This window comes from Lentzea sp. (assembly GCF_035525475.1).
In the GTDB taxonomy this organism is placed as follows: Bacteria; Actinomycetota; Actinomycetes; order Mycobacteriales; family Pseudonocardiaceae; genus Lentzea.
This window is the reverse complement of record NZ_DATLEC010000050.1, coordinates 1-48670: the sequence shown is the minus strand read 5'-3', so window position 1 is coordinate 48670 and position 48670 is coordinate 1. Positions and strand designations below refer to the sequence as shown.

Annotated in this window: 55 protein-coding genes and 1 pseudogene; 19 read left to right on the top strand and 37 right to left on the bottom strand. The window is 70.6% G+C overall.

The window, feature by feature from the left end; all coding sequences use genetic code 11:
* Positions 1-31: 31 nt before the first annotated feature.
* Entirely contained in the window at positions 32-226 is a 195-nt protein-coding gene (locus tag VM306_RS08940; protein ID WP_325512911.1) for a ferredoxin, read from the bottom strand.
* Positions 223-1437: a cytochrome P450 gene (locus tag VM306_RS08935; RefSeq protein WP_325512909.1), complete on the bottom strand. Its 1215-nt coding sequence runs from the start codon at positions 1435-1437 to the stop codon at positions 223-225. The genes VM306_RS08940 and VM306_RS08935 overlap by 4 nt, the downstream gene beginning before the upstream one ends.
* 72 nt (positions 1438-1509) lie before the next feature.
* On the opposite strand from VM306_RS08935, the gene VM306_RS08930 reads away from it, so the two are divergent.
* Positions 1510-2163, top strand: coding sequence for a TetR family transcriptional regulator (locus tag VM306_RS08930; protein WP_325512907.1), 654 nt, complete (start codon positions 1510-1512; stop codon positions 2161-2163).
* Between the two features lie 13 nt (positions 2164-2176).
* Here the strand turns inward: VM306_RS08930 and VM306_RS08925 are convergent, their stop codons facing one another.
* The gene (locus VM306_RS08925) at positions 2177-2494 is read right to left on the bottom strand and encodes a hypothetical protein (RefSeq protein ID WP_325512905.1); all 318 of its coding nucleotides are present in this window, start codon (positions 2492-2494) and stop codon (positions 2177-2179) included.
* A gap of 153 nt (positions 2495-2647) precedes the next feature.
* On the opposite strand from VM306_RS08925, the gene VM306_RS08920 reads away from it, so the two are divergent.
* A complete protein-coding gene (locus tag VM306_RS08920) occupies positions 2648-4051 on the top strand; it encodes a TIR domain-containing protein (RefSeq protein WP_325512914.1) in 1404 nt (467 codons plus the stop codon).
* On the opposite strand, the gene VM306_RS08915 is transcribed toward VM306_RS08920, so the two are convergent.
* The 5 genes from VM306_RS08915 to VM306_RS08895 are packed head-to-tail and all read right to left on the bottom strand — an operon-like array spanning position 4048 to position 7975.
* Positions 4048-5295 (bottom strand): hypothetical protein, encoded by a 1248-nt coding sequence (locus tag VM306_RS08915; RefSeq protein ID WP_325512904.1) that lies wholly within the window; start codon positions 5293-5295, stop codon positions 4048-4050. The two genes, VM306_RS08920 and VM306_RS08915, sit on opposite strands and share 4 nt — an antisense overlap.
* Positions 5295-6074: a hypothetical protein gene (locus VM306_RS08910; RefSeq protein WP_325512903.1), complete on the bottom strand. Its 780-nt coding sequence runs from the start codon at positions 6072-6074 to the stop codon at positions 5295-5297. Before VM306_RS08910 ends, VM306_RS08915 begins: the two co-directional genes overlap by 1 nt.
* Positions 6075-6078: 4 nt before the next feature.
* Complete coding sequence (locus VM306_RS08905) at positions 6079-6948, bottom strand: hypothetical protein (RefSeq protein WP_325512901.1); 870 nt, start codon at positions 6946-6948, stop codon at positions 6079-6081.
* Entirely contained in the window at positions 6945-7514 is a 570-nt protein-coding gene (locus tag VM306_RS08900) for a hypothetical protein (protein WP_325512899.1), read from the bottom strand. The genes VM306_RS08905 and VM306_RS08900 overlap by 4 nt, the downstream gene beginning before the upstream one ends.
* A 17-nt stretch (positions 7515-7531) precedes the next feature.
* Positions 7532-7975: a hypothetical protein gene (locus tag VM306_RS08895; RefSeq protein ID WP_325512897.1), complete on the bottom strand. Its 444-nt coding sequence runs from the start codon at positions 7973-7975 to the stop codon at positions 7532-7534.
* A 147-nt stretch (positions 7976-8122) separates the two neighbouring features.
* Here VM306_RS08895 and VM306_RS08890 point away from each other — a divergent pair, with 147 nt between their 5' ends.
* On the top strand, positions 8123-8992 hold the full coding sequence (locus tag VM306_RS08890; protein WP_325512896.1) for an aminoglycoside phosphotransferase family protein: 870 nt from the start codon (positions 8123-8125) through the stop codon (positions 8990-8992).
* On the opposite strand, the gene VM306_RS08885 is transcribed toward VM306_RS08890, so the two are convergent.
* From VM306_RS08885 to cysD, 6 genes are read right to left on the bottom strand one after another with little or no spacing between them, the layout of a single operon-like run.
* Positions 8976-9431, bottom strand: a complete 456-nt coding sequence (locus tag VM306_RS08885; protein WP_325512894.1) for an SRPBCC domain-containing protein — start codon at positions 9429-9431, stop codon at positions 8976-8978. The genes VM306_RS08890 and VM306_RS08885 overlap by 17 nt on opposite strands.
* The gene (locus VM306_RS08880; RefSeq protein WP_325512913.1) at positions 9428-10207 is read right to left on the bottom strand and encodes an SDR family oxidoreductase; all 780 of its coding nucleotides are present in this window, start codon (positions 10205-10207) and stop codon (positions 9428-9430) included. The genes VM306_RS08885 and VM306_RS08880 overlap by 4 nt, the downstream gene beginning before the upstream one ends.
* Complete coding sequence (locus VM306_RS08875) at positions 10207-11355, bottom strand: sulfotransferase (RefSeq protein ID WP_325512892.1); 1149 nt, start codon at positions 11353-11355, stop codon at positions 10207-10209. Before VM306_RS08875 ends, VM306_RS08880 begins: the two co-directional genes overlap by 1 nt.
* Positions 11352-12404 (bottom strand): DUF1214 domain-containing protein, encoded by a 1053-nt coding sequence (locus VM306_RS08870; RefSeq protein ID WP_325512890.1) that lies wholly within the window; start codon positions 12402-12404, stop codon positions 11352-11354. The genes VM306_RS08875 and VM306_RS08870 overlap by 4 nt, the downstream gene beginning before the upstream one ends.
* Before the next feature lie 59 nt (positions 12405-12463).
* Positions 12464-14251 (bottom strand): adenylyl-sulfate kinase, encoded by a 1788-nt coding sequence (cysC, locus tag VM306_RS08865; RefSeq protein ID WP_325512888.1) that lies wholly within the window; start codon positions 14249-14251, stop codon positions 12464-12466.
* Complete coding sequence (gene cysD / locus VM306_RS08860) at positions 14251-15180, bottom strand: sulfate adenylyltransferase subunit CysD (RefSeq protein WP_325512886.1); 930 nt, start codon at positions 15178-15180, stop codon at positions 14251-14253. Before cysD ends, cysC begins: the two co-directional genes overlap by 1 nt.
* A gap of 53 nt (positions 15181-15233) precedes the next feature.
* On the opposite strand from cysD, the gene VM306_RS08855 reads away from it, so the two are divergent.
* Positions 15234-15848, top strand: a complete 615-nt coding sequence (locus VM306_RS08855) for a TetR/AcrR family transcriptional regulator (RefSeq protein WP_325512884.1) — start codon at positions 15234-15236, stop codon at positions 15846-15848.
* Here VM306_RS08855 and VM306_RS08850 read toward each other — a convergent pair.
* From VM306_RS08850 to VM306_RS08815, 8 genes are all read right to left on the bottom strand, one after another.
* The gene (locus VM306_RS08850) at positions 15835-16428 is read right to left on the bottom strand and encodes a cysteine dioxygenase family protein (protein WP_325512882.1); all 594 of its coding nucleotides are present in this window, start codon (positions 16426-16428) and stop codon (positions 15835-15837) included. The genes VM306_RS08855 and VM306_RS08850 overlap by 14 nt on opposite strands.
* Before the next feature lie 29 nt (positions 16429-16457).
* Complete coding sequence (locus tag VM306_RS08845) at positions 16458-17453, bottom strand: YeiH family protein (RefSeq protein ID WP_325512880.1); 996 nt, start codon at positions 17451-17453, stop codon at positions 16458-16460.
* A 68-nt stretch (positions 17454-17521) separates the two neighbouring features.
* Positions 17522-18427: a LysR family transcriptional regulator gene (locus VM306_RS08840; RefSeq protein ID WP_325512878.1), complete on the bottom strand. Its 906-nt coding sequence runs from the start codon at positions 18425-18427 to the stop codon at positions 17522-17524.
* Positions 18428-18443: 16 nt separating this feature from the next.
* Positions 18444-19085, bottom strand: coding sequence for a hypothetical protein (locus tag VM306_RS08835; RefSeq protein ID WP_325512876.1), 642 nt, complete (start codon positions 19083-19085; stop codon positions 18444-18446).
* Between the two features lie 67 nt (positions 19086-19152).
* The gene (locus tag VM306_RS08830) at positions 19153-20868 is read right to left on the bottom strand and encodes a S8 family peptidase (protein ID WP_325512874.1); all 1716 of its coding nucleotides are present in this window, start codon (positions 20866-20868) and stop codon (positions 19153-19155) included.
* A 145-nt stretch (positions 20869-21013) separates the two neighbouring features.
* The gene (locus VM306_RS08825) at positions 21014-22081 is read right to left on the bottom strand and encodes an alpha/beta hydrolase (protein WP_325512872.1); all 1068 of its coding nucleotides are present in this window, start codon (positions 22079-22081) and stop codon (positions 21014-21016) included.
* An 80-nt stretch (positions 22082-22161) separates the two neighbouring features.
* Positions 22162-23463 carry a cytochrome P450 gene (locus VM306_RS08820; RefSeq protein ID WP_325512870.1) on the bottom strand — a complete coding sequence of 434 codons (1302 nt, stop codon included), beginning with the start codon at positions 23461-23463 and terminating at the stop codon, positions 22162-22164.
* Positions 23464-23512: 49 nt separating this feature from the next.
* Positions 23513-24253 (bottom strand): DeoR/GlpR family DNA-binding transcription regulator, encoded by a 741-nt coding sequence (locus VM306_RS08815; RefSeq protein WP_325512868.1) that lies wholly within the window; start codon positions 24251-24253, stop codon positions 23513-23515.
* 48 nt (positions 24254-24301) lie between these two features.
* Between VM306_RS08815 and VM306_RS08810 the strand changes: the two genes are divergently transcribed.
* The gene (locus VM306_RS08810) at positions 24302-24664 is read left to right on the top strand and encodes a DUF4406 domain-containing protein (RefSeq protein ID WP_325512866.1); all 363 of its coding nucleotides are present in this window, start codon (positions 24302-24304) and stop codon (positions 24662-24664) included.
* Here the strand turns inward: VM306_RS08810 and VM306_RS08805 are convergent.
* Positions 24661-25257 (bottom strand): phosphoribosylanthranilate isomerase, encoded by a 597-nt coding sequence (locus VM306_RS08805; RefSeq protein WP_325512864.1) that lies wholly within the window; start codon positions 25255-25257, stop codon positions 24661-24663. The two genes, VM306_RS08810 and VM306_RS08805, sit on opposite strands and share 4 nt — an antisense overlap.
* Positions 25258-25344: 87 nt before the next feature.
* On the opposite strand from VM306_RS08805, the gene VM306_RS08800 reads away from it, so the two are divergent.
* A complete protein-coding gene (locus tag VM306_RS08800; protein WP_325512862.1) occupies positions 25345-27069 on the top strand; it encodes an L-aspartate oxidase in 1725 nt (574 codons plus the stop codon).
* A 44-nt stretch (positions 27070-27113) separates the two neighbouring features.
* Here the strand turns inward: VM306_RS08800 and VM306_RS08795 are convergent, their stop codons facing one another.
* The gene (locus tag VM306_RS08795) at positions 27114-27533 is read right to left on the bottom strand and encodes a cupin domain-containing protein (protein ID WP_325512860.1); all 420 of its coding nucleotides are present in this window, start codon (positions 27531-27533) and stop codon (positions 27114-27116) included.
* Between the two features lie 100 nt (positions 27534-27633).
* Here VM306_RS08795 and VM306_RS08790 point away from each other — a divergent pair, with 100 nt between their 5' ends.
* The gene (locus VM306_RS08790; protein ID WP_325512858.1) at positions 27634-28437 is read left to right on the top strand and encodes a hypothetical protein; all 804 of its coding nucleotides are present in this window, start codon (positions 27634-27636) and stop codon (positions 28435-28437) included.
* 78 nt (positions 28438-28515) lie between these two features.
* Entirely contained in the window at positions 28516-29367 is an 852-nt protein-coding gene (locus tag VM306_RS08785; RefSeq protein WP_325512856.1) for a hypothetical protein, read from the top strand.
* Here VM306_RS08785 and VM306_RS08780 read toward each other — a convergent pair whose 3' ends face one another.
* Positions 29368-30192: a class II glutamine amidotransferase gene (locus VM306_RS08780; RefSeq protein WP_325512854.1), complete on the bottom strand. Its 825-nt coding sequence runs from the start codon at positions 30190-30192 to the stop codon at positions 29368-29370.
* Positions 30193-30289: 97 nt separating this feature from the next.
* On the opposite strand from VM306_RS08780, the gene VM306_RS08775 reads away from it, so the two are divergent.
* Positions 30290-30691, top strand: coding sequence for a hypothetical protein (locus VM306_RS08775; RefSeq protein ID WP_325512852.1), 402 nt, complete (start codon positions 30290-30292; stop codon positions 30689-30691).
* A 114-nt stretch (positions 30692-30805) separates the two neighbouring features.
* Here the strand turns inward: VM306_RS08775 and VM306_RS41510 are convergent.
* The 3 genes and pseudogenes from VM306_RS41510 to VM306_RS08765 form a co-directional block, all read right to left on the bottom strand.
* Positions 30806-30913 (bottom strand): annotated as a pseudogene (locus tag VM306_RS41510) (hypothetical protein); the annotation flags it as partial.
* A gap of 57 nt (positions 30914-30970) precedes the next feature.
* The gene (locus tag VM306_RS08770; RefSeq protein WP_325512850.1) at positions 30971-31537 is read right to left on the bottom strand and encodes an ester cyclase; all 567 of its coding nucleotides are present in this window, start codon (positions 31535-31537) and stop codon (positions 30971-30973) included.
* Positions 31538-31546: 9 nt separating this feature from the next.
* Positions 31547-32614, bottom strand: coding sequence for a hypothetical protein (locus VM306_RS08765; protein WP_325512848.1), 1068 nt, complete (start codon positions 32612-32614; stop codon positions 31547-31549).
* An 81-nt stretch (positions 32615-32695) separates the two neighbouring features.
* Here VM306_RS08765 and VM306_RS08760 point away from each other — a divergent pair, with 81 nt between their 5' ends.
* The 3 genes from VM306_RS08760 (at position 32696) to bla (ending at position 35156) form a co-directional block, all read left to right on the top strand.
* Entirely contained in the window at positions 32696-33355 is a 660-nt protein-coding gene (locus VM306_RS08760) for a TetR/AcrR family transcriptional regulator (RefSeq protein WP_325512846.1), read from the top strand.
* Between the two features lie 25 nt (positions 33356-33380).
* Complete coding sequence (locus tag VM306_RS08755) at positions 33381-34211, top strand: phosphatase PAP2 family protein (RefSeq protein ID WP_325512844.1); 831 nt, start codon at positions 33381-33383, stop codon at positions 34209-34211.
* Between the two features lie 63 nt (positions 34212-34274).
* A complete protein-coding gene (bla, locus tag VM306_RS08750; RefSeq protein WP_325512842.1) occupies positions 34275-35156 on the top strand; it encodes a class A beta-lactamase in 882 nt (293 codons plus the stop codon).
* On the opposite strand, the gene VM306_RS08745 is transcribed toward bla, so the two are convergent.
* The gene (locus VM306_RS08745; RefSeq protein WP_325512840.1) at positions 35149-35403 is read right to left on the bottom strand and encodes a hypothetical protein; all 255 of its coding nucleotides are present in this window, start codon (positions 35401-35403) and stop codon (positions 35149-35151) included. The genes bla and VM306_RS08745 overlap by 8 nt on opposite strands.
* 19 nt (positions 35404-35422) lie before the next feature.
* Between VM306_RS08745 and VM306_RS08740 the strand changes: the two genes are divergently transcribed.
* Together VM306_RS08740 and VM306_RS08735 are read left to right on the top strand one after the other, a co-directional pair.
* The gene (locus VM306_RS08740) at positions 35423-37117 is read left to right on the top strand and encodes a cellulase family glycosylhydrolase (protein WP_325512838.1); all 1695 of its coding nucleotides are present in this window, start codon (positions 35423-35425) and stop codon (positions 37115-37117) included.
* Between the two features lies 1 nt (position 37118).
* A complete protein-coding gene (locus VM306_RS08735; RefSeq protein WP_325512836.1) occupies positions 37119-37985 on the top strand; it encodes an NAD-dependent protein deacetylase in 867 nt (288 codons plus the stop codon).
* Here the strand turns inward: VM306_RS08735 and VM306_RS08730 are convergent.
* Positions 37974-38330: an RNA-binding S4 domain-containing protein gene (locus tag VM306_RS08730; protein ID WP_325512834.1), complete on the bottom strand. Its 357-nt coding sequence runs from the start codon at positions 38328-38330 to the stop codon at positions 37974-37976. The two genes, VM306_RS08735 and VM306_RS08730, sit on opposite strands and share 12 nt — an antisense overlap.
* Before the next feature lie 130 nt (positions 38331-38460).
* Entirely contained in the window at positions 38461-39036 is a 576-nt protein-coding gene (locus tag VM306_RS08725; RefSeq protein WP_325512832.1) for a helix-turn-helix domain-containing protein, read from the bottom strand.
* Between the two features lie 83 nt (positions 39037-39119).
* On the opposite strand from VM306_RS08725, the gene VM306_RS08720 reads away from it, so the two are divergent.
* Complete coding sequence (locus VM306_RS08720) at positions 39120-40076, top strand: NADP-dependent oxidoreductase (protein WP_325512829.1); 957 nt, start codon at positions 39120-39122, stop codon at positions 40074-40076.
* Here VM306_RS08720 and VM306_RS08715 read toward each other — a convergent pair.
* Complete coding sequence (locus tag VM306_RS08715; RefSeq protein WP_325512827.1) at positions 40066-40398, bottom strand: STAS domain-containing protein; 333 nt, start codon at positions 40396-40398, stop codon at positions 40066-40068. The genes VM306_RS08720 and VM306_RS08715 overlap by 11 nt on opposite strands.
* A 92-nt stretch (positions 40399-40490) precedes the next feature.
* Positions 40491-41396 (bottom strand): AAA family ATPase, encoded by a 906-nt coding sequence (locus VM306_RS08710; RefSeq protein ID WP_325512825.1) that lies wholly within the window; start codon positions 41394-41396, stop codon positions 40491-40493.
* Positions 41397-41610: 214 nt separating this feature from the next.
* On the opposite strand from VM306_RS08710, the gene VM306_RS08705 reads away from it, so the two are divergent.
* From VM306_RS08705 to VM306_RS08690, 4 genes are all read left to right on the top strand, one after another.
* A complete protein-coding gene (locus VM306_RS08705) occupies positions 41611-43281 on the top strand; it encodes a heme peroxidase family protein (RefSeq protein WP_325512823.1) in 1671 nt (556 codons plus the stop codon).
* 58 nt (positions 43282-43339) lie between these two features.
* Positions 43340-43801 carry a hypothetical protein gene (locus VM306_RS08700; protein ID WP_325512822.1) on the top strand — a complete coding sequence of 154 codons (462 nt, stop codon included), beginning with the start codon at positions 43340-43342 and terminating at the stop codon, positions 43799-43801.
* A 57-nt stretch (positions 43802-43858) separates the two neighbouring features.
* Positions 43859-45082 (top strand): MFS transporter, encoded by a 1224-nt coding sequence (locus VM306_RS08695; protein WP_325512820.1) that lies wholly within the window; start codon positions 43859-43861, stop codon positions 45080-45082.
* A gap of 95 nt (positions 45083-45177) precedes the next feature.
* Positions 45178-46578 carry a serine hydrolase gene (locus VM306_RS08690; protein ID WP_325512818.1) on the top strand — a complete coding sequence of 467 codons (1401 nt, stop codon included), beginning with the start codon at positions 45178-45180 and terminating at the stop codon, positions 46576-46578.
* Between the two features lie 22 nt (positions 46579-46600).
* Here VM306_RS08690 and VM306_RS08685 read toward each other — a convergent pair whose 3' ends face one another.
* The 4 genes from VM306_RS08685 to VM306_RS08670 are packed head-to-tail and all read right to left on the bottom strand — an operon-like array spanning position 46601 to position 48616.
* Positions 46601-47191 carry a nitrile hydratase subunit alpha gene (locus tag VM306_RS08685; RefSeq protein ID WP_325512816.1) on the bottom strand — a complete coding sequence of 197 codons (591 nt, stop codon included), beginning with the start codon at positions 47189-47191 and terminating at the stop codon, positions 46601-46603.
* The gene (locus tag VM306_RS08680) at positions 47184-47450 is read right to left on the bottom strand and encodes an SH3-like domain-containing protein (RefSeq protein WP_325512814.1); all 267 of its coding nucleotides are present in this window, start codon (positions 47448-47450) and stop codon (positions 47184-47186) included. Before VM306_RS08680 ends, VM306_RS08685 begins: the two co-directional genes overlap by 8 nt.
* On the bottom strand, positions 47443-47694 hold the full coding sequence (locus VM306_RS08675) for a hypothetical protein (RefSeq protein ID WP_325512812.1): 252 nt from the start codon (positions 47692-47694) through the stop codon (positions 47443-47445). The genes VM306_RS08680 and VM306_RS08675 overlap by 8 nt, the downstream gene beginning before the upstream one ends.
* A 1-nt stretch (position 47695) precedes the next feature.
* A complete protein-coding gene (locus VM306_RS08670; protein WP_325512810.1) occupies positions 47696-48616 on the bottom strand; it encodes a TIGR01777 family oxidoreductase in 921 nt (306 codons plus the stop codon).
* Between the last annotated feature and the right edge of the window lie 54 nt (positions 48617-48670).

Below are 48670 nucleotides of genomic sequence, written 5' to 3'. Positions count from 1 at the left end.
CCGGGCCGTCGTGGCCCGGTGCCGCACACCGCTACTCCTCGACGGAGATGGCCGACGCCGGACAGACCTCCGCCGCGTGCTTCACGTCCGCCAGCCGCGACGCGGGCGGGCTGGCGTCCAGCAGGTCGACGAGACCGTCCTCGTCGCGCTGGTCGAACACGTCGTCAGCCGTCAGCACGCACTGCCCGGCCCCGACGCACTTCTCCTGGTCCACCACGATCTTCACGCCGACCTCCAGGTGACGGGCAGCTCGGACACACCACCGGTGAGGGTGGGGCGGATCTGCAGCTCGTCGAGCTCCTTGGCGAGCCTCATCTCCGGCAGGCGCTTGGCCAGTGCGGCGAAGACCACGCGCAGCTCCGTGCGGGCGAGCGAGGCCCCGATGCAGAAGTGGGCGCCGTGGCCGAAGCCGAGGTGCGTCCTCTCCGGACGGTCGGGGTTGAACTCCTCCGCCTCGCTGTACACGCCGGCGTCGCGGTTGGCCGCGTTGATCGACAGGACCAGCGCGTCACCGGCGTGGATGGTCACGCCCGCGAGGTCGACGTCCTCCTTCGCGTACCGCAGCAGGCCGAGGTCGCCGGGGGCACCGAGGCGCATGACCTCCTCGACCACCGCGTCGACGCGGCCCTCCGGGTCGGCGACGAGGGCCTCCCAGCGCGAACGCTCGGTGAGCAGGAACAGCACGCCGAGGCCGATGCGGTTCACGGTGGTCTCGTGGCCCGCGAACAGCAGGCCGACGCACAGCCGGACCATCTGCTCGTAGTCGTACGCCGCGTCCTCGCTCTGCGCGCGGACGAGGTCGGAGATCACGTCCTCGCCGAGCTGCCCGCGCTTGGCCTCGACCAGCCCGACCATGTAGCGGAAGAACTCCTCCCGCGCCTGGTGGGCCCCGTCGCCGATCTCGGTGTTCGCCATGCGCTCGGACAGCGACGCGAACAGCTCCGTGTCCTTCTCCGGAACGCCGAGCAGCCGGCAGATCATGGCCACGGGCAACGGGAACGCGAGCCCGCGGTGCAGGTCGACGACACCGGTGGTCTCGTGCTCGGCGATCAGCTCGTCCAGGTAGCCGTCGACCAGCTGCTCCATGTTCTCGCCCAGCATGCGCATCCGCTTGGCGGAGAACGCCGGGGTCAGCAGGCGGCGCATGCGCGCGTGGTCGGCCTCCTCCGTCTCGTACTCGCCGGTGGGGCCGTCCTGCACGGCGGAGGTGGAGATGCGCGAGGCCTTGTCCGGCTCGGGGTGGGAACGGCCGAAGCGCTTGTCGCCCAGCAGGAGGCGGACCTCCTCGAAGCGGGTGACGAGCCAGGCGGGGTCACCGGCCGGCGTGGTGACGGGCGCGATCGGCGCCTCACGCCGCAGCACCTCGTACAACGGAGCCAGTTCGAGGACGTTCGGCCTGGGCAGCGGCAGCTTCAGGCGCTCTGCGTCAATGCTCATGCACCGACCGTAGCGCTTTCTGGCAGACCCTGCCAATAAATCTTCCGGGCGTTGACGTGCTTGAATCACCCGATGAGGGACGTTGCGACAGAAAAGCCGCGCCGGGGCCGGCCGCCCGTGAGCGACGAGCAACGTGAGCGGCAACGCCTCGACATCTCACGCCACGCCGTGCGGCTGTTCGCCGAGCAAGGCGTGGCCGGCACGTCGGGGGAGCAGATCGCCCAGGCCGCCGGCGTCTCCGAACGCACGTTCTGGCGCTACTTCCCGCACAAGGAGAGCTGCGTCGAACCGCTGCTCACCCAGAGCGTCGACGCCTTCTGCGCCGTCCTGCGCGCCTGGCCCGCCGAGCTGGAGCTGATCGACCACCTGCGCGCCGCCTACACGCCGGTGATCGACTCGTCGTCGGGCGGGGACGTCGACTCGGTGCTCGACGTCGTGCGCCTGACCCACGGCGAACCGGCGTTGCGCGCCGTTTACCTGATGCTGCACGAACGGGCCGAGAACGCCCTGGTGGACGTGCTCGCGCGGCGGCTCGGCCAGCCGGAGGACGCGATCGACGTGCGGGTGCAGGCCGCCGCGATGAGCGCGGCGCTGAGGGTGGCGACGGACGACGTCGCGCAGGCGGCGGTCGGCGGCGCCACCTCGCGCGTGCTCGACGGGCACCGCGAACAGTTGGCCCACGCGTTGAACCTCGTGCTGAGGGGCTTGTCGAGGCCCGCGAGCTAGGGCGGGACACGCCTTAGGAAGGGTTCATGCTCTCGACCCCCTGCACGAACAGCACCACCAACGTCAGCACGACCACGATGCCGACCACGCCGGTGATGAGCATTCCGGAGCCGAGAGAGCGCCACGGCGCCGGAGCGGCGGCTTTCACGACAGCTCTCATCAGCACGGAGCCGAGCGTGACCCAGACGAACGCGTAGGCGTACTCGCCGCCCTGCCAGTCGAGCGACGAGAACGTGTCGGTCAGGTAGCTGCCGGCGATCAGCACGAGCAGAAGCGAGGTCACGGCGAATCCGGCTGTGGCGGCCATGCGGCTGCGATCGGTCTTGGTCACGCTTCGAGCGTGCCGGTGGCGGGCCTGGGCGGCATCGGTACAACTACTCACGCTGGTGGAGCCCGTGACGCTGCGCCGTTCGGGTGTTGCGCGCAACACACACCCCTGCTCGGGCGATTTCACCGGTAGGTGGGATCCGAGGGGTGAGCGGCCATCATTTTCGTCAGCTACACCAGGAACGACCAACGGACAGTGCACGCGCTCAAGGACGACCTCGAGCGCCTGCACTGGCAGGTGTGGATGGACCACGAGATCCACGGTGGCGAGCAGTGGTGGCGCGAGATCATCGACACCATCCTGCAGGCCAAGGTGTTCCTCTTCGCGCTGTCCGACGCGTCCTGGCGGTCGCGGCCGTGCCAGGAGGAGCTCGACTACGCCAAGAAGCTCGGCCTCCCGGTGCTGCCGGTGCAGGTGGGGCCCGTGCACAACCTCCGCATCCCCATCATGGAGACGCAGGCGATCGACTACCGCGAACGCACGCCGGAGGCGGTGCTGGCACTGGTGGCCGCGCTCGCCGACCTGGCCAGCCGCGACACCGTGCTGCCCGACCCGTTGCCGGACCCGCCCGGTGTGCCGTTCGAGTACCTGTACCGGATGGCCGAGCGGCTCGGTCCCAAGCCGATCCCTGTCGACGACCAGGAGCTGCTCATCGCCCAGTTCCGCACCAAGCTCCGCAACGAGGACGACGACGTCGCCCGGGCCGACATCGTGAAGCTGCTCAAGGAGCTGCGCCGCCGCAAGGAGCTCACGGTCGGCAACTCGGAGGAGGTCGACTCGCTGCTGGAGACCGCGGAGCGCGCGGTGGTGGAGACGGAGGAGGGCGCGACCCGGCTGCCTCCGACGGACCACTGGCGTCAGGGCAGGACCGAGACCAGACCGCTCCCGGAGCAGCAGGAGACCAGGCAGCAGGAGACCAAGCAGCCAGAGGTCAGGCAGCCGGAGACCGGGCGGCAGGAGACCGGGCAGCCTCCGTCTCCTCCCACGAGACCGCCGAAGCGCGTCAGGAAGCCGGAGCCGCCGCAACCGCCCCGGCCGGCGCACCAGTGGCCCAGCACGACCCGGCCCGCGACACCGGAACCGCCGAAGACCGAGCCCGTCGAGCAGAACACCGTTGCCGCGCCTGCGAACGAGCCGAAGACGGACGAGGCGCCGGTGTGGCTGCGCTCGCTCGTCACCAACGGCGCCACGACCCCGCCGCAGCAGCAGCCGCAGACATCGTCGGCACCGACGCCGAGGTGGTGGGAGGCGAACCAGCAGCAGAAGCCGGTACCACCGCCCGAACCCCGGACCGCGCCGAAACCGAGGCATCCCCTCGCGTTCGCCGGCGCGGTGCTCGGCGCGACCGGCCTGCCGTTCCTGTTCTTCGCCGGAGCGCAGGACGATCGCACCGCCGAGCGCGTGGGCGTGGTCCTGTTGATGGTCACCGTCGCACTGGGACTGTCGCTCGCCCTCGTCTCGTTGGCGCGCAAGGAACCGAGGTCCCGCACGGCGGTCGCGATCGCCGGAGTCGGCCTCGGCGGCGTGCTCCTGTTCGCCGCCCTCTCCGGCGTGTTCTAGCGCTTCCTTCGGCGCAGGACGAACCCGCCCACCAGCACGGCCACCAAGGCGATCATGGCGAACACCCCGGCCAGGTCGTCGTCGGCGCCCGCCGCGTCGAGCAGGGCCGCGGACGTCACCCCGATGAGCGACCACGCCGCCAACGCCGTCACGACGACGAGCCAGATCGCGGGCTTCTTCTTCCTCACGGGTGGTGCGGGGACCGGAGCCGTTGCCTCCCACCAGTTCGCCGCGGGCCGCCGCTGCGGAGACGGCGGAACGGGAGGCGGTGGTGGCGGCATCTCGGGCCTCGGCGGCGGGATCCCGGGTCCGGCGCTGCCCGGGACCACGGTCGGCGTGCGCTGCCACCACTGCACCACGGCGGGAGCGAGCAGGTCGTCGAGCGCTCCGTCGGCCGTCCACCCCGGACGGCAGCACGCCTGGAGCCGCTCAGCCATCTGGTCGATCCGCGGGTCGCCCAGGCTCGCGAGGTGCCGCCACGCCGGCGTGTCGAACGACTGGAAGTCCCGCTGGGTGAAGAGGAGGTTGTCGTCGGTGTTGAGCGTCGACCACGTCGGGCGCAGCGCCAGCGCCGACAGCGACAGGTAGATGACGAGGCCGGGGAAGGTGTCCATCCAGCGGCCCCACGGCCGTCCGGGCGGCTGGTAGTTGTGGTGGCCCGTCTCGGCGGGCGGTGTGCCGCCGGCGAAGTCCTCGATCCAGGCGCAGTCGAAGTCGACCAGCCGCAACGTGCCGCGCGTCTCCACGAGCACGTTGCCGTGCTGGAGGTCGCCGTGCGCGAAGTCGGCCCGCTGCAGGCGGTGGACCAGGCCGCGCCACGACCGCGCCAGCTCGGTGAGCGCCCCGGTGTCCTGGCGGGTCACCAGGTCGTCGACGTGCCGGTTCAGCGTGTGGCCCTCCACCCACGGCATCTCGACCACCGGCCAGGTGCTGCCGCCGACCCTGACGCCGTCGTCGATCCACCGGGGCAACGCCACGGCGTCGATCAGCTGCCTTGAGGTGAAGTGCCCGTGCAGCGCGTCGTAGCGCCGGCTGTTGCTCGCGTCGGCACGGGTGAAGAAGCGCAACGCGCGTGCCTCGCCGCCCGCCATCGCCTTGAACACCACCGCGCTCGCACCCGAGGCGGGGGAGGGGATCTGGAACACCGGGTGCACGACGAGATCGAGGGCGCGCAGCTCGTCGGTGGTGAACGCGTCCGGCCGCTGCACCGCCTTCATGTAGTCGTCGAACCCCGGGTAGCGCATCAGACGCACACCACCAGCTGGTCGGGCCACGAGGCGGCGACGCTGATCCGCATCAGGGTGACGTCGTCGTTGGTCATCTCCCGCGTCTCGCGCCGGTCGTCGGCGAGCTCGCGGAAGCGGTGGGGGTGGTCGAGCCCGGCGAGCAGGCTCCACAGCCCGTCGTCGTCCTCGCGGACCATCCACTGGGCGAGCGCGTCCGTCGCCAGGTAGAGCAGGTCGCCCGGCTCCACGTCCCCTTCCGCGAACTCCATCCGGTCCACCACCCCCGGCAGCGCGGCGGGCACGGTCGGCACCCCCGCGGGGTTGACGCCGAAGTCGTCCGCCCGCATCGGCGGGAACTGGCCGACGAGGCGGTTGCCGCGGACGTGGAACAGCACGGTGTCGCCCACCGCGACGGCCCGCCAGCGCGGGCGCTCACCCGCCAGGCCGGTGAGCTCGCAGCCGAGGAACGTGGCGAACGACCCGACACTGTCCAGTTTGAACAGTTCCACCCCGGACGCCCGCGACAGCACCGGGTCGTGCCGCCACCCGTCCTGGGCCCGCACCGCCCAGCCGAGCAGCGACCGCCGGGTCAGTTCGACGTCCGGCGCCACGAACCCCTCGACGAGCCGCATCGCCCACCGCGTCGAGCCGAACCCCTCCGTGGCGCCGTCCGCCAGCGCGAACCGGGGACCGCGGCCCGTCTCCCGGTCCTCCGGCGCGGCGGCGGCGCCGTCCTCCCACTCCCACGGGTCGTTGCCCTGCTTGGGAGCGGAGAAGACCACCTGCCAGGCGTACACGGCGTCACCGCGCCCGGTCCGGCACCCTGGTGCCGATCTGGAGGACCCGCAGCAACGTCGAGCGGCCGACGTTCAGCGCGAGCCCGCGCGCGCCCTGCCGCACGTCGTACCCGTCGGCCCGCGCGTTCTGCGCCATCGGCGGCGGCAGTTCGCTGCTCAGCGCGAACAGGTCGGGTCCCGGCTGCGGAAGGTTGCTCGGGTCGGACGGGAAGACGACCTCGCGCGCGTCGGTGGGGGAGAGGAACACGTTGAAGAACAACGCGGGCCCGTCGGAGGTCTCGATCGAGGTCAGCCGTTTCACCCAGTCCTGCAGCGTCGCGCCCTGGTGCGGGCTGTCGGTGACCATGCCGTCGGTGATGTTGATGATGATGGGAGGGAAGGAGTCCGGGTGCGCGCCGACCCAGTCGAAGACGTGCGCGCCCGCGGCTTCCACGGCCTGGCACATCGGCGTGCGGTAGCCGTGCACGGGATCCACCCAGACCGGCATCCTCACCGGGACCGGCATCGCGTCGATGGACGGCTCGTCGCGCACGGCGAACGGGTTGGCCGCGAGCTCCGGCAACGGCACCAGGCCGCGTCCGGTCAGGGCGCCGCCGAACGCGCTCTCCACGCCCTCGCCGCCGGGACCGGTGATCCGCGCGCCGTAGCTGAACACGCCCACGTCGAAGTAGTGCCGCACCGGTGCGTTGACCTCGATGGTCGCCTTGACGCACATGTCGAGCAGGATGTTGTTGACCGCCAGCGCCGCGCCGACCGCGAGCGAACCGCCGGTGGCGCCCCAGTGCAGCTTCATGGAGTCGGAGCGGTCGAGCAGGATGACGACGCATCCCGGTGTCGCTCTCGACACCCATTGCCGGTACGTGCCGATGGTCATCTGTGCTCCTCGTCGGCAGGGGTGGCTCTGGTCAGGTTGTGCCGCACGACGGTCGGTGGCCACGCCGTGCCCGGCTGCCACTCCCAGGCGTTGCGGCAGTGGGGGTTGCGGCACGTGAACGCGCAGACCTCGTCGTCGCGCCGCAGGTCGAGCTCGAACCCGGCGCACCGCGGGCACTGGGCGATCTGGGTCCGGTGCGCGTCGAAGTCCGCCAGTGGCACCGCTTTCCGCGCGGTCTGGACCGCCGGCCTGGTGCTGGGCCGGTTGGTCTGGTTCCACCAGTCGTTGTCCGGCGGCTGCGTGGGCGTCGGGGCGGGCAGTGCCGCCGCCGGTCGCGCCGGTCGCGGCGGTGGGGGTGTGTGCCGGGGCACGGGTGCCGGAACCCGTTGTGGTTCGGCCGTTTCCTCGCCGTGGGCCCCCAGCAGCGCGAGCGCGGTGCCGAGCAGCCCGCAGAACGAGACGACGACCACCGTCCGGATCGTGCCGAGCCCGTCGGAGAAGGACGCGCCGAGCGCGGCGCCCGTCGCCCCGAGCACCACCGTCGACCACAGGACCACCTGTGCCATGACCCGCTCCGACACGGTCAGCCCCCTTTGACGACGACGAGGGTGACGTCGCCCTGTCCGGCCGGCAGGTCCCAGCACGACGAGCCCGGCGCCGCGCCCTGCACCGATTCCGCTCCCCGCCAGCCCCTGGGCAGCGAGACGCACACCGTCAGCGGCCCGGTGCCCGGCTCCGCGGTGATCACGCCGTCCTTGCCGACCGCGAGCTTCGCGTCCGAGGCCGCCCGGTAAAGACGCACCTGACTGCCCTGCAGCTCGGTCACCGGAACGTCGTCGTCGGGCAGCCCCTTCTCGGCGGGCTGCCTGGCGACCAGGCGGATGGTCAGCGCCGCGGGTGTGGCCGGCTCCGGCTCCACGGGCGTGGGGTCGGGAGCCATGACCGCGCCGAGCACCAGCGCGGTGCCGAACGAGATCAGCAACGCGTACACCGGTGCCATGAACCGGTTGGTGATCCACTCAGGCATCACTGTTCACCGGGCGCCTCCGCACGGTCAGGTGAGCACTCACCTGTCAGTCGTGCGCCGGCGGTGATGTGTGTCGGACGCAGCCGCTAATACCCACGAATGGTCCAACGTGCTTGCAAGAATTCTCCGCGGACGTGCATCGGTAGCGTGAGCACGGTGGAAGACCTGGGGAGCATGACCGCGCGTCTGGCGCAGAGGTTCGGGCCGTCGGTCGCCGAGTGGTGCGAGGGCGTGCCGGCACGGGTCGAGCGGCTGGAGCGCCGGTGGGGCTTCGAGCTGGGCGCGCCGCTGGAACCCGGCGCCGTGTCGGTGGTGTTCCGGTGCCGGTGGCCGGACGGCACGCCCGCGGTGCTGAAGCTCAGTCCCGGTGCGGAGCTGCTCGCAGCCCAGGCCGGGATGCTCGGGCTGTTCGCCGCGTCGGGACGGGTGCCGGCGGTGCTCGCTGTGGACGAGGACGCGCTCGTGCTCGAGGAGGTGCTGCCGGGCACTCCCGCGGAGGACCTGCCGTTCGACGGGCTCCCGGCGCTGTGGGCGGAGCTGCTGCGGGCGTTGCACGCGGTGCCTGAACAGCCGGTCGGGCCGCTGCGCGAGAGGTGTGAGGAGTTCCTCGCCCGGATCGGGCGGCGGCGGGACGATCCGGCGATCGGGAGCCGGGTGTCCGCGACGATCTGGGCCAGGACCGTCGAACGGTGCGGGAAGTTGCTGGACACGCAGGGCAGAACCGTTGTGCTGCACGGCGATCTGCACCTCGGCAATGCGCTCGACGGTGGACCGCGGGGGCTCGTGGCGATCGATCCCAAGGCGTGCCTGGGTGATCCGTGCTTCGACGCCGCCGACCTGGTCGTGGCCGGACCGGGTGTCGAGGACCGGTGCGAGCGGGTGGCGGCGGCGTGCGGGCTCGACGGCGACCGGTTGTTCGCCTGGAGCCGGGTGTTCGCGACGCTGCTCGCCATCGGGCACCTCGGCGGCGGTGGTGACGGGACGGCCGTGGAGGAGCTGCTCACGGTGGCGCGGTGAGCCCCGCCACCCTGTCCCGCAACGCGCGGGCGACCGAGTCGAAGCCGTTCTTGACGTAGGCGCCCTGGGCCGCGAAGACGGCGTCCGCGTACTTGCCGGTGAACGTCTCGAAGGTCCGGTAGCTGCAGCGCTCCTGGCCGAGCGGCGTGATCAGCTGGTCGCGCACGCCGAGCAGGCCGGGGAACGTGTCACCGGTGTCGTACCGCAGCAGCCTCGGCGGCTCGACGACGCGGACGTACTCGCGGCTGACCCACGTCCCCTCGCTGCCGTCGGGCTTGGGCAGGGTGAGGTCGATCGGCGAGCCGACGGCCAGAGTCGTGTCGACGGCGACCGTGTAGGGATTCCACTGTGGATAGTTGGGGTAGTCGAGCAGGACGCTCCAGACGAACTCGGCCGGGGCGTCGATCTCCACGGTGACGGACTCCACGAGGTGGCTCATGCCGGCATGTACTCCCCGCCGTTGACGTCCAGCACCGCGCCCGTGACCTCGGAGGCGTAGCGGGACAACAGGAACAGCACCGCGCCGGCGCACGCCTCGTCGGCCGGGATGCGGCCCAGCGGGGTGCGGGCGGCGATCTCGTCGTAGACGTCCTGCTCGGACAGGCCCCGCGCGTCGGCGGTGAGCTTGAGGTAGAAGCGGACTCCTGGTCCGTCCAGCCAGCCCATCACGGCCTGGTTCGCGCGGATGCCGTGCTCGCCCAGCTCCAGCGCCAGGAACTGGGTCGCGGTCGCCATGGCCGCTTTCGCCACCGCGTACCCGGCCTCGCCGCGCATCGGTTTGCGGGTGGTCATCGTGCCGATGTTGACGATCGAGCCGCGACCGGCGGCCTTCATGTGCGGCACGACCGCGCGGGTCACGTTGAGCGCGCCGAACAGGATGATGTCCATCGACCGCCGGACCGCCTTCTCCGGCGTCTCCAGCAGGTCGGAGAAGCCGGGGTGCCCGAACGCGGAGTTCACCAGGCCGGTGATCGCGCCGAACCGGTCCACCGCCGTCCCGACCAGCGTCGCGACGTCCTCGGGCCGCCGGACGTCGCACCGCACGCCGACGGCCTCGCCACCGGCGCCCGCGACGTCCTTCTCCACCTGCTTCATCACGTCGGCGGAGCGGGCGGCCATGACCACCTTGGCGCCCTCGGCCGCGGCGCGGACGGCCAGCTTCGAGCCCAGGCCGGGCCCGACGCCCGTGATCACCACGACCTCGTCCTGGAGCATCACAGGTAGACCTCCGAGTAGAAGGCGAAGTCGCGCCGCAGCTGGTCCTCGGACAGCCCGAAGTCCTCCGGCGCGTAGGAGTGGGAGCCGTGCCGTTCGGTGCGGTTCTGCTCCAGGTACGCCTCGAACGCCGCGTCGTCGGCGGGACCGGCGGGCAGGCCCAGCGCGTCGAGGACCTGGCGGGCGACCTCCAGCGGTTTGCTGACGGTGTCGGCGAACCGCACGTCGACGAACCGGTCGGGCCGGTCCGCACGCGCGGTGGCGAAGTCCTGCAACGTGTCGGCGAACCGGCGGGACCAGTACCGTCCTATGAGGACCGGATCGGCGTTGTCGCTGTACTGCGAGGACATCGCGCGCACCATCGACGCGTACGACGGCACGGCGTTCACCGGCGAGCGGTGCGTCATCACGATCTTGCACGCCGGGAACTCGGCGAGCACCGTGTCGACGGCGGTCAGGTGGTGCGGTGACTTGAGCACCCAGGGCAGCGAACGGCCGGGGTTCTGCCACTGCAACACCTGCAGCCACTCGCGCAGCTCGCGGTACGCGGGTCGCTGGTCGGCCGAACGCAGCCAGTCGCCGTACGCCGGCACCCAGTAGAACGAGTCGAAGCTCATCGACACGAACGTCCGGTCCAGCAGGATCACGTCCTCCTCCGGCCCGTCCCACACGACCGTGTGCAGGTCGCCGAAGTCGGGGGAGAGCTGCGAGAACACCCGCATGCGTTCCTGGGCGCGGCGTTTGCGCCGCTCCGCGTCCGGGCCCTCGCCGGGGAACGGCAGCGGGTACGCGACCTCCCACGACAGCGTGGACGTGACCTGGGGCGACGCCGACAGGAGCCGGTGCAGCAACGTCGAACCGGTGCGTGGCAGCCCGCAGATCTCAGCGGCCACGCGCACCTCGACGTCGAGGACGGAGGGTTCCGCGCGTTGCAATGCGCGCAGCCGCAACCGGTCCGCGAGCAGCGCGGTCAGCCGGTGCTTGGTCAGCTCGTAGCCCAGCGGCGACAGCGCCGCCTCGGTGTTGAGGCTGTGGACGAGCACGTCCAGAGGTTCGCGGAACCAGTCGTCGCCGAAGTCCGACAGACCGGTCTTCGCGCTCGCCTTCTCCAGCAGCTCGGAGACGTTCAGCTCGGTCGTGACCGTCATCGGACCTCCTCCAGGGGCACCACGCGGCACTGCGGGACCGGGTGGACCGCGGCGCCGAGCCAGCGCAGCAACGCGGTGCCGGAGGAGTGGCCGCAGGTGTCGATCCAGTTGCCGGTGCCGGGGTCCTCCGCGGCCACCACGATCGTCAGGCGCCCGTCGGGTGAGAGCACGGCGGTGTGCTTGTTGACGGCGGTCCGGCGGCGGTGGTCGAGCGACTCCATCCACCAGTTGTCCAGCTGGAAGTTCCAGTACGGGCAGTCCGGCACGTCGGTCTCGATCACCCACGCCTCGCCGGGGCCGAGAGCCCAGTAGCCGTGCAGGTAGAAGATCTCCGGGTCGCCGCCCGCGCGCTGGAACATCTCCTGGCCGAAGTCGGGCAGCTCGTTGGGGCGCGCCATGAACGTGCGGGTCCAGTGCGCGAACGTGGCCGCGGTGCCGTGCACGGACAGGGACGCCCGCTGCAACGCCTTGGCCAGGAACTCCGGCGTCAGCCCGGCGGGCTCCGCCGGACCGCCGATCTGCTCGATGTGCCACTCACCGGGCGTCTCGGACGTGCGGTCGAGGTACGTCTGACGGACGACGAGGCCGGTCGAGTCGGGTGCCAGCGGCAACCAGTTCCCCGGCTGCTCGGCGGCGCTCGCGATGATCTCCACCGTGCCGTCCGGCCCGACCACCAGGCCGGCGTCGGACAGCTCCCCGGTCGACGCCATCGTGCCGTCCTTGGCGTACCGGTTGGCCTTGGACCCGATGCTGAAGTAGGCGATGGTGCCGCGCTTCCCGGTGATCCGGTACGTGCGGTCGCCCCGGATGTTCGCGGACAGGTAGACGTTGTCGGGGTTGTCCGCGCCGATCTTGACGAGGTCGAGCTCGTGGAAGCGCGGGAAGTCGGGGTCGGCGTTGTCCAGGCAGGAGTAGAGCATCTCGCGGGTGAGCCTCGCGAGGTACCGGTAGCCCTCCGCGCGGTCCAGCGGGGTGTCCGGTCCCGCGAGCACCACCTCGCCGGCCTTCTCCAGCGCCCGGCAGAACTGCGACCACGCCTGGTCCGGCACGGGACACCTCCCGAATTTAGAACATGTTCTAGCTGAAGCTACACGATTCTGGACAACGTTCAACAGACGCCGAGCGCACGCAGCCGTGCGACCACGACCTCGGCGGCGGCCTCGGGGAGCAGTGCCGTCGTGTCGAGCCTGACCTCGGGTGAGAGCGGGGGTTCGTAGGGCGAGTCGATACCGGTGAAGTTCGGGAGCTCACCGCGCCTGGCCTTGCGGTACAGGCCTTTCGGGTCGCGCTGCTCCGCGACCTCCAGTGGGGTGTCGACGAAGACCTCGCAGAACTCGTTCTCGCCGACCAGGTCCCGCGCCATCGCCCGTTCCGCCCGGAACGGCGAGATGAACGAGACCAGCACGATCAGCCCGGCGTCGACCATCAGCGCGGCGACCTCGGCGATGCGCCGGACGTTCTCGACGCGGTCGGCGTCGCTGAAGCCGAGGTCGGAGTTCAGGCCGTGCCGGACGTTGTCGCCGTCCAGCAGGAACGTGTGCCTGCCCTCGGCGTGCAACGCCTTCTCGACCAGGTCGGCGATCGTGGACTTGCCCGCGCCGGACAGCCCTGTCAGCCACACCACGCACGGCCGGTGCCCGTTGCGTTCGGCCCGCGCCTCCTTGTCGACGGTGAGGGTCTGCCAGCGGACGTTCGTCGGGCTCAGCGCGAAGTCGATCATCCCGGCGCCGACCGTGGCGTTGGAGAGCCTGTCCAGCACGACGAACGAGCCGAGGTCGCGGTCGGTGCGGTAGCCCTCAAACGGCACGGGCGCGTCGAAGTGCACGTTGTCGACGCCGATCTCGTTGAGCTGCAAGGCTTTCGTCGCCGTGAACCCGACCGTGCGCGCACCGATCTTGGCGAGGTACTGACGGCCCGGCAGCAGACCCGTTTCGTTCAGCCACACGAGGTGCGCCTGGAACGAGCTCGCGACGCCCGGCGGGTCGGAAGCGGCGGCCAGCACGTCGCCGCGGCTCGCGTCCACGTCGTCGGCCAGCACGACCGTGACCGACGCCCCGGTCGGTGCCTCCACCAGGTCGCCGTCCATCGTCACGATCCGGGCCACCGAGGTGGTCTGCCCGCCGAGGCGCACTGTCTCGCCGCGCCTCAGCGGCCCGCGCACCACGCGTCCGGACAGGCCCCGGAACGTCGCGTCCGGCCGGTTGACCCACTGCACGAGGAAGCGGAAGGGACCGTCTCGTCTCGCGGCGGGCTCGACCTCCTCCAGCCACTGCAGCAGTGTCGGTCCGTCGTACCAGGGCGTGAGCTCGCTGCGGCCGACCACGTTGACGCCCTCGGTCGCCGACATCGGCACGCAGGTGATCTCGGCGAAGCCCAGCTCCCGGGCGAACTCCGCGAACGAAGCGCTGACCTCCTCGAAGACATCCCGGTCATAACCCAGGAGGTCGAGCTTGTTCACCGCCAACGCCACGTGCCGGATCCCCAGCAGTGAGACGATCCGCGCGTGCCGGCGGGTCTGGCTGAGAACGCCCTTGCGCGCGTCGAGCAGGATCACCGCGGCGTCGGCGGTGGAGGCCCCGGTGACCATGTTGCGGGTGTACTGCTCGTGGCCCGGCGTGTCCGCGACGATGAACCGCCGCGCCTCGGTCGCGAAGAACCGGTACGCGACGTCGATGGTGATGCCCTGCTCGCGTTCCGCGGCCAATCCGTCGACGAGGAGCGCGAAGTCCAGCTCACCACCACGGGTGCCCACGCGCCGTGAGTCGGCTTCCAGCGCGGCGAGGTGGTCCGCGTACAGCAGCTTCGACTCGTACAGCAACCGCCCGATCAGCGTGCTCTTGCCGTCGTCGACGCTGCCGCAGGTGATGAACCGCAGCGATGATCTCCGGAGCTCCATCAGAAGTAGCCCTCCCGCTTCTTGCGCTCCATCGACCCGCTCTGGTCGTGGTCGATCAGCCTGCCCTGGCGCTCGGACGTCGTCGCGGTCCGCATCTCCTCGACGATCTCGGCCACGGTCCGCGCCTCGCTGCGCACCGCGCCGGTCAGCGGGTAGCAGCCGAGAGTCCGGAACCGGACCAGCTCCAGGCGCGGCTCCTCGTGCAGCGGCATGCGCCCGTCGTCGACCATGATCAGCATGCCGTCGCGGTCGACCACGGGCCGCGGGGCGGCGAAGTACAGCGGCACCACCGGGATCCGCTCGCGTTCGACGTACCGCCACACGTCGAGCTCGGTCCAGTTGGACAGCGGGAACACCCGGATGCTCTCGCCGGGCGCGACCCGCGTGTTGTAGAGCCGCCACAGCTCCGGCCGCTGGTTCTTCGGGTCCCACCGGTGCTGCGCGGTGCGGAACGAGAACACCCTCTCCTTGGCGCGCGAGGCCTCCTCGTCGCGCCGCGCGCCGCCGAACGCGAGGTCGAACCGGTGCTCGTCGAGCGCCTGGCGCAGTCCCTGGGTCTTCCACAGGTCGGTGTGCCGCGCGGAGCCGTGGTCGAAGGGGTTGATGCCCGCCGCCACGCAGTCCGGGTTGCGGTGCACGATCAGCTCCAGGCCGAGCTCCGCGGCGGTGGCGTCGCGGAAGGCGATCATCTCGCGGAACTTCCACGTGGTGTCGACGTGCAGCAGCGGGAACGGGGGCTTCGACGGGTAGAAGGCCTTGCGCGCCAGGTGGAGCAGCACCGAGCTGTCCTTGCCGATCGAGTACAGCAGCACCGGCCGCTCGCTCTCCGCCACGGCCTCGCGGAACACGTCGATGCTGTCGGCCTCGAGGGTGTCCAGGTGGTTCACGCGATCATCCCTTGTTCGGGTCGTGACCCACGGTAGAGTCAATCCGAACAACGTTCAATATGGTTCTGAACGTTGTTCGAAGTAGGCTCCGGGAGGTGAGCACCGAGCAGACGGCGTGGGGTGACGCGGAAGGCAGGCGGCGGGACATCCTGTCGTCTGCCGAGCTGATCCTGGAGCAGCAGGGCTACGCGGGCCTGACCATGCGCGCGATCGCGGTGGGGGCGAGCGTCAGCTCCGGCACCGTGTACCAGTACTTCTCCGGCAAGGAGGACGTGTTCGCGGCGTTGATGGAACGGCGCCTGGACGAGCTGCAGCGCGCGCTCGCGTCGGTCGACAGGAGCCTCGGCATCGTCGGTGTGCTGAAGGAGGTCCAGCCGCTGGTCACCGACTTCTGGCGCAGGTTCGGGCGCTCGGCGGCCCAGTGGGAGGCCAAGGTGCTCTCCGGCGGCCGCCGGGGCAAGGAGGTCGCCGGGTCGGCGCAGGACTACCGCAAGACGCTCAAGGCGCTCGCGAAGGCGTTGCGGGAGACCGCCGCGGAGTCAGGCCAGACGCTGGTCGACGACCCCGCGATGCCGCACTGGGTGTGGGACACGCTGATCGGCCTCGCGGACGACCTGCTGCTGCAGGGCGCGCGCATCAACAGGGTCAAGCCCGCTCAGCTGGTCGACTTCGCGTGCGCGGCGATCGAGCGGGGCATCACCGTTCGCTGAGGGATTGGTCGCTGAGGGATTGGTCGCTGAGGGATTGGTCGCTGACGGGCTGGTCGCTGACGGGCTGGTCGTAGCGCCGCCGGATGCTGGTGCCCAGCAGCCCGATGTCCGCCCCGTAGACGTGGATCGAGATCGCCACCGAGCTGGAGTTGTTGCACACCTTGTGGATGTCGCCCGGCGGCACCAGGTACGCCGCCACGCCTTCCGGGGTCCTGTTGACGCGCAACGGGATCAGCCGGTCCCCGTGCAACCGGTAGGTGGTCTCCTCCTCCTCGCCGACGTACGTGCCGACGACGCACCACGACACGTGGTCGTGGATGCAGGTCTCCTGGCCCGGCAGCCAGATCAGCGCGACGACCGAGAAGCTCCCGTCCGGTTCGACGTGCAGCACGTGCTGGCGGTAGGCGTTCGGGTCGGGCTCCCGCTGCGCCACGCTCAGCAGGAACGGGTCGGTCAGGTGCCCGGCGAGCGTCCGCGACACCCGTGCGGCGACAGCGGAGTCGTCACCGCCGCGCGTGATCGCGGCCCGGAGTGAGCCCACCAGAAGCGTGGCCGTGGGGGAGAGCAGGCTGTGCGTCATGAGCGGGTCCTCCTTCAGGGGAACGGAGATCAGCCGATCAACACCGTGCCCGTCAGCACCAGGACGATGATCACCACGGTGGAAAGCAGGCCCAGCAGCAACACCGCCGGACCGGAGCGCATCAGAGAACGCAGGCGCACAGCGGTGCCGAGCGCGAACATGCCCGCCGCCAGCAGCACGTTGTCCACGAACGTCGCCGTCGTCAGCACGACGTCCGGCAGCAGGCCGGTCGCGCGCACCGCCGCCATCGCGAGGAAACCGATCACGAACAACGGCACGAGAGGCGGGCGTTGCCCAGTGGTCGGGTACTTGAGCCGTTCGGCGAAGCTCACCGCGGCGAGCATCGGCGCGAGCAGCACCACTCGCGTCAGCTTCACCGCCACGGCGATGGCCAACGCGCCGGTGACGGGTCCGGCGGCGGCCACGACCTGCGCGACCTCGTGCACGCTGCCGCCCGCCCACACCCCGTACTGCGTGGGGGAGAGGCTGGTGAGCGAGTACAGCGCGGGCAGGCTGAACATCGCGATCGTGCCGAAGAGGGTGACCAGCCCGAGGGCCTTGGCCACGTCCTCCTCGTCCTGCTCGCGCACGCTGTTCATCGCGGCGACCGCGGAGGCGCCGCAGATCGAGAACCCGGTCGCGATCAGCAACGACAGACCCTCGCTGACCCCGAGCACCCGGCCGAGCCACCGCGTCACCACGAACGTGACGACCACGGCCACGACCGCGAGCACCAGGATCTCGTAGCCGAGCTTCAGGACGTCCTGGAAGACCAGCTTCAGCCCGAGCAGCACGACACCGAGACGCAGCATGCGACGGCCGGCGAGCTTGATGCCGGGAGCGACCGACGGCGGCAGCGTCACGACGTTGGCCACCACCGCGCCGAGCAGCACCGCGACGGTCAGCGCGCTGACCGAGGGCTGCACCAGGGACACGATCATCGCGATCGCGACGCCACCACCGACGAGGACGAGTCCGGGCAGCACCGAGCCGGTTGTGCGCGGAGTGGTCCTGGTGATCCCCATGACCCCACGGTGGCGGCCGCGGCCTATGCGCAGTAGAGGGCCATCTCTTGGAGACGTATAAGGCGCGCTTATGCCTTCGCGGCCGAGGCCGAGATGAGCGCGTCCACGGTGGCCCGCATGATCGGCAGACGGATCAGGTCGGGCCACGTGTAGAGGGCCGTGAGCCGTTCCGCCGACGACTCCACGTCGACCGCCGTCAGGCCCGGGTGCTGCAGGAACGACAGCAGCAGCCGCGGCACGAGCGCCACGCCCAGCCCGGCCGTGACGAGGCTCTGGATCGCCAGGTTGTCGTCGGTGGAGCAGGTGATGTCGGGAACGAACCCGGCGGCCGCGCACGCCTGGTGCACGGCGCGCTGGCACCGGACACAACCGGCGATCCAGCGTTCCTCCGCGGTTTCCGCGAGTGAGACCCGACCGCGGCCGGCGAGCCGGTGCCCGGCCGGGACGAGCAACGCGAGCGGTTCCCGCAGCAACGGCACCCGCAGCATCCCGGTGACCGCCGTCTCGTCCTGCGGCTCGTCCTGGTAGCTGAAGCTGATCACCAGGTCGACCTCGCCGCGGCGCAGCAGCGCGAACGAGTCCGGCGGTTCCTCTTCGACCAGCTCCAGGCGCAGGTGGGGACGCTCCCCCGCCAGGATCGCCGCCGCGGCGGGCACGAGCGCGACGTTGGCGCTGGGGAACGCGCAGATGCGGATGGTGCCGATGTCGTGCGTCGCGATCGCGCTGACCTGCTGGTGGGTCGTCGCGAGCTGGTCGAGCAGGCTCGACCCCCGTTCCGCGAGGATCCGCCCGGCCTCGGTGAGGTGCAGCCCGCGGCCCGTGCGCACGAACAACGGCCCGCCCACCTGCCGCTCCAGCGCGCGCATCTGCTGGCTCACGGCCGGTTGGCTGCAGTGCAGCTGACGTGCGGCCGCGCTGAAGGAGCCGGTCCTGGCCACCGTCGCGAAGACCTCGAGCTGCCGGGTGTCGAACATACCGGCACTGTAGGTCTCATCTCCCGGTGACGAGCGAGCCGAGCGTCGAGGACCCGTGCTCGCCGCAGTGCCGGCGCGAGGCGTCGAGCGTGATCGGCTCCTCCGCCTCGTCCTGCCGGCCGACCTGCCCGAAGAGCCGCCGGAGCACCTCCACCTGCTCGTCGCCGCCCGCCCGCAGGAAGTCGTCGCAGCTCGACCGGATGGTGAGCCGGTCGTCCTGCGGCATCAGGTCCACGGGCCCGAAGACGAAGAGCAGCGCCACGACGATCGAGAGGCCGAACGCGATGGCGGCGCCACCCGACGAGGTCTTCTTCGGCGAGAGCCACGTCCGCGCCTGCTCGATGAACGGCTCGGCGGGGGAGAGGTCGGCGTCGATCCAGAACTCGACGCTGTCACCGCCGGTCACGTCGAACTGGACGTGCCCGGCGGCGAGCATGATGCGCATGATCGCGGTCCGCTCGTAGGAGCCGGACCAGAACGGGTCGGGCCGCACCAGCACGAGCCGGTCGGGCAGCAGGAACACCACGTCGCGCTCACCCCTCGCGAGGCGCGCGGTCTGGCCCGGCTGGACGACGGCACCCGCCAGCCGGGCCAGAACCAGGTCGTGCTCGTGCTCGTCGAGGGCCTGCGAGGCCATCGACCACAGGTCGGGTTCCACGTTACTGCTATCGCTGCAGGTGGGGACCTGAGTTAGCCGTGCCGGCCGACTTTCGTCCGAATGCCGGTCAGAAAGTCAGCTTCCACGAGTCGACGTACCCGGTGTCCTGCCTCGCGACGTCCTGGACCTGGAGCTTCCAGGTGCCGTTCGCGACCTCGCTGGACGCGTTGACCGCGTAGGTCGCCACGACGTTGTCGGCCGAGTCGCCGTTGGAGGCCTTCAGCCGGTACGCCGTGCCGTCCGGGGCGATCAGGTCGATGACCAGGTCACCCCGGTAGGTGTGGACGATGCTGACGTCGACCTTGAGCGTCGCGGGAGCGTTGCCCGTGACGCCGGAGACCGTGATCGGGCTGGTGACGGCCGCGCCGGCGTCCGGGATCGCGACGTCGGCGGTGTTCTCGAACGAGGGGCCGGGAGGCGTGCCGGCGCCGACGGCGGCGAGCGCGTCGACGCGGCCCTCGCCGAAGAAGTTGTTCTTGGCCGTCGTGCCGGCGCACCGGCTGTCCGTGCAGCTCAGGTCGTCCGCCTGGGTGGCGAGCAGGGCACGGAGACCGGCCGGGGTGGCCGTCGGGTTGGCCGACTTGAGCAGTGCCGCCACGCCCGCGACGTGCGGGGAGGCCATCGACGTGCCGGACTTGGAGCCGTAGAGGCCGCCGGGGACCGTGGAGTAGACGCTGTCGCCGGGCGCCGCGACGTGGATCTTGTCGGTGCCGTAGTTGGAGAACGACGACTTGCCGTTCGTCGAGGTGATCGACGCGACGCTGACGACGCCGGAGACCTCGGTCGGCACGCTCAGGCACGAGTTCGTGATGGTGCGCTGCGCCGGCGTGGAGTCGTTCGGGCTGGTCGTGTCACGGGTCTTGCTCGCGAGGTTGTAGTTCTCGTTGCCCGCCGCCGCGACGTTCAGCACGCCCTTGCCCTCGGCGTACGCCACGGCCCGCTTCACGCCTTCCAGGATCGCGTCCTGGTCGGCGTTGTCCGGGCAGTTGAACAGCCACGGGTCGGTGTAGTAGCTGTTGTTGGTGACCTCGAAGCCGCGGTCACCGGAGAAGACCATGGCGCAGATGGTGTTCTCGGCGAAGAACAGCCCGCTCGGCTTCTCCGCGATGCGCACCGAGGCGATCTTCACGCCAGGCGCGACACCCACCATGCCACGACCGTTCTTGGCCGCCGCGATCGTGCCCGCGACGTGCGTGCCGTGCGTGTCCGTGTCCCGCCACGACCCGGTGCGCGTGTCGAGTTTGCCGTAGGCGCACGAGGCGGAGTTGGCCGCGTCGAAGTTGTTCTTGAGGTCGTCGTGCAGGTCGTCGACGCCCGTGTCGAGCACGCCGACGGTGACGTTCGGCGTGCCCTGGTTGACCGCCCACGCCTTGTCGGCGCCGATCTGCGTCATGTCCGTGCGCAACGGCTCGGTCGTCGCCGGCGTCGCCTGCGAGGGCGCGGCCGGGATCGGCGGGTTGGCCGCCTCGGCAGGGATGTCCGACGTGCGCGTGGCGCCGACCTTCTGCACGCCACTGACCGCACGCATCTTCGTCGCGAAATCGGTCGCACCCGAGTGCGCGACGATAACGCCGATCGCGTCGTAGGTGCTCCACACCGTGCCGCTGTTGCTCGCGATCGCCTGGGTGGCTCCGGCCGTGGCTCCCGGCGCCGTGATGACCAGGTACGCGCGTGTGCCCGCGAGAGGCGCCGCGGCGGCGGGGGTCGCCGCAGTCAGGACGCCGGCGCCCACGACCGCGGCGATGGCCGCGGTGCGCAGGCGTGAACGTGAACGCAGAAACACTGTTCCTCCAACACTTCCTAGCGGGCGATGCCCGCGCGTGATGCGCGGGTGCAGGGGCCCGTCGCCTGTAATGGAGGAGGTCGCGGGGGATTCAGGACGCGCGATCCGAGAAATGCCCCGTTCGGCTCACGTCGAACGTCGCACGTCAGGCGTGCAGGAGCCGGACGAAGTGGTTCATGTCGGCCTGCACGCACGGCTCCTCGGCGTGCTTGCCCGTGCAGCCCGGTGCCCAGCCGCTGCCGTCGCCGTAGTCGGAGAGGTGGAACGGGATGTTCGCCGCGGTGAGGTTGGTGGCGGTGGTCAGGGCGGTCTCCCTGGCCCGGTTCTCCAGCACGGCCTGGATCGGGTTGACGGTCAGGTCGCCGCCGTTGCCGGTGTACAGCGCGATCTTCATGCCCCTCAGCGATGCGACGTGGTGGGCGGGGCTCTGGGCGTTCCAGACGCCGTCGAACGGCCAGACCGGCGGCCCGAAGATCGCGTCCACGCCGACCGTCGGCGTGCCGGAGGCGGGGTTGACCAGCGTGGCGGTGACCGCCGCGCGGATCTCGGAGTTCCGCAGGTCGAGGCCACCGGAGAAGCTGCCGGCGGCGCTGAAGAGGTCAGGACGGTGCTCGGCGTAGTGGAGCGCGCCAAAGCCGCCCATCGAGTGCCCGACGATCGCCCGCGAGGCCCTGGTGGCGATCGTGTTCAGGTTGGCGTCGACGAACGGGATCACCTGGTCGAGGTGGAAGGTCTCCCAGTTCTGCGGACCCGCGGCGCCGGGGTTGACCCAGTTCGAGTACCAGCCGCGGCCACTGCCGTTGGGCTGCACGGTGATCAGCCCGACGTCCCTGGTCGCGTTCTCGACCACGCGCTGGTTCCACGCGGCGTCGGGACGGTCGGGGTGCCCGTGCAGGTAGTACTGCACGGGATAGCGCGCGCTCGGGTCGTAGGTGGCCGGCAGGGTGACGACGATCTTGTGCTTGCCGGGTTCCTGGCCTGCCAGCAGGGTCGGGGCAGGCACCTGGTCCGTGGCGACGCTGAAGACGAACGTGCGGTGGTTGCCGTCCACCCACCGCGGCTGGTCCGTGACGGTGAGGCCGAAGCCGTCGGCGAACCGGGGCGGCGCGGGCTCGGCGGCCCGCACGTACGGGCTGGACAGCACCAGGGCGATGGTCAGGGTGGTCAGGAGGATGGTTCCGCGTTCGGCTGCGGTGCGGAGTCGGATCGACATGGTCCGGATCGTGGTGCTCGCGGGCGTGCGTGGACAGGCCAGGCGACCGGCCATCGGTGGCCGGTGGGTGTGAGCAGGGCTTATCCGAGGGTGGCCGGCAGGCTTTCGAAGCCGCGCAGAATGCGGGTCGGGCGGCGGCGCGCGCCGGGCAGGAGCCGCAGGTCCGGGAAGCGCTCGAAGATCGTGCGCAGGCCGATCTCGCCCTCCATGCGGGCGAGCTGGGCGCCGAGGCAGTAGTGCCGGCCCGCGCCGAACGAGACGTGGTCGCGCGCGTTCGGGCGGGTGACGTCGAACGCCGCCGGGTTCTCGAAGACGGAGGGGTCGCGGTTGGCGCCCGCGAGCACCGTGGTGACGAGCTGGCCGCGGCGGACCGGGACGCCGGCGACCGTCGTGTCGCGGGCGCACATGCGGCCGGTCAGCAGGACCGGCGGGTCGAAGCGCAGGACCTCGTCGACGGCGTTGCTCCACAGTTCCGGGCGCGTGCGGGCGGCTTCGAGCTGGGAGGGGTGCCCGGTGAGCAGGGAGATGCCGTTGCCGAGGAGGTTGACGGTGGTCTCGAAACCGGCGGCCAGCACCAGGCCCGCGGTGGCCTTGAGCTCGCGTTCGGTGAGACCCTCGCCGTCCTCGCGGGCGGTGATCAGGCGGCTGAGCAGGTTGTCGCCGGGATCGCGGCGCAACGTGTCGATGTGGTGGCTCAGCCAGGCGTCGAACGTGCTCAGCGTGGTCTCGACGCTGCGGAACACGCGCCACGACAGGCCGAGGTCCAGGCTGGGCGCCGCCGCCGCGCCGAGGGCCAGGACGGTCGCGCGTTCGCGGGGCGGCACGCCGAGGATCTCGCTGATCACGGTGACCGGCAGCAGGCCGCAGTAGGTCTCGATCAGGTCGGCGGGGCGGGCAGGGTCGAGGTCGTCGAGCAGCTCGTCGGCGATCTCCTGGGTGCGGGCGCGCAGCTGTTCGACGGCGCGGGCGGTGAAGACGCGGGTGACGAGCTTGCGGTAGCGGGTGTGCGAGGGCGGCTCGACGGCCAGCAGTGACGGCGGGCGGACGGGGTGCATCACGTCCGTGTCCGACCACGCGGCGAGCTTGCCGAGGATGCCGGCGCCGAACCGCGGGCGCGCCGTCACGAAGGAGTCGTCGGACAGGACGGCCTTGACGACCTCGTGCCGGGTCGTGGTGTGGCCGACCTGCGTCGCGGCGAGCGGGCCGCGGGAGCGGATCTCGTCGAACAGGCCGGTCAGGTCGGCGCCGGTGGTGGCCTCGACCGTGATGCGGCCCTGCAGGTCGCCGCGGCGGGCGGCCACGCGCAGCACCGTGCGCGGCAGTGCGTGGCCGATGCCCCAGCGCACCGCGGGTTTGACGTGCTGATCAGCCAGGCTCGTCACGGTTCGCAGCGTGACCGGTACGCCGCTCCGAGTCAATGTCGCCGAGTGCTCACGCCGGGATGACCGGCACCTCGAGGTTCCGCACGATCTCGGTGTCCGAGTCCGTGACGATCCCGGCGACCTCGGCGAACGGCAGCACCGAGAACCGCGACGCCGTCCCGATCTTCTCGGAGCTGGCCAGCACGTAGGTGTCGGCCGCCTGACGCGCGAGCGCGCGCTTCATCGCGGCCTCGTCCGCGTCGCCGGTCGTGAGGCCTGCCTCGGGATGCACGCCCGTGACGCCGAGCAGGAACACGTCGGCGTGCACACCCCGTGCGGCTTCGGCAGCAGCAGCGCCACACGCGACCATCGAATGCTTGAACAGGCGTCCGCCGATCACATAGACGTCCACGCTCCGATGCTCCTCCAACGCGCTCGCGATCGTCGGACTGTGCGTGACGACCGTGGCTTCGAGGTCCAGCGGTAGCGCGCGCACCACGGCGAGAGTGGTCGTGCCGCCGTCGAGGATCACGGTGCTGCCTGGCGCGATCAACGCGGCCGCCGCCCGTGCGACCCGTTGCTTGCCATCGACCTCAACGCCCTGACGTGTCGCGTAGTCGGCGATAGCGGGGGATACCGGCAGTGCGCCGCCGTACACGCGTTGGCACAGCCCTGCCGCCGCGAGATCACGCAGGTCACGCCGGATCGTGTCCTCGGAGATGCCGACTTCGACGGCGAGGTCCTTGGCCACGATCCGGCCGTCCGTGCGCAGGCGTTCGAGCAGCAGGTCACGGCGCTGGGCGGCAAGCATGCACGTTTCTCCTTGTTTTTGCCGAGTCTTGCATATTATGGTCGCGGCATGTTGATTCTGATCGCGGGCCCCTACCGCTCGGGCACGGGGGACGACCCGGCCCTGATGGCGCGCAACCTCGAACGGCTGGAGGAGGCGGCGTGGCCGATCTTCCGCAGCGGCCACGTGCCGATGATCGGAGAGTGGGTGGCCCTGCCGGTGCTGCGCGGCGCCGGGGGCTCGTCACCCGCGGACCCGATCGCGTCGGAGATCATGTACCCGACCGCGGAACGGCTGCTCCGGCACTGCGACGCGGTGCTGCGGCTGCCGGGCGAGTCGACGGGCGCGGACGAGGACGTGCGGATGGCACGGGAGCGTGGGCTGCCCGTGTACGAACGGGTCGAGGAGATCCCGGGATACCGCGCGGCCTAGGCTCGCGCGGCGGCGACGAACTCGCGCATCCGGCCGTGGTCCTTCACGCCGCGGCTCGACTCGATGCCGCTCGACACGTCGACGCCCCACGGCCGGGCGGCGCTGATCGCACCGGCGACCGTCTCCGGGGCCAGCCCGCCCGCCAGCACCCACCTGCCCGACGGGCGCTTCTCGTCGAGCCTCGTGATGTCCCACTGCTCACCGGACCCGGCGACCGGCGAGTCGATCAGCAGCAGTTCTTCGCCGAACGCGCCGGTGCGCACGTCCGTGCCCGGCCCGAGGGCGGTGGCCCTGACCAGCTGGAACGGCCGACCGGCCAGCTCGTCGAACGCTTCCTTGGGGTAGTCGCCGTGCAGCTGCAACGCGCGGACGCCGGTCTTCAAGGCCAACTCGCCGGCTTCGGCGGCTGCGATGCCACGCACGACGGCGACGGTCAGCACGTGGTCCGGCACGGCCGCGACGAGAGTGCGTGCGAGGTCCACGTCGATCTGGCGCGGGCTGGTGGTGAGCACGAAACCGACGGCATCGGCCCCGGTCTCGACCGCGACGGCGACATCGGACTCGGTGCGCAGGCCGCACAGCTTCACGAACACGGCACCCAGTCTAGTGTCGCGGCCAACAGTCACGAATCGCGGCGCTACCCGGTCCTACCTGTAGGGACACGGGCAACGGAGGCCGCGATGACAGAGCACCGAACAGCCACCTCGGTACTGGTGATCGGCACGGGCGGCGCGGGACTGCGCGCCGCCATCGAGCTCGCCGAGCGCGGGGTCGACGTGCTGGTCGTCGGCAAGCGCCCCAGGGCCGACGCGCACACCGCGCTCGCCGCCGGGGGCATCAACGCGGCGCTGGCCACCATGGACGAGGAAGACACCTGGCAGCAGCACGCTGCCGACACCATCAAGGAGAGCTACCTCCTCGCGAACCCCGACATCGTGCGGATCGTCGCCGAGCAGGCGCCGCGCGGCATCGCCGACCTCGAACGGTGGGGCATGCCGTTCGCGCGGGAGACGGACGGTCGCATCTCGCAACGGTTCTTCGGCGCGCACACGTTCCGCCGCACGTCGTTCGCCGGCGACTACACAGGTCTGGAAATCCAGCGCACGCTCGTGAACCGGGCCGCGCAGCTGAACATCCCGATCCACGACTCGTGCTACATCACGCGGATCCTGGTGCGGGACAACGTGGTGTTCGGCGCGTACGGGTTCGACCTGAACACCGGCACACGGCACGTCTTCCACGCCGACGCCGTGATCCTCGCCGCGGGCGGGCACACCCGGATCTGGCGCCGCACGTCCTCCCGGCGTGACGAGAACACCGGCGACTCGTTCCGCCTCGCCGTGCTCGCGGGCGGCCGGATCCGGGACCCCGAGCTGGTGCAGTTCCACCCGTCCGGCCTGCTCGAACCCGAGAACGCGGCGGGGACCCTGGTGTCGGAGGCCGCACGCGGCGAGGGCGGCATCCTCATGAACGCGGACGGGGAGCGGTTCATGGCCCGCTACGACCCGCAGCGCATGGAACTGTCCACACGCGACAGAGTGGCGCTCGCCGCGTACACCGAGATCAAGGAAGGCCGTGGCACCCCCAACGGCGGCGTGTGGCTGGACGTCTCGCACCTGCCGCGCGAGCAGATCATGCGCCGGCTGCCCAGGGTGTACCAGACGCTGCTCGAACTGCAGATGAAGGACATCACCCGCGAGGCCGTGGAGATCGCGCCGACGGCGCACTACTCGATGGGCGGCGTGTGGGTGTCGCCCGCCGACCACTCGACGGGCGTGGAGGGCCTGTACGCGATCGGCGAGGCGTCCAGCGGCCTGCACGGCGCGAACCGGCTCGGCGGCAACTCGCTCATCGAGCTGCTGGTGTACGGGCGCATCGTCGGCGAGGCGGCCGCCGAGTACTCCGCCGCGCTGGAAGCGCAGCGACGTTCGCGCAGCGCGCTGGCCGAAGCAAGGTCCGAAGTGGACGGTGTGCTCAACGCCGACGGTCCGGAGAACGTCCGTGCCCTGCAACGCTCGCTGCGCGACACGATGACCGAGCACGCGGGCGTCGTGCGCGACGAAACGGGCCTGCGCAAGGGACTCGCGGAGCTGGACGAGCTCGAAGCCCGGATCCGCGACGTCGGTGTGCACCCGGACCTCGCCGGTTTCCAGGACCTCGCCCACGCCTTCGACCTGCTGGCGTCGGCGATGTCGGCCCGCGCCACCCTGGAGTGCGCGCTGGAACGACGGGAGACCCGGGGTTGCCACAACCGGTCGGACTTCCCGGACCTCGATCCGGCGCAGCAGGTGAACCTCGTGTGGACCGGACCCGGCAGGATCGAGCGGGAGGGGATTCCCGCCGTGCCGGAGGAGATCGCGTCGCTGATGAGGGACGTCGACACGGCCGGCAAGCTGGTCGAGTGAACGCCGAGGGGGCGGGAACCGCGCGGTTCCCGCCCCCTCGCCCGTCACGGCCGCGGTGCCCGCCGGTGCTCGCGCGCTTTCAGCTCGTCCGGCTCCACGACCGTCAGCATCGGCTGACCGGGTGCGCAGAACATCGTGACCACGAAAGCGGATTCCTCGTCGTCGAGGTGGTTGCCGTCCTGGTAGTGGATGACGTCTCCGCCCGGCTCCCAGAACGTCCCGCCCGCGTGGACGACCCGCTCCGGCTCGCCTTCGAGCTCGAAGACGATGGCGCCCTTCACGACGTAGCCGTACGCGGGGCCGGAATGCCGGTGCGGCGGCGCGCCGGGGCTGCCGGGCGGCAGCGTCACGAGGATCGTCATCGCCTCGGCGCCGTCCGGGATCTGCGGCGCTCCCGGCACGGTGCCGATGACCTCGATCCGCGGCGGCGGGCCGCTCCTGTCCACATGCTGTTCAAGGCTCATGTCAGTGAAGACCGGACAGCCCACCGGCGTGTGACACGAGCCGGAACGATCTTCCTCCCGCGTGCGTCGAACCGCGCGTCGCCGCCGGAGAGGAACGCCGTTGTCCGACGAGAACTGGCCGGAGTCGGTCGCCGGGTGGGAGCTGTCCCGCGACGGCCGCCACGAGAACTACCGCAAGCGCATGGCCAACGGCATCACGGTCCACGCTCGGTGGGACGGTGAGGCGGGCGTGGTCGAGGCCCGCGTCGACCCGACCGGCATCGGCCGCACGCTCACCAGCAGCCGCAAGGAGTTCCGCGACAAGGAGGCGTTCTTCACCGCCGCCCGGCTCGTCGTCGACATGGCCGCGAACCTGCCGTCGTTCCGCATGGGCGCCGAGACCCACGCCGAGCACGTGCTGACCGGTGAGGTGGCCGGCAACGTCGACGCCGTGCCGGGGTCGGGCGGTGTGCCGGAGGCGGAGCTGACGTTCACGCTCACCGACGGGCGCTCGGTCACGTTGATCCTCGACGAGGAGCAGGCGAACGACCTGACGTCGAGCATCTACTCGCTCAGCAAGCACGTGTGGTCCGAGTACCACGACGAGGAGGAGGACACCTACGAGGACGCGCGCGAGGCCGTCCCGGAGGTGGCCGAGGTGCCGGACGTCAGCGAGGCCGACGCCGGTCCGGACACCGGGCACGAGCTGATGACCGTGCTGGAACAGCGGTTCGGCGTCACGCAGGACTTCCTGCTGGCCCACGTCGACTGGTCGGCGCTGGTCGTCGTCGGCGAACCCGCCGTCAGCACGCTGCTCGACCGCGCGGACGACCTGGCCGAGGCCATCGCGCCCGGCTGGTTCCCCGCGGCGGTGGAACGCCCCGGCGAGGTGTGGGTCGTGCTGCACCGGGCGTTCCGGGGCTAACGCCGCGCCGTCTCGCGACGATCACCGGGCATGCCCTTCTGGTGGCACTTCAGGTGGTTCCTCCGCAGATGGATGTTCATGGTGCTCCTGACCGCGATCGTCGTCGTGTCGCTGGTGGGGAACCCAGGTGACGTGGCGGAATCGACCGTGGCCGTGGTCGGCTCGACGTGGGCCGTGCTGTTCCTCATCGGCGTGGTCCAGGCCCTGTCTGCCAAACGCGCCCACGTGCCACCGCAGCGCACCGAAGCGGCGGCGGACGTGTTGCGGCGTTTGGACGACGACGAGTACTGCGTCCTGCTGCGCCCGTTCGACCACGAGGGCAAGACGATCATGCCGCGCAAGCGCTGGACCGGCGTGCTGTCCAGGGTGCAGACGCTCGAGCAGACGATGGCCCAGGCGGTCACGAGCACGTTCGGCATCCCGACCTGCGCCATCGTCGACCAGCGCGTCAAGGCCGCGCCGCCGGGACCGGTCTACCTGCGGGCCGCCCACGACGAGTGGCAGAGCGTCGCGCTGAAGCTGCTCGGCGGGGCGAAGGTCATCATGGTCCTGCTGCCGGAGGGACCGGACGATCCGGAGATCCGCGAGGGGTTCGGCTGGGAGGTCGAGCAGATCGCGAACTGGGGACTGCAGGCGCGGGTGCTGATGGTGCTGCCACCGCAGCGCAAGGGCTACGGCGTCGTGCACGAGCAGGCGTGCCAGGTGCTGGCCACGCTGGAGGGCCAGCCGAACCCGTTGGTGGTCGAGCACTACCAGCAGGTCATGCCGCGCTCGACCGTGCTCGTCAAGGTCTGGCAGGGCGACGGCCTGCTGACGGCGCTGATCCGCCAGCCCATCTTCTACCACCTGAAGTCGCGGTGGGCGCGGGCAACGGAGTTCACCTACAGCAGGGGCGTCGCCGAGCTGGCCAGGGCGAGCCCGTGGCCGTGATCAGGGCTTGAACGGCAGCAGCTCCTCCTCCACACCGGTCCTCACCACCACGCACGTCGACTCCGGCACCTCCTGCCACGCCCCGACCAGGTCACCGAGCGGCTCGGACACGATGAGGCGCGAGTCGTCGGTGAGGTCGTGCAGCGCCGGGTTGTCCGGGTACTGGCGGCGCAACGTCGACACGTCGGTGCTGTGGAAGAGCGTGCGCGACTTGCCGCGGCTCGAGTAGCGGAACGCCCAGGTGGTCGAGCCGTCGGTGACCGCCACGGTCATCTGGACCGGGTGCTCGACACCCGCGCGCCGGCCGACCTCCTCCACGAACTCGACCATGCGCGCCACGGCGGCGGGCGGGTCCTGCTCCAGGCCGAAGGTGATCGCCAGGTAGAACATGATCTCGGAGTCGGTCGAGCCCTCGATCAACGAGAACAGCGCGGGATCGACCGCCAGCGCCAGCTCCCGGTGGACCAGGGGGAACTCGGCGATCAGGCCGTTGTGCATCCACAGCCAGTTGCCGTGCCGGAACGGGTGGCAGTTCGACCGCTGCACCGCGCCACCGGTCGACGCCCTGACGTGCGCGAAGACCCGGTCGACCGTGATCTGCGCCGACAGTTCGCGCAGGTTGCGGTCGTTCCACGCCGGCTCGGTGCTGAGGAAGAGGCCGGGCGTGCCGGAACTCCCGTACCAGCCTATGCCGAACCCGTCCCCGTTCACCGCCGTAGCGCCGAGACGGGCGTGTTTGGACTGCATGACGAGCGAGTTCTCCGGCGCGTAGAGCAGTTCCTCCAGCAAGACCGGCGAACCGGAATACGCGAGCCACCGGCACATGACGAACCTCCTCGAACGCGGCGCTACAGGGGAACACGTAGCAGACGGGGACCGCGAGGTTTGCGGCGACGCGCCCATCTCGGGCAGCATGGCTCGGGTGACGGTCCCTCCCGGCCTACGGCCCCCGCCCTATGAGCGGCGCGGGAACTTCGAGACGATCGAGGTGCAACCGCCGATCGCCCCGGTCATCCCGGTCGCCCAACCGGCTGCACCGCCGGTCGAGGCCTCCGCAGAGCCGGAGGACCGCTCGGACATCGCCGTCATCGGCCCGATCGCGGCTCTCGTGCTGGCCTTGACCATCTGCACGCTGATCCTCGACCACCCGGCCGCACGCGCCGTCGCCACCGGGCTCGCCACCCTCGGGCTGGTCGTGGCGGTGGTGCTGATGCTGATGGCCAAGAAGCCGAAGCCGGGACGCCACGTCGCCCGGCACGCCGTCGACCCCGAGGCGACCGACCGGATCCCGCCGGGCTGGAACGCCACCGACCAGCGCCGCTGACCCGCACCCGCCGACAGGCGGCGTCGGCGACCATCGGCCGCCGCGGCAGGCCCGGTCGAGGGCCTCGCCGATCACGTCCAGCGCCAGCCGCCACTTCTCCCGTTGCCGCTGGTCGTCCGGGATGGCGCAGCGAGCCCGTTTGCGGGTGATCTGCGCCGCCGTCTGTCGCCCGGTGGCTTTGTGGTCGTCCCGGGACTCGGGCAGGAACAACCGCCAGTCCACGGCGGCCGAGGCCCATTCGCCAAGAAGATCACACCCGCGAACACTTCCAACAAAGCCCTACTGGTCGTCCAACGAGGGTGGAGTCGTCTTCGTCAGGCGTTCGTCCGGCTGGCTGCCCGCCATCGCGAGCATCCCGCGCAGCACCCGCAGCAGCTTGGCGAGACCGCTCGGCTTCTTGCGGTCGATCCCGCCGATCACCTGCTTGAGCACCGAGAGCTGGTCGAAGTAGATCCGTTCGGTCACCAGGTTCTCGTCCGCGTCGAAGATGAAGTACGCGCTCATGCGCGTGCGGTGCTTGCCGCCGGTCGCCGGGATCTTGCCCAATGGCCCGAGGTGCGTGCCGAGCAGCCAGAACTCCACGATCACGGCGTCGACGCTGTGGCGGAACGAGATCAGCTCGTGGTGCTGGTCGGGGAACGCCACGCGGGTGTCGTTGTAGTACTGCCGCACCGCCGCGTCACCGTCGTGGACGACCATCTGCGCGATGACCTCGTAGTGCGGGTGCGGGAACGTCGACAGCGTGGCGTCCCAGTCGTGCGCCACCTCGTCGCGGAAGTGGTCGAGCACGAGCTTCTCGCGCGCCCGCAGGACTTCCTCGGACGGCAGGACGAAGCGGGATGACATCGACACTCCTCAGTGGACGATCTGGCCGTGGCTGAACGTCGGCGTGGTGCCGGGGTTCGTCCACGCGCCGGTGAGCTCGCTGGAGGGGAAGAACTGCAGGAACCGCGGGTCGGCCTGGCTGCGGTCGGCGAGCGTCTTCTCCAGCACGATCGAGTTGTACTGGTCGGCGGTGGTCTCGACGGTGTTCGCGTTGAGCACCACCTCCTGCTGCCACCGCCGCGACCAGGAGGCCAGGCCCGGCAGGCGGGAGTGCTCCGGTGTCAGTGCCTCGGCGGCGATGACGTTCTCGCTGCTCACCCAGATGCCGGTCGACGTGTTGACCACCAGGCTCTGGTTGCCGAACACGTGGCCCGGTGTCTTGACCACGGCGACGCCGGGACCCAGCACGACGGAGCCGTCGATCGGCAGGAACGCCTCCGGCGGCACGTCGGCGTAGGTCGACGGCTGGTACCAGGGCTTCTGCAACGGGTGCAGCTCGGCCATCGCGGCCAGCTCGTCGCGTTGCACGATCACCTTGGCGTTCGGGAACAACGCGGTGGTGCTCGACGTGCCGATCCAGCGCCGCAGGTCCTGGGTGTGCAGGTGGTCGAACATCAGGTAGTCGACCTGGGAGGGCTCGATGCCGAGCCGGTCGAGATGGCCGGGCACGGTGCCGTGGACCTTGACCACGCGGCGTTCGACCACGTCGGGCGTGCGGCCGGAGAGGTCCTCGAAGTACGGCGTGTACCGGCCGTACTCGTGGTCGCTCGGCTCGAACAGCAGCACGCGCTCGCGGCCGTCCTCGTGCCACCGGATCACCAGCATTCGGTTGGTGATCGACAGGAACGGCGAGATCGCCCGCGACGCCCTGAACAGGCCGAAGCGCGTCGGATAGGGCAACGTCACCAGATCGCGCGTGACGATGGTGTCCGGCGTCCCGGTCGTGGCGAACTCCCGCCGGAACGCCTCCCCGCGCTCGCGGGCGACCCGCAGACGGGCGCCCGGCCCGCCGTCGACGTCCATGCCGGCCAGCGTGTCGATCTCGGTCCCGATCGTCGGCAGGTCGGCCGCGTCGGTCGTTCCCCACGGAAAGCGCATCACCCCTCCAATACCCACACTGTGGGTTATTGGGGGAAGGTTAAACCCACGCTGTGGATATCCGCAAGGCACAATGGTGGGATGACCGAGACCCGCCGCGGCCGCCCGCGCACCCCGCTGCTGTCCCGCGAGTCGATCGTCGCGGCGACGCTGCGGGTGATCGACTCGGAGGGTGTGGCCGCCGTCGGCATGCGTTCCGTGGCGCGCGATCTCGGTGTGGACGCGAAGAGCCTCTACAACCACGTCGACGGCAAGGACGGTCTGCTCGACGCCGTCGCCGAGCAGTTGCTGGGCGGTCTGGTGCTGCCCGCGCCCACGGGTGACGCCCGCCGCGACCTGCGGGCGATCGCGTCGGCCTTCCGGGACCGCGCGCTCGCTCATCCCGGCGCCGCTCCGCTCGTGCTGACCCGCCAGCTGTCGTCGCTGGAGGGGCTCGCGCCCGTGGACGCGGTGCTGGCGGTGCTGCTGGCAGCCGGGGCGGCACCGGAGCAGGCCGTGCACCTGCTGCGGATGCTGCTCGCGACGTTGGTCGGCACGTTGTTGCGCGAGGTGTCGGCGGCGCCGGCGTTCGGGGGCGACGACGGGGCCCGCCGCGAGGTGCTGGAGGCTTCCGGACTGCCCGCCGTGGTGGCGACGGCGGCCCACCTCGCCGAGTTCGACCGCGAGGCCGAGTTCGAGTGCACTGTGGACCTCGCGATCACCGCCGTGCTGGACCGGATCGATCTCCGGCCTGCGCGCTAGGCCGAACGGCGGAAGACTTCCGCGGGTGAACCTTCGACGGTGGCCCGTGGTCGCGGCGGCGGGATTCGTCTTCGCCGCGGTCGTGTACGTGCTCGCGGTGCTCACGAGGACCGGCCAGACCATCGAGAACGCGGCGTTGCGCGGTGCCGACCAGGACGACGTGTCCGAAACGGACGCCGCCTGGACCGCGCTTGGCCAGATCACGGTCTACTCGCTGGCGGCGGCCGTGCTGGCCGTGGCGCTCGTCGGTGTGCTCAGAAAGCGCTGGGACCTCACGATCGCGGCGGTGGGCGTGATCGTCGCCGGGCAGCTCGTCGCGCAGGTGCTCAAGCGGTTCGTCCTGCCGCGGCCCGCGCTCGTTGACGTCACCGGCGACTACGCGCACAACAGCCTCCCGAGTGGACACACGACGATCGCGATGACCGTGCTGTTCGCGGCGATCATCGTGGTGCCGTGGAAGTGGCGCGGTGTGATGCTGTTCTTCGTGCTGCCGTGGGCGACGGCGATCGGCCAGTACACGCTCACCGCGAAGTGGCACCGGCTGAGCGACACCCTCGCCGCCGACGGCATCGCGCTCGCGATCGCCGCGCTGGCCTCCTGGTGGCTACAGCGGAAAGGGGCACTGCGGCCCAACGCAGGACCGCGCCGCGTCGGCCGGGTGGTGCTGGTCGTGTTCTGGTCGCTCGCCGCGGCGGTGTCCCTCGCGTTGGGCCTGGTCCTGTGGGGTGTTCCGCTGGCGCGGGAAGGTCTGGGCGCGGACGAGTGGGTGATCCACCTCGGCGCGGGCGCGTTCGCGTCGGCGGGGTCGTTGATCGCGGCGCTGACCTTCCTCGCGTGCTGGCGGCGGGTCGAGTGACAACCAGTTGATCTCCCGCGCGTCCTGGTCTGTGGAGAGGTTTCCGAGGAAGGGGACAGGACGTTGAGCATTGACCGACGAGCGGTGCTGGCACTGGGAGCAGGGGCGGCGCTGGCCGTGGCCGTGCCCGCCACGGCACAGGCCTCGCCCATCACCGGCAAGCTGCGCGAGCTGGAACGGCGGCACAACGCGCGCCTCGGCGTGTTCGCGACCGACACCGGCACCGGTCGCACGGTGCTGCACCGGGCGGACGAGCTCTTCCCGATGTGTTCGACGTTCAAGGCCATCGCGGCCGCCGCGGTCCTGCGCCGCGACACCGACGGGTCGTTGCTGGGCAAGGTGATCACCTACACGCAGACCGACGTCGACAAGTCCGGCTACGGCCCGATCACAGGCAAGCCCGAGAACCTCGCGAACGGCATGACGGTCTCGGCCCTGTGCGAGGCGACCATCACCTACAGCGACAACTGCGCGGCCAACCTGCTGCTGCGCGAGCTCGGCGGCCCGACCGCCGTCAGCCGCTTCAGCCGGTCGATCGGAGACTCCGTGACGCGCCTCGACCGCTGGGAGCCGGAGCTGAACTCGGCCGAGCCGGGCCGCACGACCGACACGACGTCGCCGCGCGCCATCGGTCAGAGCTACGCGCGTCTCACGCTGGGCCACGCGCTCAACCGCGCCGACGCCGACCAGCTCACGAAGTGGTTGCTGGCCAACACGACCGGCGGCAAGCGCATCCGCGCGGGACTGCCGGCGGCGTGGGCCTGGGGCGACAAGACCGGCACCGGCCAGTACGGCACCACCAACGACGTCGGCATCGCGTTCCCGCCCGGCCGCGCGCCGGTCGTGATCGCGGTGCTGTCGACGCGGGAGAGCGAGCCGACGGGCGCGGCCGACGAGCCGCTGCTCGCTCAGACCGCCGAGCTGGTCGCGGCGACGTTCAGCTGATCGGCACCCACAGCTCGATCACGGTGTGCCGCCGGTAGAACTCGACCAGCGGCCGCGAGGAGTCCCAGGGCGCCAACGCCTTCAGGTCCTCCATGGCAGGGCCGATCCGCTCGTGCAACGCGGGCGGATCGCCCTCCGGCACCGTGCGCCGGTACCGTCCGCCCGGCAGCACGCCGACGGCCAGGTCGAAGGAGAACCCTAGCCTTGGCGTCCTCCACCCGCTACCTTCGATGTGAATCTCGTTCACGTTCCCAAAGGCGGCGGCGATGCGGCGAGCGGTTCTCCTGACGGTCCTCTTCCTCCTCTCGCTGGTGGTCACACCGGCGAGGGCGGAGTTCGACGGCTCCGAGCTGCGGGTGTCCGGCGGGGTGTTCCGCGACGAGCACGGCCGCGAGGTGGTGTTGCGCGGCTTCAACGTCTCCGGCACGGCGAAACTGGCCGAGAACCGCGGTCTGCCGTTCGCGAACACCGCCGACGCGCTCAGGTCGGCGCGGGCGATGAAGCAGCTGACCGGCGCGAACGCCGTGCGGTTCCTGCTCACGTGGGCGTGGGTCGAGCCGCAGCGCGGCCGGATCGACCACGCCTACCTCGACGGAGTCACGGCCCAGCTGCGCGCGTTCACCGGTGAGGGCATCCGCGTCTACCTCGACTTCCACCAGGACCTGTACTCGCGCCACCTGTTCAACCCCGACAGCTGGTACACCGGCGACGGCGCGCCGGCGTGGGCGGCGAGCGGTTACCCCAAGGAGTCGTGCGGGATCTGCGTCCACTGGGGCCAGAACATGAAGAACAACAACGCCGTCACCGCCGCCACCTACGACTTCTGGCACAACCGCGACGGTGTGCGGGACTCGTTCGTCAACGCGGCCGGCGAAGCGTTGAAGCACGTGAGGGAAGCCATGCCCGCCAACGAGTTCAAGCTCGTCGTCGGCGTCGACCCGCTCAACGAGCCCTACGCCGGCAAGTACGACAGCGGCCAGACCTCGCAGATGTGGGAGCGCGACCTCCTGATGCCGTTCTACCAGCGGTTCCGTGCGGAGATGGACGAGGCGGGCTGGGCGGCGAAGCCCGCGTTCGTCGAGCCCCTGGTGTTCTGGAACCAGAACGTGGACTTCTTCGCCGAGCCGGGCGGCCTCACCCTGGTGCCGTCGCTGGGGGAGCGGTTCGTGTTCAACGCGCACTTCTACGACGGCAAGGCGCAGTCCGGGATCCTGATGCCGGGCAAGGCGGGCGACGGCCAGTACACGCAGGCGTTCGGCACGATCCGCGACCGGGCCAGGGCGCTCGGCACCACCGCGATCGTGTCCGAGTTCGGGCACCCGGTCTCCGGCTTCACCTCGGACAAGAACTCGTCCGTGCTCAAGGCGATCTACCAGGGTCTCGACTCGACGGCGCCGGGCGCCCGCTGGTGGTCGGCGCCGCGCGGCACGGTGGTCTCGGGCAGCCAGTGGCACTGGGACACCAACTACGGCCGCCACCGCGAGCTGATGAACGACAACCCGGACAAGGTCAAGACCGACGGCGACGCCATGAACGACGAGCACTTCTCGGCCGTGAAGCTCGACGCGTCCGGCAATCCCGTGCTCAACGTCGAACGCGCGGTGGTCGACCGCGTCTACCCGGAGGCCGTGGCGGGCACCACGCTGGCGTTCACCTACGAGGACCGCGCCCACCAGACCTGGCAGCAGATCCCGCTGGCGAACGTTCGCGCGGTGGTCGGCTCGTCACCGTTCGCCGTGCTCGTCTGGGACTCGAACGGCGGCGCCGCGCCGACCGAGCTGCACCTGCCGGAGTCGCTGCGTTCGCCGTTGGTGATCAGCTCGGTGCCGTCGTCGGTCGAGGGTGGCAAGCTGGTGCTCCGAGGCGGCTCCGGACGGCAGTTCGCGCTGGTCACGGCCCCGTCGAACGGTGACGTCGCCGCGGCGGAGGCCGAAATTCGACAGTGGTACGTAAGCTGGTGATGTGCGAACAAGGCCCACCCTGACCTGGTCGAACCCAGGCCCGTCGCTGCCGCGCACCTCCACCCTCACCGACGTCGTGCCGATCGTGGCCGAGGGCGGGGTGCTGGTGCTCAGCGGCGCCGGCCTCTCCACGGAGTCCGGCATCCCCGACTACCGCGGCGAGGGCGGGTCGCTGCGCAAGCACACCCCGATGACCTACGAGGAGTTCACCACCAGCGAGGCGGGCCGGCGGCGCTACTGGGCCCGCAGCCACGTCGGCTGGCGCACCATCGCCCGCGCCTGCCCGAACGCGGGCCACCGCGCCGTCACGAGGCTCTCGCCGAAGCTCGCGGGCGTCATCACGCAGAACGTCGACGGCCTGCACCAGGCCGCGGGCACCCCGGACGTCGTCGAGCTGCACGGGGGCCTCGACCGCGTGGTCTGCCTGGACTGCAAGCTGCTCTCACCGCGCATCGAGCTGGACCGCCGCCTGCGCGAGGCGAACCCGGACTTCGCCGCCACCACCACCGAGATCAACCCGGACGGCGACGTCTTCCTGCCAGAGGAGCAGGTGCGGGACTTCACGGTCGTGCCCTGCGCGGAGTGCGGCGGCGTGCTGAAGCCGGACGTGGTGTTCTTCGGGGAGAACGTGCCGCGACCGCGGGTCGAGCAGTGCTACTCGCTGGTGGACAACGCGCGGTCGTTGCTGGTCCTCGGCTCGTCGCTCACGGTCATGTCGGGGCTGAGGTTCGTGCGCCGTGCCTCCCAGGCCGGCCTGCCGGTCGTGATCATCAACCGCGGCGAGACGCGCGGCGACCCGTACGCGTCGCTGAGGGTCGACCTGCCGCTCGGGGCGTCGCTGACGGAGCTCGCCGACCTAGTGGCGTGAGCGGAACTGGTCCAGCACCCGCCGCTCGCGCTTCGTCGGGCGCCCCGCGCCCCTGTCGCGCCGCGCGATGGGGGCCTCGACCGGAGGCGGCGGAGTGCGGTCGATGAAGCACGTGGCCGCGTCCGCCGCGCCGACCCGCTTCTGGATCACGCGCACGACCTCGACGATCTTGGTTTGGTCGCCCACCCGTGCACGAACCTTGTCGCCGGGCACCACCGTCGTGGAGGGTTTCGCGGTCTTGTCGTTGATGCGCACGTGGCCGCCCTTGCACGCCTGGGCGGCGTCCGGGCGGGTCTTCGTCAGCCTGACCGCCCACAGCCAGCGGTCGATGCGCGTGGACTCCACCCCGCCATCATGGCACTCTCGGAGATCATGAAGGTCCTGGCGGTCGCACTGACCCTCGCCGCGTCGCCCACCTCCGCCGGCTCGACCTCGCTGGCCGTGGCGATGCGCGAGGTCTGTTCCTGGTAGACGGTCAGGCGGGCGGCTGGTGCGGCAGCGGGTGCGCGCCCTCCGGGCGCAGGCCGTCGAACAGGATCGCGAGGTAGCGCTCCCACAGGTCGGGCGGCGCGCCCGGCGCGTGCTTCACGACGTCGTTGGGCACGCACATCAGCAGCATCACGTCGGTGCCGGTGATGTCGGGCCGCAACGCTCCCTTCGCGCGTGCGTGGTCCACCAGTGCGGTGATGGCCCGCGCCATGTCCTCCTGCGCCTCGGCCACCTCGCCGCCCAGGTCGCCTGACAGGAACGACAGGTCGAGCTGCTGCCTCTGCCGGGCGGCGTACCTCAGGAACTCCAGTACCGCGGCGCCCGCGTCCGCCGCGCCGGACAGGTCGCGGGCCAGCGCGGTGAGCCTCGTGACGCGGTCCAGCACGATGGCGGCGACCAGGTCGTCCTTGGTGGGGAAGTGGCGGAACACCGTGCCCTTCCCCAGGCCCGCCCTGCGCGCGATCGCCGAGATCGGCGCTTCCACGCCCTGCAGGGCGAACTCCTCGACCGCCGCGGCGAGCAGCAGGTCGCGGTTCCTGAGGGCATCGGCGCGCGGTGACACCTCGTCAGGCTAACAAGTTGACCGCGCGGTCCGTTTCCGGCACTCTAAGGTGACCGAACGGTCCGTTTATTGGGGGAAGAAGCATGAAGGCAGTTGTCGTGACGAACTACGGTCCGCCGGAGGACTACGTGGTGGCGGACGTCCCGGTGCCGCGTCCGGGGCCGGGACAGCTCCAGGTCCGCATCGCCGCGGCGTCGATCAACCCGGCCGACGTCGTCCTGCCGAGCGGGGCGTACCGGGACACCACGCCGCTCGAGTTCCCGCACGTGCCGGGCAACGACTTCGCCGGCACGGTCACGGAGATCGGCCCCGGCGTGACGGCGTTCCGCGTGGGTGACGAGGTCTTCGGCCTGGCCGTGCCGCGCGTGCTGCGGGCGATGGCGGGCGCGACCAGGCCGTCGCTGAGCACGGGTTCGCTGGCGGAGTACGCGGTGTTCGAGGCGGACACGCCGTTGCTGACGCATCGCCCGCCTGCTCTGGACGTGGCGGACGCGGCCGCGCTGGCGACGACGGGACTGACCGCGCGGGCACTTCTCGTGACGGCACGGCCGAAGCCGGGTGAGACGGCGCTGGTCGTGGGTGCGACAGGAGGCGTCGGCACGGCGCTCGTCCCGTTGCTCGCGGCCGCGGGCGTGCGCGTCATCGCCACGGCCACCGCCGCCGACGCGGCACTGCTGCGCGAGCTCGGCGCCGCGGACACCCTGGCGTACACCGATGCCTATCCGGAGGGTGTCGACGCGGCGTTCAACCTCGCGGTGCCGGGTGACCGGCTCGCCGCGATCGCGGGGGCGGTCCGTCCGGGTGGCAGGCTGCTCACGATCACCTATCCGCTGCCGGAACGGGACCGCGACGACATCGACCTGGAGTTCGTGCTCGATCTCGACGGCGCACTCGGCGGCATGCGCGAGGTCGCCGAGCTGGCCGCCAGTGGTGCGCTGCCTGCGACGATCAGCCGCCGCTACACCCTCGACGACGGGCCGCGGGCCTGCGCCGACTTCCTGCGGGAGCACACCACGGGCAAGCTGGTCGTCACGACCTGACGCAGTCCACTGTGGACTTGAGACCGAGCATCCGCGCGAGGCCCGTCAGTTCGAGCACCTTCGTCACCTGGGACGAGGCCGCGGAGAGGCGCAGGCCGCCCGCCGCGGCCGAGGCGCGGGCGTGGCCGCGCACGAGAGCGCTCACACCGCTGGAGTCGCAGAAGGTGACCGCGGACAGGTCGAGCACCATGTAGCGGTGGCCCTGGCCGAGGAGGCGGTCGAGCCGCGCGAGCAGTCGTTCCGAGCCGGGGCCGGCGAGTTCACCTGAGACGGTGATCAGGGTGGAGGCAGGTGACGACCGAGTCACCGTGACTTCGAGCATTTCGCTGTGGTACCCACTCTCGGCGGGTTTGAAACCACCCTGTCGCAGTCGCTCGTCAGGGGCTTGCGGCGACGCCCCGTGTCCTGACGCCGTCAGGCGGTGATGTGCCGTATGACCGCGGCAAGGGACCGCTCACGTGGTTGAACGGTGTCCACTGAGAGCGCGTCCCCGGCCCAGGAGGGAAAGCGTGCCAGTCGCTGCCGCACATCGTGCCAGTCGCCGGCGTCGTGCCAGCCGGGGATTCCGCGACTGCGGCCTTCCAGTCTCGCGCGGTGGACCCGGGGGTCGGAGCAGCGGCACACGACCACGCGGAACTCCGCGCCGGCGCGGAGGGCCAGGCTGCGCCAGCGCTCCCTGGTCTCGACCCGTTCGGTGGGGTGATCGAGGATGACGGACTGTCCGGCGACGAGTTGCCGCAGAGCGAGCGTGGTCAGCACCTCTTCGGCCATCGCCAGTGGAGCCTCGAGATGACGACCGCCGAACGGGGTCAGCGCGCCGAGCAGCCAGTCGGTGGCGAAGACCGGGATTCCCAGCTCGGCGCCCGCGGCGTCGGCCAGGGTGCTCTTCCCGCTGCCGGGCAACCCGGAGAACACGACCAGCCGGGCACCCGTGGCGGCGGAAGGCAGGTCGTAGTCGGTGAAATCGGCCGGCAACCCCGGTGTCAGATCGGTCGGCACCAGTCCGGTGACCCACGTGGTGGCGATTCGATGCGGCCGTGCGGCCTCGACGACGCAGGAAACGACATCAACGGTCCCGTCGTGACGGCGGATCCGCGCCCGCGCGGTGGTCTCGCCGACGTCGAGACCGACCACGACGACCGGCGCGTAGTCGGCAGCGCGATGGCGGGTGACTCCGACGTACCTCTCGGGCGTGACGACGGCGGTGAACGCGGCCGCGAGCACGTCGGACGCGTCAGCTCCCCAGCCGGGTTTCCCGTCCAGGCCGTCGAGAATCCATTCCAGCCGCGCCAGGGCGGGACTGCTCGCGAAACGGTGCACTGTTCCTCCAGGGCGAGGTGGTGCTCAATGAGCAAGATCGTCGCACAGCCGATTCACAGGAATATTTCTGACGGCCCCGTATCCGGTGTGTGACGACGTTTTGGTTTTGGCCAAAAGCTTCGACGGTATTTTCGTCCGTATGGAGACTGGCGGTGGGGCAGGTGCTTGTTGGGGAGAACAGGTCACCTGGAAAGAATGAAAACGGGGGGATTGCATGAAGAGGCACGTGCGCGACAGTTTCTTCGTCGTGGGCGAAGGTGTGCTGGAATTCGACGGCAGGGGTGGGGCCACCACGCGCCGGCCCTCCACCGCGGAGGAGCTGCGCAGGTTCCGGTTCTCGCGGCTGGGGCCGAAGGGACCGAAGACGGACGAGGAGACGCGGGCAGCCCTCGCGACCGCGATCACCGCGAACACGGGGCAGCCAGACGACCCGGCTGTTCCGGCGGGGTTCACCTACCTCGGCCAGTTCGTCGACCACGACCTGACGATGGACCGCACCGAGTCGCAGCTCGGGCAGGACGTGAACCTCGACGAGCTGCTGCAGGGCAGGTCACCGGCGCTGGACCTCGACTCGGTCTACGGCCGCGGCCCGCGCGACAAGGACGACCAGGCCTTCTACGCCGAGGACGGCGTGAAGCTGAAGATGGGCACCACCACGCCCGTGCCGTTCCCGGACGAGGGCACCAACGTCCCGTTCGAGGGGTTCGACCTGCCGCGCCGCGGTGGGACTGCGGGCACGGCGGCGGACCGGCGGCTCCCGCTGATCCCCGACGCCCGCAACGACGAGAACCTCGTGGTGGCGCAGACGCACCTCGCGTTCCTGCGCTTCCACAACCGCGTGGTCGACGAGCTCGCGCTCACCGGCCTCACGGGGGAGCGGTTGTTCCGCGCCGCCAAAGAACTCGTGGTGCGGCATTACCAGTGGATGCTGAAGACCGACTTCCTGCCGCGCGTCGTCGACGCCGCGATCGTGGAGGACGTCTTCACCAATGGCCGCAAATTCTTCGAGGTGCCCGGCAGGCATCGCGGCCGGGACGACTCGCCGACAATGCCGATCGAGTTCTCGGTCGCCTCCTACCGCTTCGGGCACAGCCAGGTGCGGGGCGCCTACCAGTGGAACCGCGTGTTCAACACGACCGGTCCCGGCGGTGCGGCGACGTTGTTCGCGCTGTTCACCTTCACCGGTGTGGCGGGCAACTTCGACCCGAGCTCGCAGACGCCCGGTGACCTCGACGACGTCGACCGGGGTCCGATCTTCACGTTGCCCAGCAACTGGATCGCGGACTTCCGGCGGCTCTACGACTTCACCGAGGCAGGTCGCGAGGACCTGGTGGCACCGGCGCAGTTCGGCGGCGGCAACGTCACCAAGCGGATCGACACGCTGCTGGTCGACCCGCTGACGAAGCTGCCGGCCGGCACGTTCGGCGGGCGCGGCACGACGTTCCGGGAGATCGAGCGCAACCTCGCGTTCCGGAACCTGACCAGGGCCTCGATGATGGAGCTCGCGACCGGTCAGCAGCTCGCCGAGCTGTTCGGCGTCGAGCCGCTCACCGCCGAGCAGATCCTGACCGGCGACGGCGGTGCCGTGGTCGAGGGCCTGTCCGAGGAGCAGAAGGCACAGCTCGTGGCCGCGACGCCGTTGTGGTTCTACGTGTTGCGCGAGGCCGAGATCGGCGGCGGACGCCTGGGCCAGGTCGGCGGGCGGATCACCGCGGAGGTCTTCCACCGCGCGATGGAGGGCAGCCGGATCTCGATCGTGCGCTCGCCGTACTGGCGGCCGACGCTCGGACCGGACTCCAGCACGTTCCGCATGGTCGACCTGCTGCTGTTCGGGTTCGAGGGCAAGGCCGACCTGCTGAACCCGCTGGGGGACCCGCGGACCTGATCCCCTCGCTCCTCGGAGTCTGGCTGGGTGGTGGCAGTCAGACAGGAGAGGGAGATCGATGTCGAGTCCAGAAACCACACGCAGGGAAAGCACGGGGGAACGCATCACCCGTTTCGCGGGTGATGCGGGAATTCCGTTGCTGCGCATAGGGCTGGGGGTCGTGTACCTCTGGTTCGGCGTGCTGAAGCTCTTCCCCGGCGCCAGCCCTGCCCAGGCCCTCGTGGAGCGCACGGTGTCCGCGCTGACGTTCGGGATCGTCCACGGAGACCTGGCCAGGGTGAGCGCCGCGATCACCGAGATCGGGATCGCACTGGTGCTGCTGAGCTTCCGCGCACCGAGGTCGTGCGCGGTCCTGCTGGTCGGTCACGTCGTCCTGGTGTCGACACCGCTGGTGTTGTTCCCCGGCGAGATGTGGTCCGCTCCGCTGCAGGCGTCCTTCGAAGCCCAGTACATCCTGAAGAACCTGGTGACCGTCGCCGCCGCGGTGGTCATCGCCTCATCGCACCGGGGGGTGCGGTGAACGGGGGCCGCCCGATCGACGATCGGGCGGCTCCCGCCCGTTGTACGGTGCCGGTCCATGGGGGACATGCTCGCGCCTTTGGCGCATCCTGCTTTTCGCTGGCTTCTTCTGGCTCGCGTCACCAGCGTCACCGGCAACGCGATGGCGCCGATCGCGCTGGCCTTCGCCGTCCTCGACCTGACCTCGTCGGTCACGTCGCTGGGCATCGTCGTCGCCTCCCGGTCGCTGACCAACGTGGTTTTCCTGCTGTGGGGCGGAGTGGTCGCGGACCGGTTGCCGCGCCACTTCGTGCTCGTCGGGTCGTGCGCGGTCAGCGCGGTGAGCCAGGCGCTGATCGCGACGCTGGTGCTGACCGGGTCGGTCTCGGTGCCGTGGTTCGTGGTGCTCTCGGCGGTCAACGGGATGTCGAGCGCGTTCTCGCTGCCGGCCTCCTCGGCACTGGTGTCGCAGACGGTGCCGGTCGACGTGCGCCTGCGCGCGAACGCGGTGCTGCGGCTCGGGGTGAACTCCGCGAACATCGCGGGAGCGTCGCTCGGCGGCCTGCTGATCGCGTTCACGGGTCCCGGCTGGGGACTCGCGATCGACGCGCTGTCGTTCGCCCTGGCGGGCGTGTTCTTCGCGTTCGTGCGGGTGAGCGGCACCCGTCCCGCTCACAAGCCCTCGGCGCTGTCCGAGCTGAGGACCGGCTGGACGGAGTTCGTGTCGCGGGAGTGGGTCTGGGTGGTGGTCCTGGCCTTCACGTTCGTCAACGCGGCGCACGTCGGCGGCCTGATGATCCTCGGCCCCGTGCTGGCGGACACGACGTTCGGGCGGGAGACGTGGGGCTTCGTGCTCGCCTCGCAGACCGCGGGCATGGTCGCCGGGGCCTTCGTCGCCATGAAGATCGCGGTGCGCCGCCCGTTGCTGCTCGGGGTGGCGTGCGTGGGGGCGTTCGCGGGGCTGCCCCTGGTGATGGTCGTGCATCCGGAGCCCTGGTTGCTCATGGTCACGGCGTTCGCGTGCGGGCTGGGCCTGGAGCAGTTCGGCGTGGCGTGGGAGACCTCCCTGCAGCACCACGTGCCGCAGGACAAGCTCGCGCGGGTCTACTCCTATGACATGCTCGGGTCGTTCGTGGCGATCCCGCTGGCGCAGCTCGTCGTCGGACCGGTGTCGCACGCGGCCGGGATCTCGGCGACCCTGCTCGGGTGCGCGGCGATCTACCTGCTCGCCACCGCCGGGATGGTCGCGTCGCGGTCCGTGCGATCGGTCGAGAACGTCCCCGTGCTCCAGCAGGTGCGGTAGGCGGAAGCAACCAAGATCGCTTCCGCCGCGTCAAGGTCCATGTGCGGAAACAGCAGTGGCCGATAGCGGCCACACCACACTCACTGGGGGAGTGGATGAATTTCAAGCGGATCACCGCGCTGTGCACGGCGCTCACGATCACGGGCGCCGCGCTGGCACCGGCCGCCAGCGCCGGAGAGGAGCACCACCCGCTGGCCGAGCGGCTGCGCGAGGCGATCGTCGCGCAGAACTTCAAGGACGTCATCGACCTGACGCCGCCGGCGAGTGGCACCGCGCGGTCGGCGGGGCAGCGGGAGAAGTACGACCCGAGCCCGGCGGAGCTCGCGACCAAGGCAAGGACGCTGTCGGTCCAGGCGGGCAAGCCGTTGCACCAGACGCCGAACATGGACGCGGCGATCATCGAGCTCGACCCGTTCGGGCGGCCGGCGGCCGTCGCGAACGTGCTGCTCAGCCCGCAGTACCCGAACGGCGTGGTCGTGCCGGTCAAGCACAAGAGCCTGGCGACTGACCAGGTGCGCTACCGCTGGTGGGACGACGACGAGTGGGACGCGAACGGTGGCAAGGGCACGCGGGACGTGCTGGCGGGCAGGGAGAACGCGCCGATCGACTTCTCCTCGCCGTACCCGGCGTCGGTGTTCAAGCTGATGGTCGGCTTCGGCGTCCTGCGCCTCGCCGACCAGGGCAAGGTCGACCTGGACGCCGACTACGTCTACGACCCGAACCCGGTGCGTGAGGCGTGCGGCGGCAAGTCGGTGAAGAAGGTCCGGCAGCTCTTCGACGAGATGATCACCAAGTCGCAGAACGAGTCCACCTGCGCCCTGATCAAGATGATCCACGACCTCGACTCGTGGGACGCCGTGAACAAGTCGTTCGTGGACCTCGGCATGCCGACCCTGATGGTCACCGAGACCATCCCCGGCAACGGCGGGCGCTGGATCGGCTCGAACATGAGCGGTCTCGACACCGCGAAGCTCCTGCTGCTGGTCAACGGCGGCGCGGGCGTGCTGTGGACGACGGCGGAGGGCAAGCAGGTCACGCGTCACGAGCTGTCGGCGTCGTCGCGGGCGTTCTTCCAGGAGACCCTCGCGGGTCAGGGTCACAACGAGATGCTGTCCACGCCGAACTGGTGCGGGCGCGACTACCCGGTGCAGGGCATCCCGCAGCAGGTGCCGGCGCGCTGGATCCAGCCCGACGGCACCGTGAAGGTCGGGGACGCGGTCTACGACCGCGACGTCCGCCCGTGCAACGAGGCCGCCGAGGTGACGTTCGCCCACAAGACCGGCTGGGTCGACACCACCGGTTCCGACGCGGGCATCGTGAAGTCGTTCCGCGGCAAGGACAACCGCAACTACGTCGTGGTCGTGTTCTGCAACCTTGGCACCGACTACGTCGACGCCGACCGCCCGGCAGACCCGCCCGGCGTGTTCCCCGTGCTGTACACCCAGAAGTACGCGCAGCTCGGCAAGGCGATCGACACCATCATGAAGAACCTCTAGCTCGCCGAGGCACCGCGGTCGTTCAGACGGCCGCGGTGCCGATCAGCCCGTTGCGCGTCACCAGTGCGGCGAGCTCGTCCTCCGTGAGGCCCTCGGTTCCCGCGGGCCTGCGCGGCAGCACCATGTACCGCGACTCGGCGTTCGCGTCCCACACCCGGATCCCGGTGTCCTCGGGCAGGGTGAGCCCGAACTGCTCCAGCACCTCACGCGGGTGGCTGACGACCTTCGACCGGTAGGCCGGGCTCTTGTACCAGGTCGGGGACGGGCCGAGCAGCGAGAGCGGGTAGCAGCTGCAGAGCGTGCACACGATGACGTTGTGCACGCTTTCGGTGTTCTCGACGACGTGCAGCCGTTGCACCTGAAGGCCGCCGCCCATCGACAGCCCGAGCTCGGGCAAAGCCTCGTTCGCGTTTTCCAGCAACCGCGCCTTGAAGCCCTCGTCCACCCACGCCCGCGCCACCACGCGGTACCCGTTGGCCGGCGAGGCCCTGGTCGCGAACGCCTCCAGCGCGCGGTCCAGCTCCTGGGCGTCCAGCAGCCCCTTCTCCTCGAGGATCGCTTCCAGCTCGCGGACGCGCGCGGCGATCGGCGAGTCGTCGTGGTCGTCACTCATCGCTGAGGTAGTCCTCCCAGAGGGACAGCGTCACGCTGTGGTCGCCGTGCCCGAACAGTTCCCGTGCCGTGAACCTCACCAGGTAGACCTGCTGCGGTCGCTCGATGCCCTGCGCGCTCAGGTCCGCCAGCGGGTGCACACCGTCGCCGCCGACCACCACGCCGTGCTTCCCGCGCGCGTAGCGCGGCAGCCGGGTGTGGTGGTCCGGGTCCACAGTGGAGGTCCGCACCCGGTCACCCCGCCGGTAGCGCTCAGACATGGCCGCGCTCCCGCAGCAACGTCTCGATCGCCCGGAACCAGTTCTCGTAGTACGACGACTCGTGCGTCATCGTCCGTTCGACGGCGTCCCGGAACTCGTCCAGGTTGTAGATGCCGCGCCCGATCAACGCCCGGTTCATCGCGAGGACGTGCGCCTCCCAGTCGGCGTGGAACGGCGGCTCGTCCAGCTCTTCCTCGACCGGCCCGAACCCGTCGGCACCGCCGACGTCGTTGATCCTCGGCATCTCACCTCCTGCGCTCGACCAGATTCTGCGCCGCCTCCCGCCAGTTCGGGAAGTGGAACTCGAAACCGGCACCGGTGAGCCTGCCCGGCACGACCCGGCGGCTCTTCAGCAGCAGCTCGGTGTCGCTGCGCAACGCGAACGCCCCGATCTCCGCCATCCAACCGGTCGCGGGCAGCCCGACGGGAGTGCGCCACGCCTTCCTGAGCTCGTGCATGAAGTCCTTCTGCGGCACCGGGCCGGGTGCCGCGAGGTTGACCGCGCCCTCGACCGGTTCCCTGATCAGGAACGCCACGGCGCGCACGAGGTCGTCGTCGTGGATCCACGACACGTACTGCCGCCCGCCCGCGATCGGCCCGCCGAGCCCGAGCCGCGCCATCCACGACAGGTAGTCGAAGACGCCACCCCTGTCCGGGCTCATGACCATCGCGGCCCTGAGCGCGACCTTGCGGGTGTGCGGGGTGTCGGCCTCCTCCTGCTCGGCCTCCCAGCGCTTGGCGATCTCGACGCTGTAGGCCCAGTAGCCGGGGACGTCCTTCTCACGGCCGCCGATGATGCCGGTGTCCTCGTCGTTCGGTGCGTCGAACCGGTGCGCGTAGATCGTCGCGGTGCTCATCTGCAGCCACACCCGCGGCGGGTTCTCCGCCTTGGCGATCGCTTCGCCCACCACGCGCGCCGAGTCGACCCGTGAACGCATCATCTGCCGCAGGTTCTCGGCGGTGTAGCGGCAGCTCACGCTGCGTCCGGCCAGGTTGACGACCACGTCGGCGCCGTCGATCTCCGCCGCCCACGCGCCCAGGGTGTGGCCGTCCCACCTGACGCCGCTGCTCCGGCTGACGATGACCACCTCGTGGCCCGCTGCCTCGAGCGCTCGGCGCAGGACGGTGCCGACCTGGCCGGTACCGCCTGGAATCACGATCTTCATCTCGCCCCCTCGCGGCCGAAGCTAGACCTCGTTCGCTGAGAGTCGTGTCAGCTG

Bases quoted from the DNA above. Each gene is read 5' to 3' on its own strand.
- VM306_RS08935 (WP_325512909.1), bottom strand. From the start codon at position 1,437: ATGAGCATTGACGCAGAGCGCCTGAAGCTGCCGCTGCCCAGGCCGAAC.
- VM306_RS08930 (WP_325512907.1), top strand. From the start codon at position 1,510: ATGAGGGACGTTGCGACAGAAAAGCCGCGCCGGGGCCGGCCGCCCGTG.
- VM306_RS08915 (WP_325512904.1), bottom strand. From the start codon at position 5,295: ATGCGCTACCCGGGGTTCGACGACTACATGAAGGCGGTGCAGCGGCCG.
- VM306_RS08905 (WP_325512901.1), bottom strand. From the start codon at position 6,948: ATGACCATCGGCACGTACCGGCAATGGGTGTCGAGAGCGACACCGGGA.
- VM306_RS08900 (WP_325512899.1), bottom strand. From the start codon at position 7,514: ATGGCACAGGTGGTCCTGTGGTCGACGGTGGTGCTCGGGGCGACGGGC.
- VM306_RS08895 (WP_325512897.1), bottom strand. From the start codon at position 7,975: ATGCCTGAGTGGATCACCAACCGGTTCATGGCACCGGTGTACGCGTTG.
- VM306_RS08885 (WP_325512894.1), bottom strand. From the start codon at position 9,431: ATGAGCCACCTCGTGGAGTCCGTCACCGTGGAGATCGACGCCCCGGCC.
- VM306_RS08880 (WP_325512913.1), bottom strand. From the start codon at position 10,207: ATGCTCCAGGACGAGGTCGTGGTGATCACGGGCGTCGGGCCCGGCCTG.
- VM306_RS08875 (WP_325512892.1), bottom strand. From the start codon at position 11,355: ATGACGGTCACGACCGAGCTGAACGTCTCCGAGCTGCTGGAGAAGGCG.
- cysC (WP_325512888.1), bottom strand. From the start codon at position 14,251: ATGGAGCTCCGGAGATCATCGCTGCGGTTCATCACCTGCGGCAGCGTC.
- VM306_RS08850 (WP_325512882.1), bottom strand. From the start codon at position 16,428: ATGACGCACAGCCTGCTCTCCCCCACGGCCACGCTTCTGGTGGGCTCA.
- VM306_RS08845 (WP_325512880.1), bottom strand. From the start codon at position 17,453: ATGGGGATCACCAGGACCACTCCGCGCACAACCGGCTCGGTGCTGCCC.
- VM306_RS08840 (WP_325512878.1), bottom strand. From the start codon at position 18,427: ATGTTCGACACCCGGCAGCTCGAGGTCTTCGCGACGGTGGCCAGGACC.
- VM306_RS08825 (WP_325512872.1), bottom strand. From the start codon at position 22,081: ATGTCGATCCGACTCCGCACCGCAGCCGAACGCGGAACCATCCTCCTG.
- VM306_RS08815 (WP_325512868.1), bottom strand. From the start codon at position 24,253: ATGCTTGCCGCCCAGCGCCGTGACCTGCTGCTCGAACGCCTGCGCACG.
- VM306_RS08810 (WP_325512866.1), top strand. From the start codon at position 24,302: ATGTTGATTCTGATCGCGGGCCCCTACCGCTCGGGCACGGGGGACGAC.
- VM306_RS08800 (WP_325512862.1), top strand. From the start codon at position 25,345: ATGACAGAGCACCGAACAGCCACCTCGGTACTGGTGATCGGCACGGGC.
- VM306_RS08795 (WP_325512860.1), bottom strand. From the start codon at position 27,533: ATGAGCCTTGAACAGCATGTGGACAGGAGCGGCCCGCCGCCGCGGATC.
- VM306_RS08785 (WP_325512856.1), top strand. From the start codon at position 28,516: ATGGTGCTCCTGACCGCGATCGTCGTCGTGTCGCTGGTGGGGAACCCA.
- VM306_RS08780 (WP_325512854.1), bottom strand. From the start codon at position 30,192: ATGTGCCGGTGGCTCGCGTATTCCGGTTCGCCGGTCTTGCTGGAGGAA.
- VM306_RS08770 (WP_325512850.1), bottom strand. From the start codon at position 31,537: ATGTCATCCCGCTTCGTCCTGCCGTCCGAGGAAGTCCTGCGGGCGCGC.
- VM306_RS08765 (WP_325512848.1), bottom strand. From the start codon at position 32,614: ATGCGCTTTCCGTGGGGAACGACCGACGCGGCCGACCTGCCGACGATC.
- VM306_RS08760 (WP_325512846.1), top strand. From the start codon at position 32,696: ATGACCGAGACCCGCCGCGGCCGCCCGCGCACCCCGCTGCTGTCCCGC.
- VM306_RS08740 (WP_325512838.1), top strand. From the start codon at position 35,423: ATGCGGCGAGCGGTTCTCCTGACGGTCCTCTTCCTCCTCTCGCTGGTG.
- VM306_RS08720 (WP_325512829.1), top strand. From the start codon at position 39,120: ATGAAGGCAGTTGTCGTGACGAACTACGGTCCGCCGGAGGACTACGTG.
- VM306_RS08715 (WP_325512827.1), bottom strand. From the start codon at position 40,398: ATGCTCGAAGTCACGGTGACTCGGTCGTCACCTGCCTCCACCCTGATC.
- VM306_RS08705 (WP_325512823.1), top strand. From the start codon at position 41,611: ATGAAGAGGCACGTGCGCGACAGTTTCTTCGTCGTGGGCGAAGGTGTG.
- VM306_RS08700 (WP_325512822.1), top strand. From the start codon at position 43,340: ATGTCGAGTCCAGAAACCACACGCAGGGAAAGCACGGGGGAACGCATC.
- VM306_RS08695 (WP_325512820.1), top strand. From the start codon at position 43,859: ATGGGGGACATGCTCGCGCCTTTGGCGCATCCTGCTTTTCGCTGGCTT.
- VM306_RS08690 (WP_325512818.1), top strand. From the start codon at position 45,178: ATGAATTTCAAGCGGATCACCGCGCTGTGCACGGCGCTCACGATCACG.
- VM306_RS08685 (WP_325512816.1), bottom strand. From the start codon at position 47,191: ATGAGTGACGACCACGACGACTCGCCGATCGCCGCGCGCGTCCGCGAG.
- VM306_RS08680 (WP_325512814.1), bottom strand. From the start codon at position 47,450: ATGTCTGAGCGCTACCGGCGGGGTGACCGGGTGCGGACCTCCACTGTG.
- VM306_RS08675 (WP_325512812.1), bottom strand. From the start codon at position 47,694: ATGCCGAGGATCAACGACGTCGGCGGTGCCGACGGGTTCGGGCCGGTC.
- VM306_RS08670 (WP_325512810.1), bottom strand. From the start codon at position 48,616: ATGAAGATCGTGATTCCAGGCGGTACCGGCCAGGTCGGCACCGTCCTG.